At 69.4% G+C, this 57,671-nt stretch carries 47 protein-coding genes (1 of these 47 only partly in view); 29 read left to right on the forward strand and 18 right to left on the reverse strand.

Annotated elements, in window-relative coordinates; translation table 11 throughout:
* Positions 1–129 precede the first annotated feature (129 nt).
* From ACZ5IK_RS22335 to ACZ5IK_RS22345, 3 genes are all read right to left on the reverse strand, one after another.
* Positions 130–390, reverse strand: coding sequence for a hypothetical protein (locus ACZ5IK_RS22335; RefSeq protein ID WP_465489401.1), 261 nt, complete (start codon positions 388–390; stop codon positions 130–132).
* Positions 391–577: 187 nt separating this feature from the next.
* Entirely contained in the window at positions 578–2,530 is a 1,953-nt protein-coding gene (gene glpK, locus ACZ5IK_RS22340; protein WP_465489402.1) for a glycerol kinase GlpK, read from the reverse strand.
* 13 nt (positions 2,531–2,543) lie between these two features.
* Positions 2,544–3,311 carry an IclR family transcriptional regulator gene (locus ACZ5IK_RS22345; RefSeq protein ID WP_465489403.1) on the reverse strand — a complete coding sequence of 256 codons (768 nt, stop codon included), beginning with the start codon at positions 3,309–3,311 and terminating at the stop codon, positions 2,544–2,546.
* A 151-nt stretch (positions 3,312–3,462) separates the two neighbouring features.
* Between ACZ5IK_RS22345 and ACZ5IK_RS22350 the strand changes: the two genes are divergently transcribed.
* Genes ACZ5IK_RS22350 through glpD form a run of 3 tightly spaced genes read left to right on the forward strand, consistent with a single transcriptional unit; the run spans position 3,463 to position 7,540 of the window.
* Positions 3,463–4,284, forward strand: coding sequence for an MIP/aquaporin family protein (locus tag ACZ5IK_RS22350; protein WP_101608590.1), 822 nt, complete (start codon positions 3,463–3,465; stop codon positions 4,282–4,284).
* A 20-nt stretch (positions 4,285–4,304) separates the two neighbouring features.
* A complete protein-coding gene (gene glpK / locus ACZ5IK_RS22355) occupies positions 4,305–5,822 on the forward strand; it encodes a glycerol kinase GlpK (RefSeq protein ID WP_465489404.1) in 1,518 nt (505 codons plus the stop codon).
* Between the two features lie 5 nt (positions 5,823–5,827).
* Positions 5,828–7,540 (forward strand): glycerol-3-phosphate dehydrogenase, encoded by a 1,713-nt coding sequence (gene glpD / locus ACZ5IK_RS22360; protein WP_465489405.1) that lies wholly within the window; start codon positions 5,828–5,830, stop codon positions 7,538–7,540.
* A gap of 82 nt (positions 7,541–7,622) precedes the next feature.
* On the opposite strand, the gene ACZ5IK_RS22365 is transcribed toward glpD, so the two are convergent.
* On the reverse strand, positions 7,623–8,354 hold the full coding sequence (locus ACZ5IK_RS22365; protein ID WP_465489406.1) for an SDR family oxidoreductase: 732 nt from the start codon (positions 8,352–8,354) through the stop codon (positions 7,623–7,625).
* 114 nt (positions 8,355–8,468) lie between these two features.
* Between ACZ5IK_RS22365 and ACZ5IK_RS22370 the strand changes: the two genes are divergently transcribed.
* A complete protein-coding gene (locus ACZ5IK_RS22370) occupies positions 8,469–8,945 on the forward strand; it encodes an RrF2 family transcriptional regulator (protein WP_465489557.1) in 477 nt (158 codons plus the stop codon).
* A gap of 246 nt (positions 8,946–9,191) precedes the next feature.
* Here ACZ5IK_RS22370 and ACZ5IK_RS22375 read toward each other — a convergent pair whose 3' ends face one another.
* Positions 9,192–10,478, reverse strand: coding sequence for an MFS transporter (locus tag ACZ5IK_RS22375; RefSeq protein ID WP_465489407.1), 1,287 nt, complete (start codon positions 10,476–10,478; stop codon positions 9,192–9,194).
* A gap of 67 nt (positions 10,479–10,545) precedes the next feature.
* Between ACZ5IK_RS22375 and ACZ5IK_RS22380 the strand changes: the two genes are divergently transcribed.
* Positions 10,546–11,496 carry an Lrp/AsnC family transcriptional regulator gene (locus ACZ5IK_RS22380; protein ID WP_465489408.1) on the forward strand — a complete coding sequence of 317 codons (951 nt, stop codon included), beginning with the start codon at positions 10,546–10,548 and terminating at the stop codon, positions 11,494–11,496.
* On the opposite strand, the gene ACZ5IK_RS22385 is transcribed toward ACZ5IK_RS22380, so the two are convergent.
* Positions 11,486–11,980, reverse strand: a complete 495-nt coding sequence (locus tag ACZ5IK_RS22385) for a Rossmann-fold NAD(P)-binding domain-containing protein (RefSeq protein WP_465489409.1) — start codon at positions 11,978–11,980, stop codon at positions 11,486–11,488. The two genes, ACZ5IK_RS22380 and ACZ5IK_RS22385, sit on opposite strands and share 11 nt — an antisense overlap.
* 140 nt (positions 11,981–12,120) lie before the next feature.
* Between ACZ5IK_RS22385 and ACZ5IK_RS22390 the strand changes: the two genes are divergently transcribed.
* Both ACZ5IK_RS22390 and ACZ5IK_RS22395 read left to right on the forward strand, forming a co-directional pair.
* Positions 12,121–12,396, forward strand: coding sequence for a hypothetical protein (locus tag ACZ5IK_RS22390; protein WP_465489410.1), 276 nt, complete (start codon positions 12,121–12,123; stop codon positions 12,394–12,396).
* Positions 12,397–12,501: 105 nt separating this feature from the next.
* The gene (locus ACZ5IK_RS22395) at positions 12,502–15,078 is read left to right on the forward strand and encodes a glycoside hydrolase family 3 protein (RefSeq protein WP_465489558.1); all 2,577 of its coding nucleotides are present in this window, start codon (positions 12,502–12,504) and stop codon (positions 15,076–15,078) included.
* Between the two features lie 79 nt (positions 15,079–15,157).
* Here the strand turns inward: ACZ5IK_RS22395 and ACZ5IK_RS22400 are convergent, their stop codons facing one another.
* On the reverse strand, positions 15,158–16,357 hold the full coding sequence (locus tag ACZ5IK_RS22400; protein WP_465489411.1) for an oxygenase MpaB family protein: 1,200 nt from the start codon (positions 16,355–16,357) through the stop codon (positions 15,158–15,160).
* 115 nt (positions 16,358–16,472) lie between these two features.
* On the opposite strand from ACZ5IK_RS22400, the gene ACZ5IK_RS22405 reads away from it, so the two are divergent.
* Entirely contained in the window at positions 16,473–17,102 is a 630-nt protein-coding gene (locus ACZ5IK_RS22405) for a TetR/AcrR family transcriptional regulator (protein ID WP_465489412.1), read from the forward strand.
* Here ACZ5IK_RS22405 and ACZ5IK_RS22410 read toward each other — a convergent pair.
* Entirely contained in the window at positions 17,056–17,721 is a 666-nt protein-coding gene (locus ACZ5IK_RS22410) for a TetR/AcrR family transcriptional regulator C-terminal domain-containing protein (RefSeq protein WP_465489413.1), read from the reverse strand. The genes ACZ5IK_RS22405 and ACZ5IK_RS22410 overlap by 47 nt on opposite strands.
* 80 nt (positions 17,722–17,801) lie before the next feature.
* Between ACZ5IK_RS22410 and ACZ5IK_RS22415 the strand changes: the two genes are divergently transcribed.
* The 3 genes from ACZ5IK_RS22415 to ACZ5IK_RS22425 are packed head-to-tail and all read left to right on the forward strand — an operon-like array spanning position 17,802 to position 20,979.
* Positions 17,802–19,181, forward strand: coding sequence for an FAD-dependent monooxygenase (locus ACZ5IK_RS22415; RefSeq protein WP_465489414.1), 1,380 nt, complete (start codon positions 17,802–17,804; stop codon positions 19,179–19,181).
* 26 nt (positions 19,182–19,207) lie between these two features.
* Positions 19,208–20,413, forward strand: coding sequence for an MFS transporter (locus ACZ5IK_RS22420; protein ID WP_465489415.1), 1,206 nt, complete (start codon positions 19,208–19,210; stop codon positions 20,411–20,413).
* Entirely contained in the window at positions 20,407–20,979 is a 573-nt protein-coding gene (locus tag ACZ5IK_RS22425; protein ID WP_465489416.1) for a TetR/AcrR family transcriptional regulator, read from the forward strand. Before ACZ5IK_RS22420 ends, ACZ5IK_RS22425 begins: the two co-directional genes overlap by 7 nt.
* 53 nt (positions 20,980–21,032) lie before the next feature.
* Here the strand turns inward: ACZ5IK_RS22425 and ACZ5IK_RS22430 are convergent, their stop codons facing one another.
* Both ACZ5IK_RS22430 and ACZ5IK_RS22435 read right to left on the reverse strand, forming a co-directional pair.
* Positions 21,033–21,998, reverse strand: coding sequence for an aldo/keto reductase (locus ACZ5IK_RS22430; RefSeq protein WP_465489417.1), 966 nt, complete (start codon positions 21,996–21,998; stop codon positions 21,033–21,035).
* A gap of 2 nt (positions 21,999–22,000) precedes the next feature.
* Entirely contained in the window at positions 22,001–22,801 is an 801-nt protein-coding gene (locus ACZ5IK_RS22435; RefSeq protein WP_101608577.1) for an SDR family oxidoreductase, read from the reverse strand.
* Between the two features lie 301 nt (positions 22,802–23,102).
* On the opposite strand from ACZ5IK_RS22435, the gene ACZ5IK_RS22440 reads away from it, so the two are divergent.
* From ACZ5IK_RS22440 to ACZ5IK_RS22460, 5 genes are read left to right on the forward strand one after another with little or no spacing between them, the layout of a single operon-like run.
* Positions 23,103–29,429 (forward strand): SDR family NAD(P)-dependent oxidoreductase, encoded by a 6,327-nt coding sequence (locus ACZ5IK_RS22440; RefSeq protein WP_465489418.1) that lies wholly within the window; start codon positions 23,103–23,105, stop codon positions 29,427–29,429.
* A 23-nt stretch (positions 29,430–29,452) separates the two neighbouring features.
* Positions 29,453–33,493, forward strand: coding sequence for a beta-ketoacyl synthase N-terminal-like domain-containing protein (locus tag ACZ5IK_RS22445; RefSeq protein WP_465489559.1), 4,041 nt, complete (start codon positions 29,453–29,455; stop codon positions 33,491–33,493).
* 15 nt (positions 33,494–33,508) lie between these two features.
* The gene (locus tag ACZ5IK_RS22450; RefSeq protein WP_465489419.1) at positions 33,509–33,808 is read left to right on the forward strand and encodes a phosphopantetheine-binding protein; all 300 of its coding nucleotides are present in this window, start codon (positions 33,509–33,511) and stop codon (positions 33,806–33,808) included.
* Between the two features lie 4 nt (positions 33,809–33,812).
* Positions 33,813–34,598 carry an alpha/beta fold hydrolase gene (locus ACZ5IK_RS22455; RefSeq protein ID WP_101608574.1) on the forward strand — a complete coding sequence of 262 codons (786 nt, stop codon included), beginning with the start codon at positions 33,813–33,815 and terminating at the stop codon, positions 34,596–34,598.
* The gene (locus ACZ5IK_RS22460; protein WP_465489420.1) at positions 34,595–35,728 is read left to right on the forward strand and encodes a glycosyltransferase; all 1,134 of its coding nucleotides are present in this window, start codon (positions 34,595–34,597) and stop codon (positions 35,726–35,728) included. The genes ACZ5IK_RS22455 and ACZ5IK_RS22460 overlap by 4 nt, the downstream gene beginning before the upstream one ends.
* 479 nt (positions 35,729–36,207) lie before the next feature.
* On the opposite strand, the gene ACZ5IK_RS22465 is transcribed toward ACZ5IK_RS22460, so the two are convergent.
* The 3 genes from ACZ5IK_RS22465 to ACZ5IK_RS22475 are packed head-to-tail and all read right to left on the reverse strand — an operon-like array spanning position 36,208 to position 38,217.
* Positions 36,208–36,372 carry a hypothetical protein gene (locus ACZ5IK_RS22465; RefSeq protein WP_465489421.1) on the reverse strand — a complete coding sequence of 55 codons (165 nt, stop codon included), beginning with the start codon at positions 36,370–36,372 and terminating at the stop codon, positions 36,208–36,210.
* Between the two features lie 52 nt (positions 36,373–36,424).
* Entirely contained in the window at positions 36,425–37,276 is an 852-nt protein-coding gene (locus ACZ5IK_RS22470) for an ABC transporter permease (RefSeq protein ID WP_465489422.1), read from the reverse strand.
* Positions 37,273–38,217: an ATP-binding cassette domain-containing protein gene (locus ACZ5IK_RS22475; RefSeq protein WP_465489423.1), complete on the reverse strand. Its 945-nt coding sequence runs from the start codon at positions 38,215–38,217 to the stop codon at positions 37,273–37,275. Before ACZ5IK_RS22475 ends, ACZ5IK_RS22470 begins: the two co-directional genes overlap by 4 nt.
* Positions 38,218–38,553: 336 nt before the next feature.
* Between ACZ5IK_RS22475 and ACZ5IK_RS22480 the strand changes: the two genes are divergently transcribed.
* The 12 genes from ACZ5IK_RS22480 (at position 38,554) to ACZ5IK_RS22535 (ending at position 50,254) form a co-directional block, all read left to right on the forward strand.
* Positions 38,554–40,149, forward strand: coding sequence for a DUF6801 domain-containing protein (locus ACZ5IK_RS22480; RefSeq protein WP_465489424.1), 1,596 nt, complete (start codon positions 38,554–38,556; stop codon positions 40,147–40,149).
* A gap of 198 nt (positions 40,150–40,347) precedes the next feature.
* Complete coding sequence (locus tag ACZ5IK_RS22485; protein ID WP_465489425.1) at positions 40,348–41,121, forward strand: hypothetical protein; 774 nt, start codon at positions 40,348–40,350, stop codon at positions 41,119–41,121.
* 2 nt (positions 41,122–41,123) lie between these two features.
* Entirely contained in the window at positions 41,124–41,927 is an 804-nt protein-coding gene (locus ACZ5IK_RS22490; RefSeq protein WP_465489426.1) for an MlaE family ABC transporter permease, read from the forward strand.
* Between the two features lie 4 nt (positions 41,928–41,931).
* Positions 41,932–42,771 carry an MlaE family ABC transporter permease gene (locus tag ACZ5IK_RS22495; protein ID WP_465489427.1) on the forward strand — a complete coding sequence of 280 codons (840 nt, stop codon included), beginning with the start codon at positions 41,932–41,934 and terminating at the stop codon, positions 42,769–42,771.
* Positions 42,768–43,991: an MCE family protein gene (locus tag ACZ5IK_RS22500; RefSeq protein ID WP_465489428.1), complete on the forward strand. Its 1,224-nt coding sequence runs from the start codon at positions 42,768–42,770 to the stop codon at positions 43,989–43,991. Before ACZ5IK_RS22495 ends, ACZ5IK_RS22500 begins: the two co-directional genes overlap by 4 nt.
* A complete protein-coding gene (locus ACZ5IK_RS22505; RefSeq protein WP_465489429.1) occupies positions 43,988–45,001 on the forward strand; it encodes an MCE family protein in 1,014 nt (337 codons plus the stop codon). The genes ACZ5IK_RS22500 and ACZ5IK_RS22505 overlap by 4 nt, the downstream gene beginning before the upstream one ends.
* Positions 44,998–46,008, forward strand: a complete 1,011-nt coding sequence (locus tag ACZ5IK_RS22510; protein ID WP_465489430.1) for an MCE family protein — start codon at positions 44,998–45,000, stop codon at positions 46,006–46,008. The genes ACZ5IK_RS22505 and ACZ5IK_RS22510 overlap by 4 nt, the downstream gene beginning before the upstream one ends.
* Positions 46,008–47,012 carry an MCE family protein gene (locus tag ACZ5IK_RS22515; RefSeq protein WP_465489431.1) on the forward strand — a complete coding sequence of 335 codons (1,005 nt, stop codon included), beginning with the start codon at positions 46,008–46,010 and terminating at the stop codon, positions 47,010–47,012. Before ACZ5IK_RS22510 ends, ACZ5IK_RS22515 begins: the two co-directional genes overlap by 1 nt.
* Positions 47,009–47,995, forward strand: coding sequence for an MCE family protein (locus tag ACZ5IK_RS22520; protein WP_465489432.1), 987 nt, complete (start codon positions 47,009–47,011; stop codon positions 47,993–47,995). Before ACZ5IK_RS22515 ends, ACZ5IK_RS22520 begins: the two co-directional genes overlap by 4 nt.
* Positions 47,995–49,095, forward strand: a complete 1,101-nt coding sequence (locus tag ACZ5IK_RS22525) for an MCE family protein (protein WP_465489433.1) — start codon at positions 47,995–47,997, stop codon at positions 49,093–49,095. The genes ACZ5IK_RS22520 and ACZ5IK_RS22525 overlap by 1 nt, the downstream gene beginning before the upstream one ends.
* Before the next feature lie 5 nt (positions 49,096–49,100).
* Positions 49,101–49,604 carry a hypothetical protein gene (locus ACZ5IK_RS22530; protein ID WP_465489434.1) on the forward strand — a complete coding sequence of 168 codons (504 nt, stop codon included), beginning with the start codon at positions 49,101–49,103 and terminating at the stop codon, positions 49,602–49,604.
* A gap of 11 nt (positions 49,605–49,615) precedes the next feature.
* A complete protein-coding gene (locus ACZ5IK_RS22535; protein WP_465489435.1) occupies positions 49,616–50,254 on the forward strand; it encodes a hypothetical protein in 639 nt (212 codons plus the stop codon).
* A gap of 412 nt (positions 50,255–50,666) precedes the next feature.
* Here ACZ5IK_RS22535 and ACZ5IK_RS22540 read toward each other — a convergent pair whose 3' ends face one another.
* The 4 genes from ACZ5IK_RS22540 to ACZ5IK_RS22555 all read right to left on the reverse strand — a co-directional run bounded on the left by ACZ5IK_RS22540 (position 50,667) and on the right by ACZ5IK_RS22555 (position 56,027).
* The gene (locus ACZ5IK_RS22540; RefSeq protein ID WP_465489436.1) at positions 50,667–51,911 is read right to left on the reverse strand and encodes a PucR family transcriptional regulator; all 1,245 of its coding nucleotides are present in this window, start codon (positions 51,909–51,911) and stop codon (positions 50,667–50,669) included.
* A 32-nt stretch (positions 51,912–51,943) separates the two neighbouring features.
* Positions 51,944–53,134, reverse strand: a complete 1,191-nt coding sequence (locus tag ACZ5IK_RS22545) for a PucR-like N-terminal domain-containing protein (protein ID WP_465489437.1) — start codon at positions 53,132–53,134, stop codon at positions 51,944–51,946.
* A 340-nt stretch (positions 53,135–53,474) separates the two neighbouring features.
* The gene (locus tag ACZ5IK_RS22550; RefSeq protein ID WP_465489438.1) at positions 53,475–54,464 is read right to left on the reverse strand and encodes an alpha/beta fold hydrolase; all 990 of its coding nucleotides are present in this window, start codon (positions 54,462–54,464) and stop codon (positions 53,475–53,477) included.
* Positions 54,465–54,806: 342 nt separating this feature from the next.
* Positions 54,807–56,027 (reverse strand): PucR-like N-terminal domain-containing protein, encoded by a 1,221-nt coding sequence (locus tag ACZ5IK_RS22555; protein ID WP_465489439.1) that lies wholly within the window; start codon positions 56,025–56,027, stop codon positions 54,807–54,809.
* 315 nt (positions 56,028–56,342) lie between these two features.
* On the opposite strand from ACZ5IK_RS22555, the gene ACZ5IK_RS22560 reads away from it, so the two are divergent.
* On the forward strand, positions 56,343–57,539 hold the full coding sequence (locus ACZ5IK_RS22560) for a PucR family transcriptional regulator (protein ID WP_410605145.1): 1,197 nt from the start codon (positions 56,343–56,345) through the stop codon (positions 57,537–57,539).
* On the opposite strand, the gene ACZ5IK_RS22565 is transcribed toward ACZ5IK_RS22560, so the two are convergent.
* On the reverse strand, positions 57,479–57,671 hold the final stretch of the coding sequence (locus ACZ5IK_RS22565) for a GtrA family protein (RefSeq protein WP_465489440.1). Its footprint extends 374 nt past the window's final position; the window shows 193 of its 567 coding nt (coding positions 375–567); its start codon lies beyond the right edge, outside the window — the gene reads right to left on this strand; the stop codon is at positions 57,479–57,481. The genes ACZ5IK_RS22560 and ACZ5IK_RS22565 overlap by 61 nt on opposite strands.

Genomic DNA, 57,671 nt, shown 5'->3' on the forward strand with positions numbered 1-57,671 from the left:
TGAAGTTGCCCTCGATGACGTGTCCCTGTGGGTTGGCGATTCGGGTTAGAACCCGAATCGCCACTCACGACCAACCCGACCCACCCCGCTCCGCACCCTGGTCGCTTGAAGTACTCGTGGGCCCCGCGCTCACACCAGTTCGGACGAGACGACCGAGCCCAGCCCCCGCAGTCGCTCCAGTAGCGGTTCGACCTCGTCCGCCGCGATCAGGACGGCGCAGGTCATGCTGCTTTCCCGGACCCCGTCGCGCACGTCGACCGACAGTTCGTGGACGAGGCAGCCGAGCGCGTCGACCAGGCCGGGGATCTGTTCGACGCCGCCGACGAAGTAGGTGGCGATCCGGCGGCGGACCATCAGGGACGAACGAGGAGCGAAAGTGGTGAGCGACATCGTGGTCTCCAAAGGCGGGAAACGAGCAGGCCATGGAGGGCCAGGTCCCGGGAGATGCCCCGTGTCGAGGGGTCGCCGGAATGCGCGCCGGCGACCTGGTTCAGCCGGCGCGCTTGACTACGAGTCGGGTAAAGCGGAGTCGAGTCCAGCGCTGCACGGCGACAGGCTAGCACGACCTACTGGCGAGTCACGAGAGCCTCAGCCGGGGTCCCTGTTCGCGGATGTGGGTGGCCGAGCCGCAGTCGAGGTCGAGTTGCCGTCGCCGTTCGGCGGCGAAGGCGCGGCCGAGTCCCGTGCGGTCCGAAGTGGACAGTGTGCGCCGGAGTTCGTTCAGCAACCCGCGTTCCTCGGTGCGGATATGCGCGTCGACCGAATTCTCCAGTGACGCCAACGCCTTCTCGAAGTCGTCCGGTTCCAGTACCGCCAGCAGCTCGGCGGCGAGCCCGCTCTCCGTCGCGTCAGGACGGACGATCCGTTCGGTCGCGGTGACGTGGGCGACCAGCTCCGCCGACAGTTCCGCGATCAGTGCCGGGCGGTCGGCCTCGTCGTTGCGGAGGTCCCGGAACAACTGCTCGATCCGGCGGTGATCGGCCAGCATGACCTCGACCAGGTCGGAGCCCGGGGGCGCGGCCGTCGGGCCCGGGCGCATCCAGCCGAACGTGAGTTCCACGGCCTGCCGCCAATGCGCGTACTCGCTGTCGCGGCGGGCGGGGTTCATCGACGGCAGCCATTGCCCGGCGCGATGCCAGTTCCGGCGCAGCCCCTCCAGATCCGGCCAGTACCCGACAGCCAGCCCGGCCGCGTACGCCGCGCCCAGCGACACCGTCTCGGCGACCATCGGGCGGACCACCGGCACGTCGAGGACGTCGGCGACGAACTGCATCAGCAGGTTGTCCGCGGTCATCCCACCGTCCACTTTGAGCGTCGACAGCGCGAGCCCGGAATCGGCGTTCATCGCGTCGACGACCTCGCGTGTCTGCCAGCCGGTGGCCTCCAGCACGGCCCTCGCGAGGTGCCCCTTGGTGATGTACGACGTCAGTCCGGCGATCACGCCGCGCGCCTCGCTGTGCCAGTGCGGCGCGAACAGCCCCGAGAACGCGGGCACGATGTAGCAGCCGCCGTTGTCCTCGACCGTCCGGGCCAGCGTCTCGATCTCGGGCGCGCTGCCGATCAGTTCGAGGCCGTCCCGGAACCACTGCACCAGCGACCCGGTGACCGCTATCGAGCCTTCCAGCGCGTACACGGCTGGCTCATCGCCGATCTTGAACCCGACGGTGGTCAGCATGCCGTGGGTCGAGAGCACCGGCGTGGGACCGGTGTTGAGCAGCAGGAAGCTGCCCGTCCCGTACGTGCACTTCGCCTCGCCGGGCGCGAAGCAGGTCTGGCCGAACAACGCCGCCTGCTGATCGCCGAGCGCCGCCGCGATCCGGATCCCCGGCACCACCCGCGACGTCGTCCCGTACACCTCGGCCGACGGCCGGATCTCCGGCAGCATCGCGCGCGGGACGTCGAAGAACTCCAGCAGCTCGTCGTCCCACGAGAGGGTCCGCAGGTTCATCAGCATGGTGCGTGAGGCGTTGGTGACGTCGGTGATGTGGACGCCACCCTCAGGGCCGCCGGTGAGGTTCCAGATCAGCCAGCTCTCGACCGTCCCGAACAGGACGTCGCCGCGCTCGGCGCGTTCCCGCAGGCCAGGCGTCCTTTCGAGCATCCACCGGATACGGGGCGCGGAGAAGTACGTGGCCAGCGGCAGCCCGCACAGCTGACGGACGCGGTCGGCGCCCGGCTCGCGGGCGAGGTGTTCGAGCATGGCGTCGGTGCGGGTGTCCTGCCAGACGATCGCGCGGCCGACCGGGTTGCCGGTGTGGCGATCCCACAGCACGGTGGTCTCGCGCTGGTTCGCGATGCCGAGCCCGGCCACCTGCCCGGCTTCGGCGCCGGCGTCGGCCAGCGCCTGCGGCACGATCCGGGCGACGTTGCGCCAGATCTCCGTCGCGTCGTGTTCGACCCAGCCCGGCCGGGGGAAGTGCTGCTGGTGTTCGCGTTGCGCGACCGACACCAGCCTGCCGCGCGCGTCGAACAGGATGCACCGCGTCGAGGTGGTGCCCTGGTCGATCGACATCACATAGCGCTGGACCACGCGAGCACCTCCATCACCATCGGGACGCGCCGAGATCGCGGGAGACCGCCCGTGCCGCGTCGCGCACGTGGCCGAGCAGCCGGGGGATCGGGCTGCCGTCGGCTTCACAGATCCGTTCCGTCGCGCCGGACAGCCCGATCGCGCCGACCACGATGCCGCCGTGGCCGCGGATCGGCGCCGCTATCCCGGCCTCGCCGGTGATCATCTCGCCGTTCTCGCTCGCCCAGCCCGCCTCGCGCACCTTGCCGCAGGCGCGTTTGATCGCGGTCTGGGTGACCAGGGTCCGGCGGGTGTAAGCCTCCGGGCCGCCGGTGCGCAACGATGCCACGAGACCGGTGTCGTAGGCCAGAAGTACTTTCCCGAGCGCCGTCGCGTGCAACGGCAGAAGCGTGCCGACGTCGAGCGTCTGCAGGCTGTCGTCGGGCCGGAACACGTGGTGCACCACCAGGACCCGGCCTTCCAGCGGTGCGCCGATCCGGACGGCCTCGCCGCTGCGCGCGGCCAGCGCGTCGGCCCAGTTGATCGCGCGTGACCGGAGTTCGTTGACGTCGAGGTAGCTCGTGCCGAGGTGCAACAGTGCCGCGCCCAGTTGGTATTTCCCGGTGTCGCGATCCTGTTCGACAAAGCCGACCCCTTGCAGGGTACGCAGGATCCCGTGCACCGTTCCCTTGGCGAGTTCGAGGGAATCGGCGATCTCGCCGACCCCGAGACGGCCGGAACCGCGCGCCAGCAACCGCAGGATCGCGGCGGCGCGCTCGATGGACTGGATCGGACCGGGCACGGCCCAACCGTAGCCCGACCGGCCCTGATTCGACAATGTCGAACATCGTCTCCGGACGTTCGACAATGCCGACCGGTGTCCGTTGACCCGGCGTTTCCGCGAACTTAACTTCGGCCTCAGCAGGGCAACGGTGTCCTTTGTGGAGGAAGCAATGGTGCGAAACCTCAAGGCTCGCGGACTCGCGGGCGAACTGGCGGCGGAGTTCGTCGGGACGATGATCCTCATCCTGTTCGGCTGCGGGGTGGTGGCTCAAGTCGTCGCCGCGGGCATCGGGGATCACGACAGCATCGCGTGGGCGTGGGGAATCGGCGTCACGCTCGGTATCTACGTGGCTTCACGGATCAGCGGCGCGCATCTGAACCCCGCGATCACCGTGGCGCTCGCGGTGTTCAAGGGCTTCTCCTGGCGCAAGGTCGCGCCGTACGCCCTCGCGCAGACCGCCGGCGCGTTCGTCGCGGCGCTGCTGGTGCGCTGGAACTACACCGAGGTGCTCAACGCGGCCGACCCCGGCCTGACGATCAAGACCCAGGGTGTCTTCTCCACCCTTCCGGGTAACGGAACCCTTCCGGTGGGTGACTGGGGCGCCTTCCGCGACCAGATCATCGGCACCGCCATTCTCGCCTTGGTGATCTTCGCCATCACCGACCTCCGCAACACCGCGCCCGCCGCGAACCTGGCCCCGGTCGTCGTCGGCTTCCTCGTGGTCGCGATCGGCATGGCCTGGGGCACCAACGCCGGGTACGCGATCAACCCCGCCCGCGACTTCGGTCCTCGGCTGATGTCCTGGCTCACCGGCTACGACACCGCGTTCACCGACCAATACGGCTATCCGTACTGGTGGATCCCGATCGTGGCCCCGATCATCGGCGCGGTCATCGGCGGCGCGATCTACAAGTTCTTCATCGAGCGCTACCTTCCCGCCGACCCAGCGCCGGAATCGTTGCCCGCCAAGGATCTCAAGACCGCCGCCTAAGCATCCGAAGGAGAGAATCCATGCCTGACTACATCGGCGCCGTCGACCAGGGCACCACCAGCACGCGGTTCATGATCTTCGATCACGGTGGCAACGAGATCGCCCGTCACCAGCTGGAGCACGAGCAGATCCTGCCGAAGCCGGGCTGGGTCGAACACGATCCGACCGAGATCTGGGAGCGGACCCGTTCGGTCATCGCCACCGCGCTCAACAAGGCGAACCTCACCGCCGCCGACCTCGCGTCGCTCGGCATCACCAACCAGCGTGAGACCACCGTCGTGTGGAACCGCCGCACCGGGCGCCCGTACTGCAACGCCATCGTGTGGCAGGACACCCGCACGGACCGGATCGCCTCGGCGCTGGAACGCGCGGGCAAGGGCGACGTCATCCGCCGCAAGGCCGGTCTGCCGCCCGCGACGTACTTCTCCGGCGGCAAGCTGCAGTGGATCCTGGAGAACGTCGACGGCGTCCGCGAAGACGCGGAGAAGGGCGACGCGCTCTTCGGCACCACCGACTCCTGGCTGATCTGGAACCTCACCGGCGGATCCGACGGCGGCGTGCACGTGACCGATCCGACCAACGCGTCGCGCACGATGCTGATGGACCTCGAAACGCTGGAGTGGGACGACGAACTGCTGTCGTTCTTCGACATTCCGAAGCGGATGCTGCCGTCCATCCGGCCGTCGTCGAACAACGGCGGCTTCGGGACCACCCGCGCGGACGGCCCGCTCGGCGGCGAGGTGGCCATCACCGGTGTGCTCGGCGACCAGCAGGCCGCGACCGTCGGCCAGGTGTGCTTCCGGCCCGGCGAGGCCAAGAACACCTACGGCACCGGCAACTTCCTGCTGCTCAACACCGGCCACGAGGTCGTCCGCTCGAAGCACGGCCTGCTCACGACGCTGGCCTACCAGTTCGGTGACGAGAAGCCGGTGTACGCGCTGGAAGGCTCCATCGCCGTCACCGGGTCCGCCGTGCAGTGGCTGCGCGACCAGCTGGGCATCATCAGCGGAGCTTCGCAGAGCGAGAGCCTCGCCCGTCAGGTCGAAGACAACGGCGGCGTCTACTTCGTCCCCGCGTTCTCCGGGCTTTTCGCGCCGTACTGGCGTTCCGACGCGCGCGGCGCGATCGTCGGCCTCACCAGGGCCACCACCAACGCGCATCTGGCGCGGGCGACGCTCGAAGCGATCTGCTACCAGACCCGCGACGTCGTCGAGGCCATGCAGAACGACTCCGGAGTCACGCTCGATGTGTTGCGAGTGGACGGTGGCGTGACCGCGAACGAACTCTGCATGCAGCTCCAGGCCGACATCCTCGGCGTGCCGGTGTCGAAGCCGGTCGTCGCCGAGACCACGGCGCTCGGAGCCGCCTACGCGGCTGGCCTGGCCGTCGGGTTCTGGAAGTCGACCGACGAGCTGGAACAGAACTGGAACGAGGACAAGCGCTGGACCCCGTCGTGGACCGACGAACAGCGCACCGAGGGCTACGCGGGCTGGCAGAAGGCCGTCGGCCGCACGCTCGATTGGGTCGAAGTCGAGTGAGCCCGATGAACAGGAGGAACACCGTGAAATCCGTACCGCTTTCGCCGGTCTACCGTGCCGAGACGCTGCGCAAGCTGGCTCGCGAAGAGGTCGACGTGCTGGTCGTCGGCGGGGGAGTGACCGGTGCCGGCGTCGCGCTCGACGCGGCGTCACGCGGGCTCTCCGTCGCCCTCGTCGAGGCTCGTGACTTCGCCGCCGGGACCTCCAGCCGGTCCAGCAAGCTGATCCACGGCGGGCTGCGCTACCTGGAGAACCTGGACTTCAAGCTGGTCCGTGAAGCGCTCAAGGAACGCAGCCTGCTGCTGCAGACGCTGGCGCCGCATCTGGTCCGGCCGGTGAAGTTCCTGGTGCCGCTCAAGCACCGCGTCTGGGAACGCGGCTACATCGGCGCGGGCGTCACGCTCTACGACACCCTCGGCGGGGCTCGCGCACTGCCGCGTCACCGGCATCTGTCCAAACGCGGCGCGGGCAAGGTCGCGCCCGGGCTGGCCGAAGACGCCTTGATCGGCGCGATCCAGTACTACGACGCCCAGGTCGACGACGCCCGGCACACGATGACCATCGCGCGGACCGCGGCCGAGCAGGGCGCCTCCGTCCTCACCCGGGCGCGGGTGACGTCGTTGATCCGTGACGGCGAACGCGTCGTCGGCGCCAAGGTCGTCGACCGCGAGAGCGGTGCGGAGATCGAGGTCCGGGCGAAGACGGTCGTCGCGGCCACCGGCGTGTGGAGCGACGACATGGCGGAGGCGGCGGGCATCCCCGCGCCGTTCACCGTGCGCGCGTCGAAGGGCATCCACCTGGTGGTGCCGCGCGAGAAGATCGACCTGGACACCGGGCTGATCCTGCGCACGGAGAAGAGTGTCCTGTTCGTCATCCCGTGGGGACGGCACTGGATCGTCGGCACCACCGACACCGAATGGGACCTCGACCGCGAGCATCCGGCGGCCAGCCAGGCGGACGTCGACTACGTGCTCGGCCACCTCAACGCCGTCCTGCGCACGCCGATCACCGCGGACGACATCGAGGGCGTGTACGCCGGGCTTCGGCCGCTGCTGGCCGCGAAGGCGACCTCGACGACGAAGCTGTCGCGAGAGCACGCGGTGGCGCATCCCGTGCCGGGCCTGGTGATCGTGGCGGGCGGCAAGTACACGACGTACCGCGTGATGGCCGCGGACGCCGTCGACGTCGCGGTGGAGGACCTCGGCCGCCCGGCGCCGTCGTCGTGGACCGAACGGCTTCCGATCGTCGGCGCGGCGGGCTACCACGAACTGTGGGGCGCGCGGCATTCGCTCGCTCAGCGCGCCGGCCTGCCGCTCGACCGGGTCGAGCACCTGCTGCAGCGCTACGGCACCGCGATAGAGGACATCCTGGAGTCGATCTCGGAGCGCCCCGAACTGGGCGAGCCGATCCCGGGGACGGCGGAGTACCTCAAGGCCGAGGTGGTCTACGCCGTCTCGCACGAGGGCGCGTTGCACCTGGAGGACGTTCTCACCCGCCGCACCCGGATCTCGATCGAGGAGCGGGACCGCGGCGTGACCGCGGCGCCGGTGGTGGCCGCGCTGATGGCGCCGCTGCTGGGCTGGGACTCGCACCGGCAGGAGCGCGAGGTCGCCAACTACCTCGCCCGGGTCGAAGCGGAACGTTCCGCCCAGGCCCAGCCGGACGACGAAGCGGCGAACGCCAGCCGCCTCGCCGCCCCGGCGCTGATGTCCAGCTGAATGAAGGGGCCCTTCGCCGCATGCGATGCGGTGAAGGGCCCTTTCGTCGCATCGCATGCGGGCATGGTCCCCTTCAGCTCCGCTACTTGATCCAGTCGAGGTACCGGGTCGCGGCGATCCGGGCGCCGTCCTTGGTGGTGAGGACGTCACCCTTGACGGCGGAGAACATGCCCGCGGTCTCGTCCACGGTCACCGAACGGGTGTCTCCCTTGGCGGACAAGGTGATCCGGCCCAGTTCGTCCAGCGGGTAGACGTCGGGCCCGCCCACGTCGAGGATGCCGTTCAAGGGCTTTCCCGCCGAGACCTCGGAAACCGCGGCGGCGACGTCCGCCGCGGCGATCGGCTGGATCGGCGTGCTGGGCAGGCGGACGGTCGTGTCGTCGGACGTCCAGGACAGGACCGCGCCGACGAATTCCATGAACTGGGTGGCGCGGACGATCGAGTACGGGACACCGCTGCTCTTGAGGATGTCCTCCTGCAACGTCTTGGCCTGGTAGTAGTCGAGCTCGGGGACCTGGTCGACGCCGACGATCGACAGGATCACGAAGTGCCCGGTGCCCGCCTTCTTCGCCGCGGCCACGAGGTTGTCCATCGAGGTCCGGAAGAACGCGGGGGAGGCCTCGTCGAAGGTCGGGGAGTTCGAGAGGTTGACGACCACGTCGGCGCCGTCGAGCGCGGTGTCCAGGCCCTGGCCGGTGAGGAGGTCGACCCCGGTGGACGGCGAATGCGGCACCGCCTCGTGCCCGGCCTCGTTCAGGTTCCGCACGACCTGCGAGCCGATCAGCCCGGTCCCGCCGATGATCGCGAATTTCATGACCCAGTGCCCTTCGTCGGTGGATGCCCGTTAACCCGGACACCTCATGTCCGAGATAATACTCAGACACATTGTGTCCGAGTCAAGAGGCGGGTTAGAGTCATCCGGGTGAAGATGTCCGGCGGGGTCGAGTGGGCCCTGCACTGCTGCGTCGTGCTGACCTCGGTCGACGAACCCGCGCCAGCCGCGCGCCTGGCGCAGCTTCACGACGTCTCCCCGAGTTACCTCGCGAAGCAGCTCCAAGCGCTTTCCCGGGCCGATCTCATCCGGTCGGTGCAGGGGAAGGCCGGCGGCTACGTCCTCACCCGGCCGCCTTCGGAGATCACGGTGCTCGACGTCGTCGAGGCCATCGACGGGCCGGGCCCGGCCTTCATCTGCACCGAGATCCGGCAGCGCGGCCCGATGGCGACGCCGCCCAAAGCGTGCACGGCGCCGTGCGCCATCAGCCGCGCGATGGCCAACGCCGAGACGCAGTGGCGCGCGGCGCTGCGCGAGGTCACCATCGCGAATCTGGCCGACGACGTCCGGGGCGACTACGGTCCCGGCGCGCTCGCGGGGATCGGTGCTTGGTTCAAGGCCGCTGACGGCTAGCTGAAGGGGACTTTCCCCGCATGCGACCGGTCCGATGTTCCCAATGTCGCATTTGAGTCGCTGAGCGTTTCAAATGCGACATTGGGAACATCAGCCCATGGGAGTCCGTGCGATGTGGTTGGTGAGCGGGTGAGGTGTCACCCAGGGTGAGGGGTGTGTGGATTTCGGGTCATCCAACGCACCAAAATCCACACAGTCGGCGTTCTGGAGTGGACGTCGAGCAGGCCACGAACCGCCCGGACCCCTTCAGCTCCTGGGCCGCATCAGCGCGGTGGCCGCCATGGTCGCGACCACCAGTGCCGCCGCGAGTGAGAAAGCCTGCGCCGGGGAGTGCCCGCGCAAGTAGACGGTGCCGAGCACCGCGACACCCAGCGTCGCGCCCAATTGCTGCACCGCGTTCAGCAGTCCGGCCGTGGATCCGGTCTCTTGTGGACGGACGCCCGCCAGCGCCGTGGTGAAGAACGGCACCGTGAACAGTCCCAGCCCGAGCCCGCCGATCCCGAGCGCGGGAAGCAGCGGTCCCGCCATCGCCAGCAGGATTCCGGCGAGCAGCAGCGTCAGCCCGGCGAAGGCGACACGCAGTCCAAAGCGGGGCACGAGCCACCTGCCCGCCACCCACGACGACACCGCGAGGCCGCCCGACCACGGAAGCAGCGTCAAGCCGGACTCCAGCACCCCGCGGCCCTCGTCGAGTTGCTGATGCAGGACCACTACGAGCATCAACCCGTTCATCACCGCGAAGAACAGGGTCGACGCCGCGAGCGCCGCCGGGAAGCCACGACGGGCGAACAGACTCGGCTCGACCAAGGGATGCCGCCGGTTCCGCTGGTGGAATCCGAACAGCACGAGCACGGCGGCGCCGCCGGTGAAAAGGCCCCAGTTCCACGTATCGATCAGGGGTAGCACCAGCAGCCCGACACCGAGCGAGACGAGTACGGTGCCCGGGACGTCCAGTCGGACCGGCCGCTCGGCGCGGTCTTCCGGCAGCAGCCGTCCGGCCACCAGGATCGCGATCGAGATCGGCACGTTCACCAGGAACGCCGCCCGCCAGGACATCAGATCCGTCAGCAGGGCGCCGAGGAGTGGTCCGCTCACCGCGGACAGGCCGACCACCGGCCCGTTCCAGCCGAGTGCCGCGGCCAGCGCGGGGCCGGTGAACAATACCTTGATCAACCCGATGGTCTGGGGGATCACCAGGGCCGCCGCCATCCCCTGCACGGCTCGCGCACCGATCAGCACGCCGGTGCCCGGCGCGAACGCGCAGCACAGCGACGCGAGGGCGAACACGGCGACACCGGACAGGAACACGCGGCGGCGGCCCAGCAGGTCGCCGAGCCTGCCGCCGGTGATCAGGAGTACCGCGAACGGAAGCGTGTAGGCGGCGCCGAACCAGGGGATGGCGGCCGCGGGTCCGCCGAGGTCGGCGTGGATCGCCGGACCGGTGACCTGGGTGATCGTCGCGTCGAGCACGTTCATCGCTTCGGCCGCGAGCAGGATGGCGAGCGGGACCGGACCGGTTTTCGTCACTTGCATGATCGAGATCGTGCGGCGAGGATGAATCCTGTTCCAGAAAACCTGCCTCGGATGGACGAAATTTTCCATGCTCGACGACATCGACCGCGCTTTGATCCATGCGCTGCATCTCGACGCCCGTGCGCCGTTCAGCCGGATCGGCGCGGTTCTCGGCGTCTCGACGCAGACCGTCGCCCGTCGCTATCAGCGGCTTCGCGCCGAAGCGGGGTTGCGAGTGGTGGGCCTGCCCGATCCCGACCGGGCGGGGCTGACGCAGTGGCTCGTGCGGCTCACCGCGCAGCCCGCCACCGCGCGGACACTCGCCCGCTCGCTGGCCAAACGGCCGGACACGTCGTGGGTGAAACTCACCTCGGGCGGCACGGAGATCGTGACGATCGCGCATACGCCGAGGCATTCGCCGAGCGCGATGCTGCTGCACGACATCCCGCGTACCGCGAGTGTCACGGCGGTGTCCGCGCATTTCATCCTGCACACCTACCTCGGCGGCCCGACCGCGTGGCACGGGCGGGTCACCGCGCTGACCGAGGAGCAGCAGGAAGCGTTGCGGCTGCCGGAACCCGTCGCCGAGGACGTCCCGCTGACCGCGGCGGACCACGCGCTGATCGCCGCCCTCCGGCACGACGGCCGGGCGAGCATCGCGGATCTCGCCGCCGCGGCCGGTCTGGCACCGGCGACCGCGACGCGCCGCCTGTCCGACCTTCGCGCGCGGGGCGCGCTCTTCTTCGACGTCGAGATCAGCGCGGCCCTGTACGGCGTGACCACGCAGGCGTTCCTGTGGATGGCCGTCGCGCCGGCGGACCTCGACGAGGTGGCGACGACGCTGGCCACCCACGAGGAGCTGGCCGTCGTCGTCGCCACGACCGGGCCGACCAATCTGGCCGCGCAGGCGCTGTGCCCGGACCCCGCCGCCCTGCACCGCTACCTCACTCACCGGCTCGGCGCGCTGCGCGCGATCCACACGGTGCACACCGCGCCGGTGCTGGAAATCGTGAAGGCGGTCGGACCGCTCACCGGCTGAACCGGTCCGAATGCTCCTTGACCCACTGTGCGAACGTCCGCGCCGGACGGCCGAGCAGTCGCTCGACTGTGTCGTCCACGGTCCTTGCCTCCACCGGCGGATTGCTGTGCCAGCCGATGACGTATTCGGCGTCCTGCGGGGAAACACCGTCGGCCAGTAGCCGGTCGATCGCCTGCTGCCGCGTGATCTGCTCCAGTGCGAGGTCACGGCCGAGGGCGGTGCCGAGGATCGCGATCCGTTCGCGGGTCGTCAGCGCTTCCGGGCCGGTCAGGTTGTAGACCTTGTCCGAATGCCCGTCCTCCACGAGCGCGGTGGCGGCGACGGCGCCGATGTCCGCCTCGTGCACCACCGCGCTGGGCAGGTCGAACGGCTCGCGGATCACGCCGTCGGCGCGGACGGAGTCGACCCAGGTCAGCGCGTTGGACATGAACTCCTGCGGCTCCAGTCGCGTCCACTGCACGCCGGACTCGGCCAAGACGGTCATCGTCGTTCCCTTCGTTTCCCGCGAAGATAAAAGCTCGAGTTATGTGGAGGTCAAACGGGACCGATCAGGAATCGAGAAGCGTTCGCACCGGGGTCGTCCCTAGCGTCGTCCGCACAGGAAAACGACACCGTGAGGTTTCCATGAGCAAGCGCATCCGGACGTTCCACCGCTGGACGTCCCTCGTCTTCGTCGCCACCGTCATCGTCTGCTTCGTCGTCGTCGCGCAGGGGGACCCGGCCGAATGGGTGCCCTACACGCCGCTCCCGCCGCTCTTCCTGCTGATGTTCAGTGGCCTCTACCTGTCGCGCTGCCGTATACCGCCAAGCGGCGTAACCGGCGGCAGGTGGCGGGGTGACGGACAGGGTCTTAGTTCACGGCAAAAATTAACTTTCGTCGTACCCGCCCGAAACCCTTGACGTGCTCGCCGGGTCCGGTGAGGATCGGCCGGTCCCTCCTCCCGCAGAATGGACCAGACCATGGCAAGACGTTCTCGTGCGCGCCGAAGTCCGCTCATCGCCATGATGAGCCTCACCCTGCTCGGCGGGGCCGTGGTGGCCGCGCCGTCCGCGGGTGCGGCCGAACAGCCCGTGATCGGGAAACCCGCGCTCGACAGGGATGGTTGTGCCCGGATCGAGAAGAGCCTGCCCACCCTCGCCGACTGGCCGAAGGTCGAGAGCCGGTTCAAGGGCAAGACCGGTGACGAGGCGCGGATCGCCCAGATCCTCGGGGGAATGACCCTCGAGGAGAAGGTCGGGCAGATGACGCAGCCCGAGATCGCCGCCATCACCCCCGACGAGGTCCGCCAGTACTCCATCGGCTCGGTCCTCAACGGCGGCGGTTCGTGGCCGAACCAGGACAAGCACGCTTCGCAGCAGGACTGGCTGAAACTCGCCGACTCCTACTGGGACGCCGCCAAGACCAGCCGGACGAAGATCCCGGTGATCTGGGGCATCGACGCCGTACACGGCAACAACAACGTGTACGGGGCCACCGTCTTCCCGCACAACATCGGTCTCGGCGCGGCGCACGACCCGTGCCTGGTGCGCGACATCTCCGCGGCGACGGCCCGGCAGATCCGCGCCACCGGCCAGGACTGGGCCTTCGCGCCGACGCTGGCCGTCGTGCAGGACGACCGCTGGGGCCGCACCTACGAAGGGTTCTCCGAGGACCCGCGGATCACCCGGGCCTACGGCTACGAGGCGATCAACGGCCTCCAGGACGGCTCGACCAAGCGCATCGGCTACAACGGCGTGATCGGCACGGCCAAGCACTTCATCGGTGACGGCGGCACCCTCAAGGGGCAGGACCAGGGTGTCAACCCGGCGTCCGAAGCCGAGATGATCAACGTCCACGGTCAGGGCTATTACGGCGCGCTCGCGGCGGGCTCCCAGACCGTGATGGTGTCGTTCAACAGCTGGACCAACGCCGAACTCGGGATCGACGAGGGCAAGCTGCACGGCAGTGACAAGGCGCTGAACCAGATCCTCAAGGGCAAGATGGGCTTCGACGGCCTCGTCGTGTCCGACTGGAACGGCATCGGCCAGGTTCCGGGCTGCACCAACGCCTCGTGCCCGCAGGCGATCAACGCCGGCATCGACGTCGTGATGGTCCCGCACGACTGGAAGGCGTTCATCGCCAACACCGTCGCGCAGGTCAACGGCGGTCAGATCCCGGTCTCGCGGATCGACGACGCGGTGACCCGCATCCTGCGCGTGAAGCTGCGCTCCGGGCTGTACGAGTCGCAGAAGCCGTCGGACCGCTCCTACGCCAACTCCGACGACGCGCTCAAGGAGACCTGGCTGGCGCGTGACGCGGTGCGCTCGTCGCAGACGCTGCTGAAGAACAACGGGAACGTGCTGCCGCTGAAGCCGAAGTCCAAGGTCCTGGTGGTCGGAAAGAGCGCGGACAGCATCCAGAACCAGACCGGCGGCTGGACGCTGAGCTGGCAGGGGACCGGCAACACCAACGCCGACTTCCCGAACGCCACGTCGATCCTGGCCGGGCTCAAGCAGCAACTCGGCGACGTCAACGTCACCTTCGACGAGAAGGGCGACGCCGACCCGAAGGGCTACGACGCCGTCATCGCGGTCATCGGGGAGACCCCGTACGCGGAAGGCGTCGGCGACCTGACCCGCAAGACGCTCGAAGCCTCGAAGCTGTACCCCGAGGACCTGGCGGTGCTGGACAAGGTCAGTGGCAAGGGTGCTCCCGTCGTCACCGTCTACGTCGGTGGCCGTCCGCTGTACATGAACAAGGAGATCAACCGCTCCGACGCGTTCGTCGCGGCCTGGTTGCCCGGCACCGAAGGCGGCGGTGTCGCCGACGTCCTCGTCAAGGGCGGGTTCAAGGGCACCCTGCCGTACTCGTGGCCGAAGAGCGCTTGCCAGACGCCGCTGAACCCGGCGTCGCCCGCGTACGACCCGTTGTTCAAACTCGGCTACGGCCTCAAGACCGGTCAGCGCGTCACCGTCGGGCAGTTGGACGAGACCGTCGGCCCGGTGGCCTGTGGGTCGACCGGTGGCGGCGGCACCGCGACCGAGGACCTCGAGGTGTTCAACCGCACGGATGTCGCGCCGTACAAGGGTTTCATCGGCTCCGCGCAGAACTGGGGCGGCACCGAGATCGGCCCGGACGGCGCCGCTTCGCACGCCGAGATCGACGTCGTCCAGTCCGACGTGAACGTCCAGCAGGACGGGCTCAAGTCGACCTGGACCGGGACCGGCCCTGCCCAGCTCTACTTCCAGAACCCGGCCGGTACCAACGATCTGCGCGGATATCTCAACGCGGACGCGGCGCTGGAGTTCGACACGATCGTGCATCAGGCGCCGGCCAACCGGACGGTGATCAGCATGCACTGCGTCTACCCGTGCTTCTCCGAGGTGAACGCGACCAAGCTCTTCACCGATCTGGCGGGTGCGCCGAAGTCGACGGTGAAGATCCCGGTTTCGTGCTTCGCCACCGGGCTGGACCTGGAGAACGTCAACACGCCGTTCCTGGTGTACACCGACGGCAAGTTCTCGGCTTCGTTCGCGAACGTGCGGTGGGTGCCCAAGGGGGCTCAGGATCCCGACGCGAGACCTTGCTCGAGTCTGAACTGACCCCGGCGGGTGCGCTATGAAAGGCCCGTTACTTGCAAAATTTGCAAGTAACGGGCCTTTCATAGCACCGGCGACCCGCTCAAGAAGGCCGGTTCATGTCCGGGATCTCGATGTGCACCGGCCTGCCTTCCGAGAGCCACAGCCGGATGTACCGCCGGATCGCCTCGTCCAGCACCCAGGCGACCGGCGGCACCAGCGGCAGCGGGATGAGCTTCTCGTGGAACGCCACCAGCGCCGGGAACGCGGTGCCGATCAGCGGGTCCCAGATCCGCTCGCGCGGGATGCCGTTCCACTCGGAGACCCGGTCACCGACGACGTGGCGGGCCAGCGCGTTGACCATCGGCCGGTCGGCGCCGCCCGGGCTGGTCTGCTCGGCGAGCATGTCCAGGAGGATGTCGGTGAGTTCGACACCCTCGCGGGTCGGTCCCATCGCCGGGTCCAGCACCTGCGTGGACTGCGCGTAGGCGGCGTCCCAAGTCGACGGCAGGTACTCGTCGCCGATCCCGAGCATATGCCCGGTCACCTGCCAGATGTGCAGGTACGCGGCCGAATGCGCGGGGGAGACGCGGACGCGCCAGTCGGTCAGCTTGCGCATCGTGTAGGTCGGCAGTGTGTGCCAGGTGACCAGCATGTCGTTCTGGCTGATCGGGATTCCCTGCTGCCAGTGCGGTGACTGCGGCAGCAGATGCCGGACGGCGGCGTGCACCAGGCGGGTCTTCACCGCCGAGACGATCATCTGGCCGTCGGGCCGGTAAGCGTTGAGCGAACCGACGTCGTAGCCGAGTTTGGCCGTCTTCGCGACGCGGTCCTTCATGTCCGCGCCGCCCTTGGAGTAGTAGACCGCCCTGGCCTCGTTCGGGATGGCGGTGCTCAGCATCCCGCCGCCGAGTCCGTTCAGCAGGTTGACGAAGCGCCCGCTGACCTTCATGAAATCCGCCGCTTTGTCCAAAATGGACTGATCGGCCCACGATGGGAGCCGTCGCGCGTACTCGACGAACTCCCGCAGGTCCGGTGGGAGCCCGGACGGCGTCGGCTGGTCGTTCCTGGTCCAGGTCCGCAGCGCGCGGTTGACCTCTGCGACCTGCCCCCGGTCGAGGACCGCGGCGACCACCGGATCGGCTTCGGCGTCCCACACCCATTTCGGATCGGTGCCCGCCCCCGCGCCGGCCACCGAACCGCTCGGACTCCACGCCCAGGCGGGCTGGGCCATCCCCATGGCCCCCAGCAGGGTCGCTCCGCCACTGACGATCAGCATCTTGCGTCGATTGAGTTCGGTCATGCGCCAGTACTCCTCCTTGAGTCCCGGACCTGCGGATTGATACTGTGATACAAGTAGTGCAACCGCGTATCTCAAGGAGAGCACAATCGCCGCGAAGACACCAGACCCGGATTCTTTGCTGGAGCGCGCGCTCACCGACGCGCTCGAACGCGCCGAGGAGGGCGACGCGATCGCGCTCCGGCTGCTCGACGCCGCCTACGAGCAGTTCTGCCGGATAGGGATCCGGCGGTCCACCATGGAGGACGTCGCGCGGCGGGCCGGCGTCTCGCGGATCACCGCCTACCGCCGGTTCGCCACCAAGGACGCCCTGGTCGAACAGGTCGTGCGGCGCGAGTTCCGGCGCTACTTCGACCAGTTCCTGCTGGACATCCAGCAGGCTGAAACCGCCGCGGACCGGGTCGTGCTCGGCTTCGCCAGCGCGCTGCGGGCGATCCGGCACAACCCGCTGATCGGCGGGCTGATGGCCGTCGAGCCCGACGTGCTCGTCCCGTCGATGGTCAGCGACGGCGGCAACACCCTGGCGACGGTCCAGCGGTTCGTCGCGGGGCAGCTCCGCCGCGAGCAGCAGGCGGGCAACGTCTCGGAAGACGTCGACGTCGAACTCGTCGCCGAACTGATGACCCGGGTCTCCGCGTCGTTCCTGGTCACTCCCAGCCAGGTCGTCGATCTCGACGACGACGAGCAGGTCCGCGAAGTGGCTAGGCGGTTCCTGGTTCCGATGCTGCGGCCGCGACAAGGCCGTTGATCAGCAGTTCCAGCGCCCGGACGAAGTCCCGTTCGGGATCGGCGGACCTCAACGCGGGTATCGCGCGGCTGAAATGGGGCAGGACCTCGGGGTCGACTCGCCTGAGGTAGTGATCCGCCTGTTCCCGTTCGGATTCGCCGCGGCGCGGCATGGTGAAGCCGACGGTCGTCAGCAGCAGGGAGCCGAAGATGAGACTGTTCAGCGCGCCCAAGGTCTGGCGGACGCCGTCGTCGTCGAAACCGGCTTCATAGAGCGCGCCGATGAGATCGTCGAGCGGTTGCAGGGCTCGCAGTGATTTCGGGTTGGCCTCGTCGGTGGCCAGCGCCATCGGCACGACCGGATGCCGGGCGAGCGCGCGATAGATGTTGAGCGCGGTGACCCGCACTCGTTCCGGCCACGGCGAATCCGGGTCCGCGCGCTCGATGCCGCCGTAGACGCGTTCCGCGAGGCCGTCGAGGATGTCGGTCTTGTTCTGCACGTGGTTGTACAGCGCCATCGCTTCGACGCCGAGCGTCTTGGCGAGCTTCCGCATCGAAAGCCCCTTGAGGCCCTCTTCGGCGGCCAGGGCGAGCGCCGCGTCCAGGACCTTCTCCCGGTTCAACGGTTCTCTCCGCGTCATCTCACGCCCTTCGCTTGACAGGTTTACGGTGTATCTATCATATTTACGGTGTAAATATACGCTGTAAATACGGGGGTGTCGTGAACGACGTGATCATCGTGGGCGGGGGACCGGTCGGTCTGCTGCTGGCAGGAGAGCTCCGGCTGGCCGGAGCCGATCCGCTCGTCCTGGAGTCGGCAGACGGGTCCGTCCGCCGGAACCGGAGTTTCGGGCTGCGGGGGATCAACGGCCGCACCTCGCAGTCCTTGCGGCTGCGTGGCCTGACCGAGGCGTTCTCGAAGGCGCAAGGCGAGATGTCCGGGCTTGCGCGGCAGTTGAACGGAGGGCGCTCCAGGGGGCACTTCGCCGGATTGCCGCTCGTCGAGGACGAGGTCCCGCAGGGTGCGGCAGGCGGGTTCATCCTCAAACAGCATGTGCTGGAAAGGGTCCTCGCCGAGTGGGCGGCCGGGCTTGGCGTGCGGATCCACGCGGGCCGCGAGGTGGTCGACGTCGTCCAGGAGGACGACGCGGTCCGTGCCGTGCTCGCCGACGGCCGGTCCGAACGGGCGGCCTACCTGGTGGGGTGCGACGGCGGTCGCAGCGTCGTGCGCAAGCGGGCCGGGATCGCGTTCCCCGGCACGGGCCCGACGATGACCGGGCGCATCGCCTCGGCCGAACTCGCCGATCCTGGCGCGGTGAAGTCGTCCATGCACGGCCCCGGCGGGATGGTGAACCTGTCGCTGGTCCCGGGGGAGATCTCCACGATGGAGTTCGACGGCGGGCCGGACGATCGGGACGCGCCGCTGACGGCCGAGGAGATGCGGGCGAGCATCGGCCGCGTCAGTGGAGTCGATGTGACGATCGCCAGGCTGGACGGGGGGATCCGCTTCAGTGACAACACGCGCCAGGCGGCCACTTATCGGCAGGGTCGCATTCTCCTGGCGGGCGACGCCGCCCACGTGCACTCACCGATCGGCGGCCAGGGGTTGAACCTCGGTCTTCAGGACGCGATGAACCTCGGCTGGAAGCTGGGTCTGGTGGTGCGGGGCGGCGCGCCGGAGTCCTTATTGGACACTTACACCGCGGAGCGGCACCCGGTAGGGGAGCGGGTCCTGCGCAACACCCGCGCGCAGGTCGCGCTGATGCGGCCCGGCCCGCAGGTCGCCGCGCTCCGGGAAGTGGTGGAGGAGACGCTGGGGATCCCGGCGGCCAAACGGCATTTCATCGCGATGGGGAACGGGACCGACATCGACTACGCGCCGGGCTCCGGCCATCCGCTCGTGGGCCGGTTCGCTCCAGTGCCGCTGGTGTCCGAGGACGGTCGCGCGCTTCTGGCGGTGGACGCCGGTTCGGTCTTCCTCGTGAGGCCGGACGGCTACGTCGCCTGGGCCGCGCCCGACGGCGAGACGGCAGGGTTGGACGAGGCGCTCGCGCTCGTCACGGGTCACGTGTATAAAGTGAAACGAGTGTTCAAAATGTAACGACTGTTCAAGTTATGGAGTGTGTCGTGGCAGGCCAGTACCGAGAGCTGTTCTCCGCGAAGGGTTCGCTCGCCTTCTCCGCCGCGGGCCTGCTCGCCAGGATTCCGGTCCCCATGATGGGGATCGGGATCATCACCATGCTGGCGCGGACACGCGGCGACTACGGTCTCGCCGGACTGGTCTCGGCGGCGTTCACGTTGTCCATGGCACTGCTCGGGCCGCAGGTCTCGCGGCTGGTGGATCGCCGGGGGCAGAGCCGGATCCTGATGCCGGTGACGGGAATCAGCGTGCTGGCGATCGGCGCGCTGCTACTCTGCGCCCGGTTCGGGGCGCCGGACTGGACGCTGTTCGTGTGCGCGGTCCTCGGCGGATTCATGCCCAGCATGGCGGCGATGGTCCGGGCCCGCTGGTCGGGGCTCTACCGCGGCTCGCCCCGGCTGCACACGGCGTTCGCGCTGGAATCCGTGGTCGACGAACTGACGTTCGTCATCGGGCCCGCGCTGTCGGTGGCGTTGTGCACCATCGTCTTTCCCGAAGCGGGACCGCTGCTCGCCGTGGTGTTCCTCGCCGTCGGGGTGCTGCTGTTCGTCTCGCGGCGAGAGACGGAACCGCGCGTCCTGCCGCCGAGCGGATCGGCGGGAAGTTCGGCGATCCGGCTGGGCGCGGTGCGGGTGCTGGTGCTGACGCTCGTCGCGGGCGGTGTCATCGTCGGCACGGTCGACGTCGTCAGCGTGGCGTTCGCGGGTGCCGTCGGGTCGCCGTCGGCGGCGGGCATCGTCGTCTCGGTCTACGCGGTGGGCTCCGCGATCTCCGGACTGGCCTTCGGGACGCTCAAACTGACCGTCGCCCCGCCCCGGTTGCTCCTGATCGGCACCGCGGGCACGGCCGCGAGCGCGGTGCCGCTGCTGGCCGTGGACGGTATCGCCGGCCTGTGCGTGGTGGTCTTCGTCGCCGGATTGTTCTTCTCTCCCACGATGATCGTCGTCATGGGGATGATCGAGAAGGTCGTCCCGGCGGAGAAACTGACCGAGGGGATGACGTGGGCGATCACCGGTCTCAGCATCGGCGTCGCCCTGGGCGCCGCGGTGTCGGGAGAGGCCGTCGACCGCTACGGCGCGGACGGCGGATTCGCCGTCGCGGTGGTCGCCGGTGGCTTGATCATCCTGATCGCCCTGCTCTCGTATCCTCTCCTGACCAGGAAGACCACGATCCGTGAGGAGGCGGCATGCTGAACGAGCCGATCGCCGACGGCCGCCTCGCCAAAGGTGAGCAACGCAAACGGGAACTGATCGAGGCCACCCTGCGCGTCGTCGCGAGGGACGGGGTGTCGGGCGTCAGTCACCGCACCGTCGCCCGTGAGGCGGGGCTGCCCGCGACGGCGGCCGCGTACCACTTCCAGGGGATCGAAGACCTGCTGACCGCCGCGCTCACCCGGTGCATGGACGAAGACGCCGAGCGGATGCGCGTCCTCGCCGCGGAACCCGGCGGAGACGCCCTGCCGAAATTCGCGGCACTGCTGGCCCGCGTGGCCGCGGAACCCGGGCACCTGCTGGCGGAGTACGAGCTGTACCTGCTCGCCGCGCGGGAGCCGAGACTCCGCGAGTCGACCGATCGCTGGATGGCGGCCCTGGCGTCCTTCGCGCGCCGTCACACCGACGATCCGGTGCGGGTCGAGATGCTGGTCGGGCTGGTGGACGGGTTGCTGCTGCAGGGATTGCTGCGCGACGAACCGCCGACGGCGGACCGGTTCGAGGCCATCCTGCGGACCGCACTGGGCCGGGGTGGTCGTGAGTGGTAAGTGTCGTTCTAACGACACTTACCACTCACGACCAGCTGTACCGACGCCGTAGGTCAGGCGGTCGCGGGTGGCGACCAGGTCAGCCGCGGATCCGTCTGGATGAAGCTGCCCAGCAGCTGATCGATCCGTGTCAGCACGTCGAGGTCCAGGACCACGCCGGACGCCTTCGCGTTCTCGGTCACCTGGGCGGCGGTGCTCGCCCCGGTCACCACCGAGGCGACGGTGTTGTGCTGCAACGTCCAAGCGAGCGCCAGCTGAGCCATGGTCAGTCCGGCGTCGTCGGCGACGCCGCGCAGCATGCCGACGCGTTCGAGGAGGTCCGGGAAGAGCAGCGGCCGGGCCTCGCCCACCCTCGCGCCCCGCGAGTCCGGCGGGATCTCGCCCGGCCGGTACTTGCCGGTCAGCACGCCCTGCGCGAGGGCCACCGAAGCGAACTGTCCGATCCCAGAGCGTTCGCACACCGGCATCACCTGGGCCTCGGCGACCCGCCAGAGCATCGAGTAGTGCGGCTGGTTGGCGATGAGCGGGACGCCGAGCCGCTCGGCGATCGGCCGCGCCTCCAGCAGTTGTTCCGCCGTCCATTCCGCGGTACCGGCGTAGAGGATCTTCCCTTGCCGCACCAGATCCGACAGCGCGAGGAACGTCTCCTCGAGCGGCGTGCGGTAGTCGAACCGCAGCAACTGGTAGACGTCGATGTAGTCGGTGCGCAGGCGCCGCAGCGATCCGTGCAGCGACGTGGTCAGGTGCTTGCGGCTGAGGCCGGCGTCGTTGAGGCCCGGGCCTTCGGGCCAGAACACGCCGGTGCACAGGACGAGATCGTCGCGGCGGGCGGCGCTCAGCGCGGCGGCGAGATTCTCTTCGGCGGCGCCGCCGTCCCAGGCCGCGGCGGTGTGGAAGGTCGTGATGCCCGCGTCGAGCGCGGCCTGGACGCACTCGGCGCCGTCGGGGTGCGTGAGCCAGTTGCCGTACGAGATCTCGCTGACGGACAGCCCGCTCGCGCCGAGCCTGCGGTGGTCCATGCTCACCTCTTCCGCGCGCCGGTTTCTAGGATGGTGCGGTCGATCCAGGCGTCGAGACCCGCCGCCTTGCGCGCGTAGGTCTCCCGTACCGATTCGTGCGGCAGGATCAGGAACTCCTCCGACGCCAGGCCGTGGATGACCGATTCCGCGACGTCCTCCGGTTCCAGCAGCGGTGCCGCGGCGGCGATCGCGAGGGCGGCGGGGTGCCCGGCTGCGATCCCCGGTTCCAGCAACGCGGTCCGCACGCCGAGCGGGCACAGTGCGCTGACCTGCACCCCACGCGGCCGGTAGGTGATGGCCAGCCATTCGGCGAGCCCGACGGCCGCGTGTTTGGTCACCGAGTACGGCGCGTCGCCGGGGGTGCCGAGCAGGCCCGCGCCCGAGGCCGTGATCAGCAGATATCCCTGGCCCCGGCTCAACATCGCGGGAAGCGCGACCTGTGCGGCGTGCACATGCTGCATGACGTTGATCGCCCAAGAACGCGACCATTGCTCGTCGGCGGCGTGCACGCCCGTCCCGAACGCGGCACCCGCGTTGGAGCAGAACAGGTCCACCGGACCGAACTCCGTGCGCGCCTCGGTCACCAGCATCTTCAAGTCCTCTTTGGACGACGCGTCGGCGTGACGCGCGATCGCGGCACCGCCGGCGGCCGTGATCCCGGCGACGACCTTCTCCGCCGCGTCGAGGTCGAGGTCGGAGACCACCACTCCGGCGGCGCCCTCGGCGGCGAACCGCCGGGCCATGGCGGCGCCGATTCCGTGTGCCGCGCCGGTCAGCACGACGACTCGTCCTGTCACTTCCACATGCGCTCCATGGTTATCGATACTGCATTCGATGACAATTCTTCTGTTTTGTTACGCCGGTGAGCGGCGCTTTGCCGAAATCTGGAATGCGAGTGATAAAAGTGCAGGTCAGCGGCTTGTTCTGACTGTGTCGACATATTTGTTTCCGGCGCCGGACTTTAGCACGCGTTCCCTTGTTTTTCGAGTTTTCACGCGAGAGTATTGCGCTCTCTGCGGCAAGTAGGTTATTTCTTGGGAATCCCGCTGAAGATCGCCGAACCCGGCGAGGTTCGACCAGCCCAGCCGAACAGGAGGTCCGCCGGTGAGTCATGCGACGGCGCGCACGCGGGTACTCGGCGTCAACCCGCTCGGACGTCCGGATCCGGGGCTGGCGGCCGCCGTCGCCAGGGGAGGCGGTCTCGGCGTCCTGGATCTCGCGCGCACCGGGTCCATAGTGGACAGAGGATTCCCGTTCGGGGTGCGGATCCCAGCGGGCCGCCACGTGCGGTACGAAGAGGTGCGCGAAAGCGGTGCGGGGCTCGCCCTGCTGGCCGAAGGGGCAGTTTGGCAGGGCAGGGGCGACGTCCCCGTGCTGGCCGAGGTGACCGGCGTCGAGCAGGCCGTCCGGATGCTCGACGCCGGCGCCTCTGGTCTGGTCGCGAAGGGCGCCGAGGCGGGCGGTTCGGATCTCACCACGTTCGTCCTCCTGCAGCGGTTGCTGGAGCGGTTCGGCGAGGACGTCCCCGTGTGGGCGTACGGCGGCATCGGGCCGCGTACGGCGGTGGCCGCGATCGCCGGGGGCGCGGCGGGCGTGGTGCTCGACGGTCTCGGCCTGTTCCCGGAAGCCGACGTCTCCGCGGCGGCACGGAACGAACTCGCCAGGGCCGACGACGGGCTCGCGGCGTTGCTGGCGAACCGCTTCGAGGACGCTGAAAGCGCTGTCCGGACGGTCGTGCGCTCGCTCGCCACCCCGTCGTCGGCGAGCCCCATGGAGCAAGGCGCGCGACTGTGCCGCACGCTGGGCACCGGCTTGCCGGTCGTGCAAGGACCGATGACGCGGGTGAGCGACCAGCCCGGTTTCGCCGCCGCCGTCGCCGGGCACGACGGGTTCCCGTTCGTCGCGGTGGCCACCGCGAACGGCGCCAAGACCGCCGAACTGCTCGGCCGCACCGCCGAAGCGCTCGGCGAACGACCTTGGGGCGCGGGCATCCTCGGCTTCGTCCCGGAGGACTTGCGCGCCGAACAGCTCGCGGCGGTCCGGGCCGCGCGCCCGCGGTGCGTGCTGATCGCGGGCGGGAAACCCGCGCAGGCCAAGGCCCTGGAGGCCGACGGGATCGCGACCTTCCTCCACGTGCCGTCACCGATCCTCCTGCGGCAGTTCCTCGACGCCGGGATCCGCCGGTTCGTCTTCGAAGGCGCCGAATGCGGTGGGCACGTCGGCCCGCGGTCGAGTTTCGTGCTGTGGGAGCAGCAACTGGACGTCCTGCGTGAACAGGGCGCCAAGGACGTCGAAGTGCTGTTCGCGGGCGGGATCCACGACGCCCGGTCCGCCGCGATGGTCGCCGCGATGGCGGAACCGCTCACGGGAATCGGTGTCCTGATGGGCACCGCGTACCTGTTCACCGAGGAAGCCGTGACCCACGGCGCCATCACCGAGGTCTTCCAGGACCGGGTGCTCGACGCCCGGTCCACGGTCACGCTGGAGACCGCGCCCGGCCATCTCACCCGCTGCCTGCCCAGTCCGTACACCGACGAGTTCGCCGCGCTGAAGGCCGGGCTCCGCGCGGACGGGATCCCGCCGCAGGAGAGCTGGCAACGGCTGGAGGAGCTCAACACCGGGCGGCTGCGGATCGCGAGCAAGGGGATCCGGCGAGAAGGCGAAGCCCTCGTCGAGGTCGACACTTTCGGCCAGCTTGCCGAGGGGATGTACATGGCCGGGCAGGTGACGGTCCTGCGAGAGCGGCGCACCGACATCGCCGCCCTGCACCGTGAAGTCACCGACGGCGCGGCGGAACTGCTCGCCGCCCGCACCCCGCCCGGAGAGTCCGTTGTGGACGGTGACGTCGCCATTGTCGGCATGGCGTGCGTGTTCCCCGGTGCTCCCGACCTTCCCTCCTTCTGGTCCAACATCCTGCGCGGCGCGGACGCCGTCACCGAGGTGCCGGATCAGCGCTGGGACACCGAGGTCTACGCGGACCAGTCGACGTCCAAATGGGGCGGCTTCCTGCCACCGGTGGACTTCGACCCGCTCGCGTACGGCATCCCGCCGAAGTCGATGGGCAGTATCGACCCGGCCCAGCTGGTTTCGTTGCAGACTGCCCGGCGTGCCCTTGAGGACGCGGGCTACGGCGACGGCGGGTTCGATCGTGAGCGCACCAGCGTCATCTTCGGCGCCGAAGCCGGGGGAGACCTGGCCAACGCCGGTGTCCTGCGCGCGTTGCTGCCCAGCTATCTCGAAGACGTCCCGGAAGAACTGCTCGCGCAGCTGCCGGAACTGACCGAAGACTCGTTCCCCGGCACCCTCGCCAACGTCATCTCCGGCCGGATCGCCAACCGGCTCGACCTCGGCGGCACCAACTACACCGTGGACGCCGCGTGCGGTTCCTCGCTGGCCGCGCTGGACCTCGCGGTGAAGGAACTGAGGGCCGGCACCAGCTCGATGGTCCTGTGCGGCGCTGTCGACCTGCACAACGGCGTCAACGACTACCTCATGTTCACCTCCGCGGGCGCGCTGTCGCCGACGGGCCGGTGCCGCCCGTTCGACTCGGCGGCGGACGGGATCGCGCTCGGTGAGGGTGTCGCCTGCCTCGTGCTCAAGCGGCGGGCCGACGCCGAACGTGACGGCGACCGGGTCTACGCCGTGGTCAAGGGCGTCGGCGCCGCCAGCGACGGCAAGGCGCTCGGCCTCACCGCACCGCGCCCCGAGGGACAACGGCGAGCGCTGGCGAGGGCCTACCGCGACGCCGGAGTGTCCCCGGCGGACGTCTCGCTGGTGGAGGCGCACGGCACGGGCACGGTCGTCGGCGACGCCACCGAACTGACCACGCTCACCGAGTTCTTCCTCGACGCGGGCGCCGAACCGGGCGCGTGCGCGCTGGGCTCGGTGAAGAGCCAGATCGGGCACACGAAATGCGCCGCGGGACTGGCCGGCCTGATGAAGGCGGCGCTGGCGCTGTGGCACGAAGTCGTGCCGCCCACGCTGCACCTGACCAGGCCGAACCCCGCCTGGGACGCGCAGAGCAGCCCCTTCACCTTCTCCACCGGCGCCCGGCCGACGCCGGTTCCACACGGACGCGAGTTCGCCGGAGTGAGTGCGTTCGGGTTCGGTGGGACCAACTTCCACGCGGTGCTGGCCGCCCCCGGGGTCCCGCCCGACCGGCGGCACGGTCCGCGTGACTGGGACGCCGAGCTGGTCCTGGTCCGGGGTTCCGATGTGGACGGTGCCCGCGCCGCGCTGCGCGAACTGCTGTCGGCCAATGAAGGCCGTCCGCTGCGGGAGATCGCCGCTCTCGCAGCCGAACGGGGCGGGTCCGGGCCGGTGCGCCTCGCCGTCGTCGCGAGTGATCTCGAAGACCTGCGCGAGGCCGCCGAGAACGGGGGAGGGCTCACCGCGGGGAACACCGAAGCCGGGGCGATCGCGTTCCTGTTCCCCGGCCAAGGCAGCCAGAAGACCGGAATGCTGGCGGACCTGTTCGTGCACTTCCCCGAGCTGGCGGAGGTCCTGCGGCTCGCTCCGGACGTCGCCGCGACCACCTTCCCGCCGCGCGCGTTCGCCGAAGAGGCACGCGCGGCGCAGGACGAGGATCTCAAGGACACACGGATCGCGCAGCCCGCGCTCGGGCTCGTCGAGTCGGCCGTGTGCCGGTTGCTCGCCGATCTCGGGGTCCGGCCGGATCTGCTGGCGGGGCACAGCTACGGCGAACTGGCCGCGCTGTCGGTCGCCGGCGCGTTCGACACCCCGACCCTGGTGGCGCTCAGCCGGGCGAGGGCTCGCTCGATCGCCGAAGTCGCGGGCGCCGACCCCGGGGCGATGGCCGCGGTGAAGGCGTCCCGTGAGGAACTGGCCGCCGCCCTCGACCGGACCGATGTCGTGCTGGCCAACCACAACGCACCGGCACAGACCGTCCTTTCCGGACCGACGGAGGCCATCGAAGAGGCCGTCCGCACGCTGCGCGGGCAAGGGATCGGGGCCAAGCGGATCCCCGTCGCTTGCGCCTTCCACAGTCCGCTGGTGGCCGGGGCGAGCGACGTGTTCGCCGTCGACCTCGACAACGCCGAGATCGGCGAGCCCGGCCCGCCGGTGTGGTCGAACCGCACCGCCCGGCCCTACGTTGCCGGAACGGTGCGCGCGGGACTGTCCGCGCAGATCGGCTCACCGGTGCGCTTCGTCGAGCTGATCGAGGACATGTACGCGGCGGGCGCGCGCACCTTCGTCGAGGCGGGCCCGGGACAGGTGCTTTCCCGGCTGGCCAGAGACATCCTCGGCGATCGGCCGCACACCGTCGTCGCGTGTGATCCCGGCGGCCCCGGGCTGCGAGGGTTCCTCACCGCGCTCGCGCGCCTGGCGCTCACGGGCGTCGAAGTGCGCACCGAACGGCTTTTCCGCGGCCGCGTCCGCGTCGGCCCGCTTCCCGCGCCCGCCTGGACCGTGGACGGGCAGACCGTCCGCGCGCCCGGCGGCGAGGTCCCCGCCCATGGGCTCGTGCCCGCCCGACGAATCCCGAGGACGACCATGAACCAGCCCGCGCCCGGTCGTGACCAGGCCGTCGTCGAATTCCTCCGCACCAGCCGCGAACTGCTGGCGGCGCAACGGGACGTGATGCTCGGGTACCTCGGCACCGCGCCGCTCGCCGCGGCCCCGGTCGCGCCGGTGCTGTCGCCGCCGGTCGAGGCGCCGGTAGTGAGCGCGCCCGCCGTCGCCGCGGAACCCGTCGTCCCGGAACCGGCCGTGGAAGAAGTCGCGGTCACCGACGTCCTGGCCACCGTGATCGGCGCGATCAGCGAACGCACCGGCTATCCGGCCGAGATGATCGACGACGATCTCGACCTCGAAGCGGATCTTTCCATCGACTCGATCAAGCGCACCGAAATCGCGGGCTCGCTGCTGGCGAAGCTCGGGCTCACCGGACAGGTGCACGACGACGCCCAGGACCAGCTCAGCCGTGACCGGACGGCGAGCGCGCTGGCCACACGGCTGCGGAAGTGGCTCGAACCGGCGGCTCCGGTCGCCGCGACACCGGCCCCCGCCGAAGCCCCGGCGGGCCGCGCGCCCGGCCGGTACCTGCTCAGCCGGGTGCCCGCGCCGCTCGGCACGCCCGACCTCTCCAGGGTGCGCGGCAAGACGGTCGTGGTGAGCTTCGAACCAGGACAGGAGGAGCTGGCCGAGTCGGTCCGTGTGGTGTTCACCGAGGCGGGCGCTGTACCGGGTGAGCGAAGTGAGGCCGACATCGTCCTCGTGCTGAACCCGTTGTCGGACGCGGAAGAACCGGTCGCGGCGCAGGTCTTCGGCCTGCTCAAGGAGGCCAAGGGCGCGGTGATCGTGGTGGCGAGGCCGGGTTCCGGGCATACCGCCGGGCTGCGCGGCCTCGTCCGTGCCGCGGCACGGGAACGGAGTGAGCCGACCAGGCTGGTCGAGCTGGAATCCACGGTGGATCTCGCGCGGATCGTGCTGGAGGAGGTGATCGCCGAAGGACCCGCCACGGTCCGGTACGACACCGCCGGGCGCGCGTCCTTCGAGCCCTCCGCGGGCTCCCTCGGTTCGATCGCCTACGCCGGCGCGGGTCCCGGCGGCGGGGAGACCAAGGCGCTCGGACTCGGGACGGATTCGGTACTGCTGCTGATCGGCGGCGCCCGGGGGATCACCGCGCGGGCGGCGGTCGCGCTGGCGGCGAGCGGATGCCGGATCGAACTGGCCGGGCGCACGCCGTGGCCCGCCGAACCCGGCGACGAAGACCTCCCCGGCGACGCGCAGGGGATGCGTTCGGCCTTGGCCGCGCGTGGTGGTTCGCTGGTGGACATCGAACGCCGGGTGCGCACCGTGCTGGCCCAGCGCGAGATCGCCAGGACGCTCGACCAGATCGGCGCGGCCGGCGGTACCGCGGCGTACCGGTCGCTCGACGTGCGCGACGGCGCCGCCGTCCGGCAGGTGGTCAAGGATCTGCACACCCGATACGGACGCATCGACGGTGTCGTCCACGCGGCCGGGGTGATCGACGACAAGCTGATGGCGGACAAGGACGAGCAGTCGTTCCGCACCGTCTACGGGACCAAAGTGGACGGTGCGCGGGCCTTGCTCGACGCGTTGGAGCACTTCGGCGTCCGGCCCGGGTTCGTGACCTTCTTCGGCAGCATCGCCGCCGTCCTCGGCAACCGGGGGCAGACCGACTACGCGGCGGCGAACGACGCGCTGGAGACCCTCGGCGCGCAGTGGGCGGACCGCACCGGCTGCCGGGCGCTGACCGTCCACTGGGGACCTTGGGCGCCCTCGGACGACCACGCCGGCATGGTGTCGCCGGAACTGGCGCGCGAGTACGAACGCCGGGAGGTCGCGCTGATCGATCCGGACGAAGGCACCGCCGCCCTGCTGCGTGAGCTGGCCTACGGCCCGGCCGACGTCCGCTCGGTGCTGTACACGGCGTCACTGTGGTGAACAAGAACGTGGTGAATCAGACCGTGGTGAACCAGGAACAAGTGGCCATCGTCGGCATGGGAGTGTTCCTCCCCGGCGCGTCCACCGTGGACGAATACTGGCAGAACATCGTTTCCGGCACCGACGCGATCACCGAGATCCCGCCGCACCGCTGGGATCCGAGTTTCCACGACGGTGACGGCCGCACTCCCGACCGTACCTACGGGCGGCGCGGCGGGTTCGTCGCCGACAGCCTGGACTTCGACGCGACGGCGCTGGGCATCGCGCCCAGTTCCGTCGCCGGGATGGAGCCGGATCAGCTGGTCGCGCTGGCCGTCGCCGCGGCCGCGGTCGACGACGCGGGTGGCTTGCGTCGGCTGGGTGACCTCGAACGCGTGGGCGTGATCCTCGGCAGGGGCGGCTACCTCTCGCCCGGACTCCAGCGATTCGATCAGCGTGTCCGGTCGGTCCGTCAGATCACCGGCGCGGTCCGGGATCTCCTGCCGTCGGTGCGCCCGGAGATGCTCGACAGGCTCCGGGACGCGTTGCTCGAACCGCTCGGCGAGTTCCGGCCCGACACCGCGATCGGGCTGGTGCCGAACCTCGCCGCGTCACGCGTGGCCAACCGTCTGGACCTCGGCGGCCCCGCGTACACGGTGGACGCCGCTTGCGCGTCTTCGTTGCTGGCCGTGGACCAGGCGATCGGCGAACTCGCCCGACGCCGCTGCGACGTCGTGCTGGCAGGCGGGGTGCACCACTGCCACGACGACACGCTCTGGTCGATGTTCACCCAGCTCGGCGCCCTGTCCCCGAGCCAGCGGATCAGCCCGTTCTCGCGGGACGCGGACGGTCTGCTGATCGGCGAGGGCACCGCGATCGTCGTGCTGAAACGGTTCTACGACGCGCGCCGCGACGGCGACCGGGTCTACGCGGTGCTGCGCGGGTCCGGGACGTCGAGCGACGGCAAGGGCGCGAGCCTGCTCAGTCCGGCGGTGTCCGGGCAGACCCTGGCGCTGCGCCGCGCGTGGGCGTCGGCGGGTCTCGATCCGACGGCGCCCGGCGCGATCGGCCTGCTGGAAGCGCACGGGACGGCGACACCGACCGGGGACGCGGCCGAGCTGGCCACCCTCGCCGAGGTGTTCGGTCCGCCCGAAGGCCGCCGTGCCGCGATCGGCGCGGTGAAGGCGATGATCGGGCACACCATGCCGACCGCCGGTGCCGCCGGGCTGGTCAAGGCGGCGCTCGCGCTGCACCACGCCGTCCTGCCGCCGACCCTGAACTGCGCCGATCCGAGCCCGCTGCTGGACAAGACCCGGTTCCGGGTCCTGGCCGAAGCCGAGCGCTGGCCCGCGGGCGACGTGCCACGCCGGGCGGCGGTCAACGCCTTCGGTTTCGGCGGCGTCAATGCGCACGTGATCCTGGAAGAGGCCGATCCGGCGCCCACCCGGCCACGCCGGGCCAAGGTGACCGGGGAGCCCGAGCGGATCCTGCGGCTCGCGGCGTCCACTCCGGACGAACTCCGCGCCCTGCTCGACCGCCCGGACCCGGAATCCGGCGGGCACGGACCGAGCCGGATCGGGCTCGTCGGGCCGACCGAAAAGCGGCTCGAGGTCGCGCGGAGGGTGCTCGCGAAGGTCACGGCCGAGGGCCGGTCCTGGCACGGGCCCAACGACATCTGGTGCAGTACGGCACCTTTGCTGGAGCAGCACGGTGCGAAGACCGCGTTCGTCTACCCGGGACTGGAGGCGGACGCGGAACCGCGCTGCGCCGACGTCGCCCGGCACTTCGGCCTGGAGCGGCCCGAATGGTCGACGGAGAGCGTGCTTTCGCGCGCGTCGAGCGTTTCCCAGGTCGGGTTGCTGCTCGACACCGCGCTGCGGCGGCTCGCCATCATGCCGGACCTGCTCGCCGGGCACAGTGTCGGCGAGTGGACCGCGATGCAGGCGGCCGGGATGTACCCCGGACAGTCCACAGAGGACATGCTGAGCCGGTACTGGCCGCAGGGGTTCACCCTGCCGGACGCCGAATTCCTGGTACTCGGCTGCTCCGCGGAGCGGGCGGTCGCGCTGCTCGCCGCCGAACCGGAACTGATGGTCTCCCACGAGAACGCGCCGCGGCAGACGATCGTCTGCGGTGACCCGGCGGCCGCGGCCCGGCTCGCGCGCCTGTGCACCCAGCACGGCATCGTCGCCAGGACGCTGCCCTTCCGGTCCGGGTTCCACACCCCGCTGATGCGTTCCCGGCTCGGCCCGTTCACCCGGCTCGCGGCGGAACTGGACCTGAAGGCGCCGCGGATCCCCGTCTGGTCGGCGACCACGGCCCGGCCGTATCCCGCGGATCCGGTGGAGGTCCGCGAGCTGTACCTGGCCCACCTGGTTCGGAAGGTCCGGTTCCGGGAACTCGTCGACGCCCTCTACGCCGACGGCGCCCGCGTCTTCGTGCAGGCGGGCGCCGGTCAGGTCGGTTCGTTCGTGGCGGACACCCTGGGAGCGCGGCCGCACCTGGTCGTCCCGGCATCGTCCGGCACCAAGCCCGGGCTCGCCCAGCTGCGCCGGGTGGCCACCGCGGTCTGGGTGGAGGGCGGACGGCCCGCGTTCGACGCGCTGGAGCCGCGCCGGACCCGGATCGACACGGCGGGCTCGCTGCTCTCGGTCGACAATGACGTCAAGGGCATGTTCGAGGGCGACACCACGGTTCCCGAGCTGGCCGACGGCGTTCCGGACGTGATCGTCGCGGAGTTCACCGCGCTGCTCGCCGAGACCAGGCAGGCCGCGGCGAGCGTCGTCAACGCGGCCGCGCGCAGGTCCGCCGAGTCCACCGTGGAGTCCACTGTGGACGTCTCGCTCGCCGCGATGCCGTATCTGGTGGATCACCGGTTCTTCCGGCAGCGCGAGGACTGGCCGGACGAGGCGGATTTCCGGCCCACCGTCCCCGCGACGACCCTGGTCGACCTGGCCTGCCGGGCGGCGGAGCGGGCCTGGCCGGGGACGGTCGCGACCGGCGTGAGCAACGCGGCGTTCTCCCGGTGGCTGATCGCCGCTCCCGCGCGGCGTGTCCCGCTGTCGATGACCCGCGAGGGCGACCGGATCAGTGTCCAAATCGGACCACACGCCAGTATGGACGTCCACCTGGCGCAGCGGTATCCGACGGCGCCCCGGCCGTCCCCGCCGCCGGGGCCGGAGACCGCGCCCCCGCTCAGCGCCGCCGAGATCTACTCGCGCCGGGAGATGTTCCACGGTCCCGCGTACCAAGGGCTCGCCAGGCTCATCGGGCTCGGCGAACGGCACATCCGCGGCGACCTCGTCGTGCCGTCGGCGCCCGGCGCGCTGCTGGACAACGTCGGCCAGCTGCTGGGCTGCTGGCTGATGGCCACCAAGGCGGACGCGCTGCTGGCGTTCCCGACGTCGATGGGCCGGATCACCTGGTACGGCCCGGAACCGGCGCCGGGCACGCGGTTGCGGTGCGTGGTCCGGGTCCGGTTGCCCCGGCCGGACGTGCTGGAGATGGACGCCGAACTGGTGCGGGACGGCGCCGTGCTGGCCAGGATCGAGCAGTGGCGGGACATCCGCTTCCCGTGCGACCGGCCCGCTCACCGGGTCTACGCCTTTCCGGACCGGCACCGGCTCGCCGAAGCGCACCAAGGCGGTTGGGCACTGGTCACCGACCGGTGGCCGAGCCCGGCCGCGCGGGACATCTACGCCGGCGTCTATCTCGGTTCGGAGGAACGCGCCGAGTTCGCCGCCTGCGCGCCGCGGCGGCAGCGCGGCTGGCTGCTGGAACGGATCGCGATCAAGGACGCCGTGCGCGCGAACCTCGGGCTGGACGGCGTCTACCCGGCCGAAATCCGGGTCAGCGCCGACGGGACCGCGGTGACCGGGGTCCACGGCCGGGAACTGCCGCCGCTGGCAGTGGCCGTCGCGACGGTCGGAGACGTGGCGGTCGCCCTGGTCCGGGAACGGGGCGCGACGCCGCCCCGCATCGCGGTCCGGGCCGAGGGCGATTTGGCGGGACTGGCCGAGGAGATCGGCGCAGGGGTGGAGTTCGCCGGGATACCGGGGCACGTGGTGGCCTGGAACCGCGGGTAGGAACAGGAGCAGAGCATGACGATCGAACAGCAGAGCCCGGCGTCGGTCTTCGGTACCGTGGCCGAATTGCTGAGAGAACTGGTGGGGGACACCGACGTCCTCGGCATCGAGATCACCCCGCAGACCACCTTCCACGAGGATCTCCAGCTCGAGAGCATCGATCTGGTGACCTTCGCGAGCATCCTCGCCGAGTTCTTCGGCGCGGACGTCAACCTCGCGGAGTTTCTCGCGGAGAAGGATCTCGACGACGTGATCGAACTCCGGGTCGGCGACATCGCGGACTACGTCGCCGCCCGCCTCGGCGAACGGGGCTGAAGCGGTGCCGACGATGACCGTCAACGGGCTGCGCACGAACGTGCACCTCGTGCCCGGCGGGGGCACCGAGACCGTGGTGTTCCTGCACGGCATGGGCACCGACAGCCTGGCGAGCTTCTACCTCACCCTCGCCCCGCCGGTCGCCGCCGCCGGGGTGGACGTGATCAGCTACGACCTGCGCGGGCACGGGAAGACCGAACGCCCGGAGCGCGGGTACACGATCGCGGACTTCATCGCCGACCTCGACGACCTGCTGGACCAGCTCGACCTCGATCGCCCGGTCCACCTGGTGGGCAACAGTTTCGGCGGCACCCTCGCCTACAGCTACGCGGTGGCGAAACCGGAACGGGTGCGCAGCATCGTGTGCATCGAGTCGGAGCCCGCCACCGAACTGTGGGCGGACAAGATGGCGCAGATCCTCGAACACACCGTGCGATTCCTGAAGGTCGAGGAGAGTTTCGACTGGATCGAGGCCAACTACAGCGCCCATCACCGGCGGCTGGCGAGAATGGCGGCGGAGCGGATCACGTCCACGTCGATGGCCGAGGAGGTCCCGCTCGGCCCGTTGCTGACCCTGGACCAGGTGGCGGGGATCGACTGCCCCGTATTGTCCATTTTGGGCAGTCACGGATACCAGGCCGACGATCTCAACGCGCTGACGTCCTTGTTGCCCCGTGGCGAGTTGCACGTGTTCGAGGGGCAGGGGCATTCGGTGCTCGTCGAGCAGCACCGGGAGGTCCGTGAGCTGCTGCTGAACTGGATCTCCCGGCACGGGAGGCCGCGCGGATGAGCCGGTTCCTGCTGGTCGTCCCGCCGCTCACCGGGCACGTGGCCCCGTTGCGCGCGGTGGCCGCCGAACTCGTGGGCCGTGGCCACGATGTCGCCTGGTGCGGTCCGGAACCCACGACGTCGGAGCTGACGCGGGCGGGCCGGGTGTACCCGGCGGCGGACGCGCTGGAGTTCGCCGTCGAACGTCGTCCGGAGGGCCTGCGAGGGTTCGCCGCGCTGAAGTTCCTCTGGGAGCAGTACCTGGTCCCGCTCGCGGACGCGATGGTCCCCGGGGTCGACAAGGCGGTGTCCGCCTTCCGCCCCGACGTCGTGATCGCCGATCAGCAGGCCTTCGCGGGCCCCCTGGTGGCGAGCCGCCGCTCCTTGCCGTGGGTCACCTCGGCGTCGACGTCGACCGAACTCGGTGACCCGCTGAGCGCCATGCCGAAGATCGCCGCGTGGGTCGGCAAGCTCCAGGAAGAGCTGCGGACCCGGCACCAGGTGGACTGCGGCGACCTGCGGTTTTCCCCGCACCTAGTCCTCGCCTTCACCACCGTCTCGCTGACGGGACCACTCGCCGACGTGGGCGCTGTCCGCTTCGTCGGCCCGGCGCTGGCACCGGCACCCCCGGTCGGGTTCTCGTGGGACCGGCTCGACGGCAGACCACTCGTCCTCGCCACCCTCGGCACCGCCAACGCCGCTCTCGGCCGCCGTTTCCTGGCCGAATGTGTCGACGCGCTCGCCGGGATGCCCGAGGTCCAGGGCCTGGTCGTCGACCCCACCGGCGAACTGATCAGCGACGAAGTGCTGATCGCCAAACGGATCCCGCAGGCGGAAGTGGTGCGGAAGGCGGCGGCGGTGATCTGCCACGGCGGGCACAACACCGTCAGCGAAACCCTCGCGTCCGGGCTGCCGCTGGTGATCGCGCCGATCCGGGACGACCAGTCGATGCTGGCCCAGCAGGTCGAGGCGGCGGGCGCGGGACTGCGGCTGCGCTTCGACCGCGTGAAGGCGCCGGACATCCGCGGCACGATCACCGAAGTGCTGACCGAGCCCGCCTATGCCGCGGCGGCCGCGCGGGTGCGGGCTTCGTTCGCGGCGGCCGGGGGAGTCGTGGCCGCGGCGGATCACCTGGAGTCCTTGCCGCGCTAGGGCGTGTTTCATAAGTCTGTTCGATGGGCTTCGTGATCCAGGTGGTTCCTGGCGGTGCGGGCGGATCGGCCTCGTACCGGGTCGTACTCGGCCGCGTCCGCCCGTGCCGTCAGGGGCCACCTGGGCGCGAAGACCGCGAACATGGCTTATGAAACACGCCCTAGGCCCGCGTGGCTGTCCCGGTAGCGCGTGAAGGCCCCCATGGCGCATGTGGGGTCCGTTATCGAGAGGTAAGTCAAGGTGGCGTGTTCATGGCGAGGCTAGCGATGGGGTGAAGGCGTCCTTTGCCGCGTCTGATGCCGAATGGCCGTGTCGCGAAAGTCACTTTCGGGACATCAGACGTCGCGAAAGTGGCCTTCGCGACACCCCGGATGGCTGGTGTGGCTTCACGGTGGTCGGGTTGGACAACAGTGTCGCGACCGACACCGAAAACAGCACGAGGACGCCACTTTTGTCCTTCTCCTCAATACTACCTCCGCTCAGGTTGTCCTGAAGGCCACCTTTGAGACGGTCAATGTCTTAAAGGTGGCCTTCAGGACGTCGTGCGCCGCAAGCGGATCCGCCCCGATTCTCGCGATCGATGCCCCCAATGCCGCATTGGAGACGCTCAGCGTCTCCAATGCGGCATTGGGGGCATCAGCCACCCACGGCTCCGCGCCAACGAGGGCCGAAGGGCCCTTCCCGCGGCGCCGCTCCTCACCGCGGCGGAGCCTCCCGCGGTGACCGGAACGTCCTCGCGGAGATCCACCCGCCCGCCAGCGCCGCCACCGCCGCGATCGCGAGCGAGATCGGGATCGACCAGCCCGACGGCCGTCCCAGCGCGAGCGCCCTTGTGGCGTCGATCGCGTAGGTCAGCGGGTTGATCGCCGAGGCCACCCGCAGCCAGGTGGGCATGGTCTCGAGCGGCATGTAGGCGCTGGACGAGAACATCAGCGGGAACATGACCACGAACGACGCCATCTGCAGGGTTTCGGCCTTGCGCAGCCAGGTCGTGATGGCTACGAAGATCCAGCTCAGGCACCATCCGACGACGAGCGTGAGCAGAAGTGCCGCGGTGACACCGAAAACCCCGCCGGTCGGCCGGAAACCGAGCAGGGCCACGCTGGCGAGCGCCGTCACCAGCAGTTGCACGGCCAGCCGGGCGGAGTCGGAGATGGTGCGGGCCACCAGGACGGCCGAAAGACTGATGGGCATGCACCGGAGGCGTCCGGTGAATCCACTGTAGATCTCCGCGAGCAGGCCGGCGCCCGAGCTCATCGCGGTGGTCATCGCGATGTTCACCAGCGTCGCCGGGACGAGGAAGTTCACGTAACCCTGGTAGGCCGCGACACCGGGCAGCATGCTGACCCCGTTGAACACCTGGCTGAACAGCAGGAGCAGCACGATCGGTTGCAGCAGCCCGAAGAACACCAGCCGCCGGTCGCCGAACGCGGTCTTCAGCGACCGGACGGCGAGCACCCGGACCTGGGTGCCGAAAGTGCTCGGCGGCCAGGTCGCCGGATCGGTCAGCACCAGCGGTGCCGGCGCGCGGTGGCGTGCCTCGGTCATGACGGGACCGCCGGATTCCGGTGCAGGGAAAGGTAGACGTCGTCGAGCGTCGGCTCGGCGACGGTGAGGTCCTTCAACGGCGCGCCCGCCGCGTCGAGCGCGCGGACCAGCACCGTGATGTCGGCGGGCCCGGACAGCGCGACGCCGAGCACCAGCCCGGAGGCCGACGTCGTGCAACCCATGCCGAGCCGGTGCAGCGCGGCCACTGCCCGGTGGGCGGCGAGTCCGGTGCCGAAGGTCAGGGTCGCGGTCCGTTCCCCGAGTCTGGCCTTCAGTTCCGACGGCCGCCCGGAAACCGTGACGTGCCCCAACCCCAGCACGATGACGTGATCCGCCAGTCTGTCCGCCTCCTCGAGGTATTGCGTGGTGAGTACGACGGTGGTGCCGCGCGCGGCGAGCCGTTCGACGCCGTCCCAGAGTCCCGCGCGGCTGAGCGGGTCGAGGCCGGTCGTCGGTTCGTCGAGGAAGAGGACGTCGGGGGAGCCGACGAGCCCTGCCGCGAGATCGAGCCGCCGCCGCATCCCGCCGGAATACGTCCGCGCGGGCCGGTCCGCGGCGTCGTCGAGGCCGAACATGGCGAGCAGTTCGGCCGCGCGGGCCCTGGCCTGGCGCCGGTTCGCGCCCAGCAGCCTGGCGACGAGTTCGAGATTGCCGCGGCCGGAGAGCGCGTCGTCGACCGCCGCGAACTGGCCGGTGACCCCGATCCGCCGCCGGACGTGATGTCCGGCGCGGACGACGTCGAAACCGCACACCTTGGCACTGCCGCCGCTCGGTTTGACGCGGGTGCTGAGGATGTCGATCAGCGTCGTCTTCCCGGCACCGTTGTGGCCGAGCACCGCGAGCACGGTGCCGCGGCCGACGCGGAGACTGACGCCGGCGAGAGCCATCACTTCACCGTAGTGCTTGGCAAGGCCGGTCACTTCGATGGCAGCCTGCTCCATTCGCCGAACGTAGCGGGGGTTTCGGTGCGGCCGCAATGAACGGGAGCGGACTCCGGACGCGCGTGACAATTCAGGACGTCGTCTTCCGCACGCGTGTCACAAGAACATGCGCGTGACAGTTTCGGATCCGCCGATGTCGGCGAGCGTGACAAAAGCGATTCGGTGCGGGTGGCGGTGCCAGTTAATGAGTCACCCGATCCCACCCGGATGACAAACAAAAGGTGCCGGATCCGGTGTCCTTGCCGGTGCGAGAGGGCATAGGTAATTTACCCCTTCCGTGTCCGTGCTGTTTCGGCCGTGTCACGCAATTTCTCCGATTCCCCGGGAGTGACCGTTGTGAAGTTCCCACAGAAACTGAAGTCGAAAAGATCGGTGCAAGCCTTGGCCGCCGGCACGGTGGCCGCCGTCGCGGCCACCCTGGGCGTCGCCGGGGCGGGCTTGAGCGAGGCGGCGCCCGCGTCGCTGACGCTGAAGTACACCTGCCCGTTCCCGCTGATCGGCGACCAGACGCTGGTCGTGAAGATCGACACCGTCCTGCCGGACGACGCCGTGGCCGGGAAGACGTCCACCCCGATCACGTTCGACGTCGACGTCACCGTTCCGGCGGACGCGACCGCGGGGCTTTCGCTCGTCGGCGCCACCACCGTCGAGGGCAGCGCGAAGGCGGGCGCGGTGCTGAAGTACCCGGTCGACAAGACGCTGAACCTCGGTCTCCCGCTGGTCATCCCGGTCACGCCGGTGCCGGAGGCGGGCGACTTCCACGTCAAGACGAGCGGCAAGGCGCCCGCGGTCACGTTCCCCAGCGCGGGCACCGCTTCGGTGACGGTCGGGAACTTCAGTACCACCATGACGCCGAAGAACGCGCAGGGGCAGCCGACCGACCTCGGCACGTTCACGTCGGACTGCGTCGTCCAGCCGGGACAGAACCAGCAGCTGGGGACGTTCGAGATCAAGCCCGCCGGTGGTGGGACGACGACGCCGACCACCCCGACGACGCCTACGACTCCCACCACGGAGCCCACTCCGACGACTGAGCCGACTCCGACTTCAACGACGCAGCCGACTCCCACCACCGAGCCGACCCCGACGACGGAGCCGACTCCGACTTCGACCACGCAACCAACTCCGACCACGGAGCCCACTCCGACGACCGAGCCGAGTCCGACCCCCACCACGGAACCCACTCCGACCACGGAACCGACCCCGACGACGGAGCCCACGCCGACTTCGAGCACACAGCCGACTCCCACGACGGAGCCGACTCCGACCACCGAACCCACGCCGACTCCGACCACGGAGCCGACGCCCACGACCGAGCCCACTCCGACGACGCAGCCGACTCCCACCACGGAGCCGACTCCGACGACCCAGCCGACGAGCCCGACCACCGCGCCGACCTCGACGACCACGACACAGCCGCCGGGTGACACCAAGATCGTCTACGGCGTCAAGGGCAGGACCACCATCGCGGGGCTGAACGCCAGGCTGCCGCTGGGCCCCGGTGAGTTCACCGCGAAGCTGAACGCCCAGTCGGGCAAGTTCACCGGTCAGCTCTCGCTGCCGCCGTCGAACGTGCAGTTCCGGTTCCTCGGCTTCTTCCCCGCCTCGGCGACGGTGAAGATCAACCAGGTCGGCGACGTGACGGGCACCGTCAACGCGGGCGCGGTGAAGGCCGACACGAAGGCCGACGTCAAGCTGCTGACGGTGCGGCTGTTCGGATTCCCGATCCTGGCGAGTTCGACCTGCCAGACGGCCAAGCCCGCCGACATCCCGCTGGTTTCGGCGCACGGCTTCAACCCGTTGAAGGGCGGCAAGCTGACGGCCGAATACAAGCTGCCGCAGTTCCGCGGCTGTGGCCTGCTGACGCCGTTGATCAGCGCGATGGCGTCCGGTGACGGGAACAGCCTGGAGATCAACCTCACCAAGAAGTAGCAAACCCTCGTGAGTGGTAATGACGGTTAGAACCGTCATTACCACTCACGAGCCACACGCCAAAACAGTTACGCCCATTACAACCTTTCCCCGTCGTCGCCCCTCCATTCCCGAATTACTTGTCTGCCTGATCTTCCGCCAGTAGCGTGCTGCACAAGTTGGCCGTTCGGCCGGAGAAGTCGAAGTGAGGAAGCCCGAATGTCAGTGATGACCGGGCGCGTTCTGCGCGCCTTCCTGCTCCCGGCGGTGCTGGGGCTGGGGGCGCTTTCACTGGCTTCCGCCTCGGCCGCTCCCGCGCCGGCACCGCAGGCCGAGCCCGAACAGCCTCCGTCCGCCGCGCAGGCCGGGCTGAAGTTCGGCTTCTTCGTCGGTGACGAACAGCAGCCCACGACGAGCCGCGTCGCGAAACTCGGTTCGGACATCACGTTCCCGCAGGGCCGGTTCGACGGCATGATCCTCGGTTTCACCGACAAGTCGCCGATCTCCGGCAAGCTCGCCATCCCGTCGACGTCGAGCTACTTCGTCTCCTTCCGGTTCATGCCCGCCACCGGCACCGTCGAACTCGTCCCCGACGGCGACGCGACCGGCGTCGTCGACGTGGACACCGGCGCCACGGGCGACTGCAAGGAGGTCGGCACCGCGATCTGCGCGCACACCGACGTCACGTCGAAGGTGTTCATCAAGCTTTCCAACGTGAAAGTGGACGGAAAGGTCCTCGACGTCGGCCCGAACTGCCGGACGGCGCAGTCGGCCGTGGTGAACATCAAGGCACTGGTGCCGCTCGCGTTCCCCGCCCCGCCGGTGAAGGTCACCAGCACCTTCGCCACGCCGGGATTCACCGGTTGCGGGGTCCGTGAGGATCTGAGCCCGTTGCTCACCGGTCTGGTGGCCGGACCGGGCAACACCCTGGTCACCAACCTCAAGCTGCGGTGCGTCGGCTCGGCGGGTCCCCCCAACGGATGCGGAGCCTGACGATGACCAATCCCGTCACCCTGCTCGCCCGCGCGCCGGAGAAGGCCGCCGCGGGACTGCGCGAATTCGGCCGCATGTGCGCCATGGGCCTCGACGTCATCCTCGCGATGTTCCGCCGTCCGGTGCAGGTCCGCGAGTTCGTCCAGCAGTTCTGGTTCATCGCCAGCGTGTCGATCACGCCGGCGATCCTCGTGTCGATCCCGTTCGGCGCGGTCATCTCGCTGCAACTCGGCTCGCTCACGAGCCAACTCGGCGCGCAGCAGTTCAACGGTGCCGCGAGTGTGCTCGCCGTGGTGCAGCAGGCCAGCCCGATCGTGACGACCCTGATCATCGCGGGCGCGGGCGGTTCGGCGATCTGCGCGGATCTCGGCGCGCGCTCCATCCGCGAGGAGATCGACGCGATGGAGGTGCTCGGCGTCTCGCCGATCCATCGGCTGATCGTGCCGCGGGTGCAGGCGGCCATTGGGGTTTCGGTGCTGCTCAACGGTTTGGTCAGCGTCGTCGGTGTGCTCGGCGGCTACTTCTTCAACGTCGTCGTGCAGGGTGGGACGCCGGGCGCGTACCTCGCCAGCTTCAACGCGCTGGCCCAGTTGCCCGACCTCGTCGTCAGCTCGATCAAGGCGTTCATCTTCGGGTTCCTCGCCGGTGTCGTCGCGTCCTACCGGGGGCTGAACCCCAGAGGCGGCCCCAAGGGCGTCGGTGACGTCGTCAACCAGTCGGTGGTGATCACGTTCCTGCTCCTGTTCTTCGTCAACACCATCCTGACCGCGCTGTACCTGCAACTCGTCCCGGCGAAGGGAACCTGATCCCGTGACCAGCGTCCCCGAGCGGGCCAAGGAAGCCTTCAAACGCCCCGGCAACAGTCTTTTCGAGCTGGGCGACCAGCTGCTGTTCTACATCCGCGCGCTGGCGGCGATCCCGATGGCCGTCACCCGCTATTTCCGCGAAGTGGTGCGCCTGCTCGCCGAAGTGACCTTCGGCAGCGGTGCCCTCGCGGTGATCGGCGGCACCGTCGGCGTGATGGTCGGCCTGTGCGTGTTCACCGGGATCACGGTGGGGTTGCAGGGTTTCAGCGCGCTGAACCAGATCAACATCTCCGCGATGACCGGCTTCCTCACCGCCTACTTCAACACCCGCGAGATCGCGCCGCTCTCGGCGGGGCTCGCGTTGTCCGCGACGGTCGGCGCCGGATTCACCGCGCAACTGGGCGCCATGCGGATCTCCGAAGAGATCGACGCGCTCGAAGTGATGGCCGTGCGCAGCATGCCGTACCTCGTCACCACCCGGATCGTGGCCGGGTTCATCGCGATCATCCCGCTCTACGTGATCGGCCTGCTGATCTCGTACCTCGGTTCGCGGGTGACCACGGTCGTCTTCTTCGGACAGTCCGGCGGAACCTACGACCACTACTTTTCCCTGTTCTTGCCGCCCGAAGACGTCCTGTGGTCGTTCGTCAAGGTGCTCGTGTTCAGCGTCGGCGTCATCCTCACGCACTGCTTCTACGGCTATCGCGCCGCGGGCGGCCCGGCGGGCGTCGGGGTCGCGGTCGGCCGCGCCGTGCGGACGTCGATCGTGCTGATCAGCGTGCTCGACCTGTTCCTCAGCCTGGCCATCTGGGGTGCCACCACGACGGTGAAGGTCTCGGGATGACCGCGCGGGCACGGACACAGGCCGCCGGGGTGATCTTCCTCGTCATCCTGGTGCTGCTCGGCTGGCTCGCCGTCGCCATCTTCAACAAGGACTTCGACCGCGCGGAAATGATCACTCTCAAGACCGACAGGGTCGGCAGCCAGCTCGCCCCGACCGCCGAGGTCAAGGTCCGTGGCGTCCCGTTCGGTGAGGTCAGGGCGGTACGCAGCAGCGGCGAGGGGGTCGAGGTCGATCTCGCCATCGACCCGGCGAAGATCGATCAGTTGCCACGCAACGTTTCGGCCCGGTTGTTGCCGAAGACGGTGTTCGGCGAGCGGTACGTCAACCTCGTGCTGCCGGACCGGCCCGCGGACGGTTCGCTTCGGGAGGGCGACGTCATCACCCAGGACCGTTCGTCCAACGCCATCGAACTCGAACGCGTTCTCGGCGATCTGCTGCCCCTGCTGCGGGCGGTGCAGCCGCAGAAGCTCAACAGCTCACTCGGCGCGATCTCGCTCGCGCTCGACAATCGCGGGAAATCCTTGGGGGACAGCATCGTCCAGCTCAACGACCTCCTCGGCCAGGTGAACCCGCTGATGCCGCAGTTCAAGGCGGACATCAGCAAGCTCGCCGACGTCGCCGACCTCTACACCGGCGCGGCGCCGGACATCCTCAAGGCCCTCTCTGATCTCTCCGCGACCGCGAAGACCATTGTGGACACTCGCGCCGATCTCGACAAGCTGTACACCAGCGTCACCACCGCGAGCGGTGACCTGAACAAGTTCCTGGTGCAGAACAAGGACAGCATCATCGGCGTCAGCGTGAAGAGCAGGCCGACACTGGAGCTGCTGTCCCGCTATTCGCCCGAGTTCCCGTGCCTCTTCGACGCGGTGAACAGGCTCAAGCCGGTGATGGAGAAGGCCTTAGGCAAGGGCACCGGTGAGCCCGGGCTGCACGTGACGTTGTCCGTCCACGATCCGCGCGACAAGTACGTGCCGGGCCGGGACGACCCGCGGTTCGACCAAAAGGGCGGCCCGCGGTGCTACGGCGGGGGTACGACTTCGGCGACGGTGTCCTTCGCCGCCGATGGGGACCTCGGCCCGGCCAATTCGAAGGGGGAGCGAGGGCTGGTCGCCGAGATCCTGGCGCCGTCGCTCGGGATGAAACCGGCCGAGGTCCCGGACTGGAGCAGTGTGCTCGTGGGCCCGGCGTTGCGCGGAACGGAGGTGACCGTCCGATGAGGAGTATCGCGGGACCGGCGATCAAGGGCCTGATCTTCTTCGTGATCACCGTGGTGGCGACCGGGATCCTGGCCATCACCATCGCCAACTCCGGGGTCGGCACGACGGTCGGCTACACCGCCAGATTCACCGACGCGACGTCGGTCAACCCCGGGGACGAGGTCCGGATGTCCGGCGTCCGGATCGGGCAGGTGGACTCCATCGGGGTGGTCAAGCGGCGCCTGGCGGACGTGCGGTTCTCGATCGAGAACAAGCGCCGTCTCACCTCGGGGGCCACGGTCACCATCAGGTACCGCAACCTCGTCGGCCAGCGGTATCTTTCGATCGACCCCGGTCCGGACGGGCCGGCCGCGCTGACCGAGGGCGCGCTGATCCCGCCGGAGCGGACGATCCCGGCGCTGGACCTGACCGCGTTGTTCAACGGGTTCAAACCGCTGTTCCAGGCGTTGTCGCCGAACGACGTCAACCAGTTGTCGTTCGAGATCGTCCAAGTGCTGCAGGGGGAGGGGAGCACCATCGACAGCCTCCTGGAGCACACCGCGTCGCTCACGAACACGCTGGCCGGCAAGGACGAGGTGATCGGCCAGGTGGTCGGCAACCTCAACACGGTGCTCGACACGCTCAACTCCCAGGGCGACCAGTTCGACAAGCTGGTCGACGTCACCGCGCAGCTGGTCTCCGGGCTCGCGGGTGACGCGAAACCGATCGGTTCGGCGATCGGCGGGCTCGGTGAGCTCACGACGGCCACTGCGGACCTGCTCCAGGACGGCCGTGCGCCGTTGAAGGCCAGCATCGACACCCTCGGCGACCTGTCGAAGAACCTCGCCGACAACACCCCGGTGTTCGAACAGTTCCTGACGAATCTCCCGAAGAAGCTGGACCGCATGGGCGCGATGGTCTCGTACGGCTCGTGGTTCAACTTCTACCTGTGCTCGGTCAAATCGGACGCGCCACCGGCCCCGGGCGGCCCGCCGGTCGGCATCCCGCTGACCCAAGGACGGTGCCGGTGAAAGCGCCAAGGATCAAACCCTTCCGCAGCCGCAACCCCATCGTGGTCGGCACCGTCACGGCCGTGCTGATGACCGTCGCCGGCTCGGCGGTGTTCTTCTCCGACGATCTCCCGCTGATCGGCGGCGGCACCACGTACGCGGCGGAGTTCACCGAAGCCGCCGGGCTCAAACGCAACGACGAGGTCCGGGTGGCGGGGGTGAAGGTCGGCGAGGTCACCGACGTCCTGCTGGACGGCGGCCGCGTCAAGGTCCTGTTCCGGGTCAAGGACACCTGGGTCGGCAACCGCACCACCGCGGCGATCAAGATCAAAACCCTGCTGGGGCAGAAGAACCTGGTCATCGACCCGGTCGGCAACGCCGAACTGGACCCGGACGAGCCGATCCCGGTGCAGCGCACGAGTTCTCCTTACGACGTCACCACGGTGTTCAACGACCTCGCGAGCACCGTGGGCGCGATCGACACCGATCAGCTCGCGAAGGCGTTCGGGACGTTGTCGGAGACGCTCGGCGCCTCCACACCCCAGGACGTCCGGACCGCCTTCGACGGCATCACCGCGCTGTCGAAGACGCTCGCGTCCCGCGACGAAGAACTGGTGAAGCTGTTCCAGAACACGAACAAGGTGTCGCAGACGCTCGGCGACCGGTCGCAGCAGATCGAGGCGCTGATCCGCGACGGCAACACCTTGCTGACGGAGCTGAACGCGCGCAAGGACGCGATCGCGAAGCTGTTCAGCGGGGTGAAGAACCTCTCGGTGCAGCTCAAAGGACTCGTCGCGGACAACCAGAAGACACTGGGCCCGGCGCTCGAGCAGCTCGATCGCGTCGCCACCGTGCTGCAGCGCAACCAGGACAAGCTCAGTGAAAGCCTGCGGCTGGCCGGGCCGTTCTACCGGCTGCTCGGGAACGCGGTCGGCAACGGCCGCTGGATCGACACCTACATCTGCGGGCTCGTCCCGACCGGCAGTACGCCCGGCAGCTGCATGCCGTCGAGGAACGGGGGACGCTGATGGGGCGCCACTTCACGTTGTCCGATCTCGGGGCGCACGCCCGCCGACGGGCCTGGGTGCGGCGGCTCGCGCTCGCCGTCGTCGCGGGGCTGGTCGTGACGGCGGCCTGGCCGCTGCTGACCCGGCAGGCCGACCGCGTGCTGACCGGGTACTTCACCGCGACCGTCGGGGTCTACCCGAACACCGAGGTACGCGTGCTCGGGGTCCCGATCGGTTCGGTGACCAAGGTCGAACCCCAGGGGACCACCGTCCAGGTGACCATGTCGGTGCGGCCGGACGTCAAGCTGCCCGCCGGCGTCGGCGCCGTCGTGATCACGCCGAGCCTGGTCGCCGACCGGTACGTGCAGCTCACCCCCGTGTACACCGGCGGCCCGGAGCTGGGTGGTGACGCCCGGATCCCACGCGAACGCACCGTGACCCCTGTCGAGGTCGACGAACTCCTCGGCAGCCTCAACCAGCTGATGACCGCGCTGGGGCCGAAGGGCGCGAACAGGGACGGCGCGGTCAGCGACGTCCTGACCAAGGCCGCGACCTACCTCGACGGCAACGGCGGCAAACTCGGCGAGGCGATCAAGAACCTCGGCGAATTCGCCAGGACGGCGAGCGATTCCAAGGACGACCTGTTCAACTCCGTCGACAACATCAGCAAGTTCACCGCGATGCTCGCCTCGAACGACGACAGGGTGAAACAGGCGATCCAGCAGATCTCCTCGATCAGCAAGATCCTGGCCGATCAGCGGGACCAGTTCTCCGGCGCGATGACCGAACTGACCGAGGCGCTGAGCGTGGTGCAGGGCTTCATCAAGGACAACCGGGGCAAAGTGAAGTCCGATGTGGACAAACTCGCCGAGATCACCAAGGTGCTCAGCCAGCAGAAGGCGTCACTGAGCGAGGCTCTCGACTCGGCGCCGAACGCGCTGGCGAACGTGCTCGGCGCGTACAACCAGGGCGCCGGAACGCTGGACGGCCGAGGGAACCTCACCGAATTCTCGGGGGCGAAATGAAGTCCCGGTTCAAATGCGCGGCCCTGCTGGCTCTCACGCTGGCCGCCACCGGCTGCGGCAGCGGGGGTGTCGACGTCTACGACATCCCGTTGCCGGGTGGTGCCGCGCTGGGTGAACACCCGATCCATGTGACGGCGAGTTTCAGCAACGTGCTGGATCTCGTTCCGCAGTCCGGGGTGAAGGTCAACGACGTCCCGGTCGGCCAGGTGCGGACGGTCGAACTGGCGCCGGACGGCCGCAGCGCGGTGGTCGGGCTGCTGCTCAACGGGGACGTGAACCTGCCTGCCAACGCGGTCGCGCGGCTGCGGCAGGCGAGCATCCTCGGCGAGAAGTTCGTCGAACTCGCGCCGCCGGCCGACGGGACCCCGAGCGGGCGGCTCACCGACGGCGCGGTCATCCCGCTGGCCAGTTCGTCGCTGACCCCGGAGATCGAAGAGGTCTTCGGCGCGCTTTCCCTGCTGCTCAATGGTGGAGGCGTCGCGCAGGTGCAGAACATCACCCGCGAACTGAACGACGCGCTCGGCGGCAAGGAAAGCGCGGCCCGCAGCCTGCTGGCCAATCTGGACACCTTCGTGCGCGGGCTCGACGAGCACAAGTCGGAGATCACGCGCGCCATCGAGAGTGTCAACAAGCTCGCGGCGACGCTGAACGCGAACACCGAGGAGATCAAGACGACGCTGAACGGCCTCACGCCCGGGATCGAGGTGCTGAACCAGCAGCGCCAGGCGCTCGTCGGGATGCTGAAGTCGTTGGACGGGCTCACTTCGGTCGCGGTCGACACGGTGAACCGCAGCAAGGACGACCTCGTCGCCGATCTCAAAGCGCTCGAACCGTTGCTGCGCAGGCTGGCCGACTCCGGGGACAAACTGCCGAAGGCGATGGAGATGATCTTCACCTTCCCGTTCCCCGACGCCGCGCTCGAGGCCATCCGCGGTGACTACCTGAACACGTTCCTGACCTTCAAGAACAGTGGTGGCCGCTGATGCTGACCAAGTTCGTCCGTGTCCAGCTGGTGGCCTTCGTGGTCATCGCGGTCCTCGGCGTCGCGTATGTCGGCGCGACGTACGCGGGGCTGGACAAGCTGGTGCTCGACCGCGGCTACACCGTCAAAGTGCGGCTCGCCACCGGTGGCGGCATCTTCAGCAACGCCGAGGTCACCTATCGGGGCGTGCCGATCGGCCGGGTCGGAGAACTGCGGCTGGCCGCCTCAGGAATGGAGGTGGACCTCGAGATCGAGCCGGGCGTCCCGGAAGTGCCCGCGGACACGGAAGCCGTCGTCGCCAACCGGTCCGCCGTCGGCGAGCAGTACGTCGACCTGCGGCCGCGTCGCGGCGACGGTGCCGTGTTGCGGGACGGTTCGGTGATCAGCGAGGCGGACACGAAGATCCCGCTGCCGGTGGACGTCGTCCTGTCCAGTGTGGACTCTTTCGCCAACTCGGTGCCGAAACCCGCCCTGCGGACCGTGGTCGACGAGCTGTACAACGCGACGTCCGACGCCGGCCCGGCGCTGGACCAGCTCGTCGGGCGCGGGATCGAGTTCGTGAAGGAGGCGAGTGAGCACGTCGGCCCGCTGACCAGGTTCGTGACCGACGCGCAGACCGTGCTCGACACGCAGGTTTCGCAGGCGGACGCGATCCGGTCGTTCGGAGCCAACGCGAAGCTGCTCGCCGCGACGCTGAAGAGCTCCGACGGTGATCTGCGGCGGCTCATCCCGGCCGTTCCGGCGGCGGCGAACGAGATCAGCACGCTCCTACGGGAGACCGGCCCGAGCCTCGGCATCCTGCTGGCGAACCTGCTGACCACCGCGGACGTGCTGGAAACGCGGCAGGACGGCCTCGAACAATTGCTGGTCACCGCGCCGAAGGCGGTCGCCGCGGGCCACGCGATCATGGGGCCGGACGGCGCGCACGTCGGCCTGTCGCTGACGTTCTTCGATCCGCCGCCGTGTGTCACCGGCTACGGAACCGGCTACCGCGACGGTCTCGACACGTCGCCGCGACCGTTGAACACCGCGGCGCGCTGTGCGCTGCCGAAGGGCAACCCGACGAACGTGCGCGGCTCGCAGAACGTGCCGGGAAGGTGAAGACGATGACTCGACTCGCGGTTCTGCTCGCGGTGGTGGCCACCGCGTTCGCCGCCTGGTTCGGCTACTCCTGGTGGGACGCGAGCCGGGACGACGGCGTCGCGCGTGCCACCGTCCGCGAGGAGGCGTTGCGGGTGGGCAGACAGTCTGTCGCCGCACTGACCACTTTGGACTATCGCCAAGCCGGGCAGGGCTACCAGAACTGGCTGAACCTGTCCGGCGGCGCGCTGCACGACGAGCTCGCGCGAGACCGGGAAGGCGGGCTGGTCCGGATCGGCCAGGCGAAGACCGTCACCACCGGCCGGGTCGTCGACGCCGCGGTGACCGAAGTGGACAGTGGCGGCGGCACCGCCGAGGTGATCGCCTCGGTCGAACTCGAAGTCCGCCCCGACGGCGGGGAGGCCGTCACCAAACACAACCGGTTCCGCGCCGGCCTGAACCGGACACCGGACGGATGGCGCGTCACGTCGCTCGGCCAGGTGCCGGTGACCGACACCGGAAAGCCCTGACGGAGGACGGAATGACCACGAAACGAGCCGTCAAACCGATGCGGCGCACCGTGAAGGTCGCCGGGAAAAGGGGCGGGAGCACGCGGGTTCTCGAAGCTCCCGAAGTCCCCGACTCTGTGCTCCCCGAGGAGCCCCCGGTCGTCGTCGCTCCCGTACGGCGACGGGGTGTTTGGATGTTCGGCGCGGTCGCGCTGGTGATGGCGGGCCTCGCGGGGTGGTTCGCGATCGAAGCGCGGGACGCGACGGCGGTCCTGACGCACAACACCGCGCTGACCGACGTCGCCACGACCGCCGAGGTGAGCGACCAGGTCGGCAAGGCGCTCGGCACGGTGTTCTCCTACCGCTACGACGATCCCGCCAAGAGCGAAAAGGCCGCGAAAGAGGTCCTGACCGGGCCCGCGCTGGGGCAGTACGACCAGCTGTTCGCGCAGGTCCGTGGGCTGGCGACGGAGCAGAAACTCGTCGTGACCTCGACGCCGGTGGTCTCGGGCGTCAAGGTTCTCGACGGGGACCGGGCGTCGCTGCTGGTGTTCCTGGACCAGACCGGCGTGCGGGGAGATGGGCAGCGGAGCTCCGGTGCGGCCCAATTGAGCGTCACGGCTGAACGCTCCGACGGCCGCTGGCGAGTCACCGCCCTGGCCGCCGCCTAGCGCTTCCGCAAGTAGTCGACTACTTGCGCCACTCGCAGGACCCGCGTGAAGGCCCCCTTTCCTCGGCTCAGCCGAGGGAAGGGGGCCTTCACGGCATGTGAAGTGTCCTGAAGGCCACCTTTGAGACCTTCAGTGTCTCAAAGGGTCCCTTCAGGACATTCCAGCTCAGAGAAGTACATGAAGGCGCGAAAGTCGGGTTCCGTTACACGCCACCGTTGTGGCTGGTGGTGTAAGTGGACAAGGGCACGGTCCGTGAAGGCCTCCTTGAGGGACCCAGGGTCCCTCAAGGAGGCCTTCACGGAATGCGGTACCTAAGCGGCACACCCACACCGGCACGCTCGGGTGACTGCTTGGCCTCACGCAAGTAGTCGACTACTTGCGCGAACCACCGACACGCGCGTCGGCGCTAGCCTCAGGAGGGAGCGGCTCGCAGAGCCAGGATCATCTCGAACCGCCGCTCAGGATCCCGCAGCCCGTCCGAGAACAGCGCCTCCAGCTCCTGAGCGCGAGACCGCACAGTCTGCGGATGCACCGCGAGCCGTTCCGCCACCTCGCGGACGTTCCCGCAGGTCTCCAGCCAAGCCAGCAGTGTCCCGGCCAGCCGTAAATGCTGCTTCCCGGTCAACCCGGCCAGCGGACCGAGCCGTTCCCGGACCAGTTCGGCGGCCAGGAACGGTTCCTTGAGCAGCCACAGGCGCGAAAGGTGGTCGACACACCACGTCACGGGTTCGTCGGCGAGCGCGCCGGACTCGACGAGCCGCAGGGCCTCGCGTGCGGCCCGCAAGGAACGTGCCGCGAAGGCGGGCGGGACGGCGGGACCGATCGCGGCCCGGCACCCGGCCAGGTCTTCGGCGAAGCGTTCCCGTTCGTCCGGTTCCGGAGCGGGGAGCAACAGGCAGGGAGAAGGGCTCTCGAAGTCGGCAAGCCCGGTCGACGCGGCCACGGGGGCTTCGTCCGACGGCGGGTCGAGGGCGACGGCGACGAGCAGGTCCGGCAGCTGCCATCGGGCCAGGTCGGCGGCGTTTTTGACGACGTCGGGTGGAGACGGAGGCTCGGCGAGCAGGAGCTCCATCAGCCGGTGCCGCCGTCGCTCCAGTGCGCCCGCGGCCTTCTCGCGCGCCTCCGCGTGGCCCTCGACGGACAGCGCCGACAGCTCGTCGATGTAGGCGAAGATGGCTTCCGCGAGCAGGCACAGCGTCGCGGAAGGGACGCCGGCGCGACGGCCGGCCTCGGCCACCCGGCGCCAGGTCACCCTGGCCCCGACCCGGTACGCGGCCTGGAGGACGTCGACGTTGCGGCCCTGGTGGAACTCCTGGACGCCCAGGCTCAGGAACACGCTCCGCCGGTCTTCCGACGGGGCTTCCGGGTTCCCGATCCGCTCCACGAACTGCAGGAACGCCATCTGGACGCCGGTTTTGAGCGCCTTTCCGAACGCGCCGTCCAGTGGCCGCGCGTAGTCGGGGATGGTCCGCTGGATCTCGCGGACCACCTCCCCGGCCACGTCGGCCAGCACCGGCCGGAACACGGCCGACAGCTCTCTCGGCAGCAGCGCCCAGAGCTGCACGGGACGCCCGCTCGACCCATCGGGCCGAGCGGGCGTGAGGAGCGGGCCGTACGTCGCCTCGATCCCGCTGCGGGCATCCTGCGGTCGGGTCACCTCGTCACCTCGTTGTGAGTGGGAAACGCTGGTCAGTCCTCGGCGAGCAAAGCCTCCGCGCGCAGGGCGATCTCCATGTCGAGCCGGTCGTCGGCGTTGTTCAACCGGTCGCCGAAGAGATCGATGAGCTGGTGCATGCGGTATCGGACGGTCTGGGGATGGACCTTGAGTTTCTTCGCGATCTCCGGGGCGCTGCCCCGGGACTGCAGCCAGATCAGCAACGTCTCCCCGAGCCGCGCCCGCTGTTTGGGGGTGAGGTCGTTGAACGGGGCGAGGCTGCGTGTGCACAGCTCACGGACCAGGAACTCGTCGGCGAGCAGCCACAGGGTGGACAGGTGATCGCTGTACCGGGTGACCCGTTCGTCCGGCAGGACCCCGCGCTGGACCAGCCGCAGGGTGCGACGGGCCCACAGCAGGGAGCGCGGTGCTTCGGTGAGCCGCACGGCCGGACCGATCACCGCCCGCCAGCCGGGAAGCCGTTCGGCGAGGTCCTTCAGGTGCTTGTCGGGGTCGCCGGTGACCAGGCAGGGCTTGGGGCCCTCGAAGTCGACCAGGACGTCGGAGTCCAGGTCGGCGCTGTCGGGATCCAGCGGGCCGAGCCGTCGTTCCAGCGCGACGACCGTGACCTCGGCAGGCATCGCCCACTGGGCGTTGGCGGCGTGGGACGCGATCGACTGCGGTGAGGACGGCGGATCGGAGAGCATCAGTTCGAGCAGCCTGCGCCTGCGTCTCGCTCTGGTGCCCGCGGCCCGCTCCTGCGCGGCCGTGTAGCCCTCGATGGACAGCGCGGAAATCTCGTCCACATAGGCGAAGATCGCCTCGGCCGCGGTGCACAGGAGATCGGCGTCCGCTCCGATCGCCTGCCCGAATTCCGAGACGTGCCGCCAGGCGACGCGACCGCCGACGCGGTAGGCCGTCTGCAGGCAGTCGAGGCTGCGGCCCTCCTTGAACTCGACCTTTCCGAGGTTGCGGAACACCGCCGACCACTTGTCGAGTGACGTCGTCCCCTGTCCGATGGTATCGAGGCAGTGCAGGATCGCCTGCCGGATACCCTGCGTGATGATCTGTCCGAACGCGCCTTCCAGTGGCTGCGCGTACTCGGGGACGGCTCGTTGCACCTCCTGAAGGATGGCTCGCGCCAAGGGGTCGGCTCGCGGCCGGAACCGCTCGCCGAGATCCCTCGGCAGTGACGCCCACAGTCCATTCGCACCGGTGCTGCGCACAGGTCGGTTCTCCACTGGGGTTCTCGGTGCCGGCGTGAAGGCGCGCGGTCGCTGGACCGGACCCGGTGGCTGGCGGTGCGGGGTGGCGGGGTTACGCACGTCGGGGTCAGGCCGTGCGGACCGCAGATCGTGCCGCGAGAACCCGGTATCCAAGTCGGTCATGTTTTTTATCCTTGCTGGCAACAAAATCAGCCTCTTCAACGGTGAAGCCGATCCAGATTTTGTGGCTCACGCAACATAAAATCCGGCCGAGAGGACTGTCAACGGCTGGCGGGGCCTTGATCGGCCACCTGGATGGACTACACCCGAACGGGTGGTCCGATCCGGCGGCGGGTGACACTTAGGCGGGCCTCAGATGGGGTCCGGGTGACAACTTTTCCGGGGCCTTTTCGAGCGCCTCCGCCGCCTCGCTGGCGCGGAGGAGCACCTCGACGACCTCGTCCAGGCTCAACCGGGCGGGTGCGGTCTCGGCGAGGAAGCGTTCGATCTCGCCGCCGAACCGGGCCGGATCGGCCACATGTGGAAAGTGTTTCGCATTTTCGAACACCGTCAAGCGGCTATCCGGCAGCAGTTCGCTGGTCTTCCGGCCGTGGCCGACCGGGATGAGCGGATCGTGCGCGCCCCAGACGACCAGCGTCGGCACCTCCCGGGCGAGGTAGAGCTTGTCGACGGCGCTCGCGCGCTGGCCGCGGAGGTCGATCAGGCTGCGCGCGATGAACAGGAACGCCCGCCGCCTGCCCGGATCGGCCAGCGACGCGAGGTGGCGGGTCAGCTCCCTGGTCTCGGGGGAGAGCTTCCCGCCGAGCTTGCGGCAGGCGGCGGCGATCCCGCGGGCGATCGCGACGGTGACCGGGTTGACGGCGGCCGACAGCGTCGCCTTGGCCCCCGGCAGCGCCGTCGCGCGCAGGACCGGGGTGACCTGCGGGCCGAGCCCGGCGCTGCCCACGAGCACCAGCCGGGCGCACATCTCGGGGAACTGGTACGCGAACTGCATCGCGATCCCGCCGCCGAGGGAGTGCCCGGCGATGGTCGCGTGGCGGTTGCCGGTGAGCGCGAGGACGTCACGGACCACACTGGCCATCGCGCCGAGGCCGTAGTCGGCCCGTGGCGAGCCCGAATCGCCGTGTCCCGGAAGGTCGGGGACGAGAACGCGGCGGTCGAACCCGGTCCGCTCGAAGTGGTCGAGCAACGGCACCCAGGTCTCACCGCTGCCGGAGATCCCGTGCAGCAGCACGAGCGGCTCGCCCGCGAAGTCCTTTGTGGACGGCAGGTATTCCCGCAACCGGATTTCCTGGCCGTGCAGGGTCAGTGTGCGCGTTTGGAGGGCCATGTCCCGCCTTTCCGTTGTCAGGCGTCAAAATAACGGGTAGAACGGCTGGTGCGTCAGCGTGTCGCCGGACACGTCCGGTAATGACGACCCGGATGACAAGAATTCCGGGGCGCACCCCGAGCCGGATGCTAAAACCGTGACGGTGGGGCTGTTTCGCATCGACAATCTCCCGCCGTCCCGGTATTCAGGAAAGCGTCGGTAAACACCCGTCACCACGGGGAGAAAAAACGATGGCCTGCCGGGCGGACTTCCACATCGATCAGCCGAGGGCGAAGCGCGCCCGCCGGGGCCTGCGCTGGGTGCTCCCCACCGTGCGGCCGTCGGAACGGCGGGTCCGGCGCGTCAGCTCCCTGGTTCCCCTTCGTCGGGGCGGAGGGCCCGCATAAGTCGCTGCGCGCGCAGCGCGAGGTGCATGCCCAGCCGGTCGTCCGCGTCCTTGAGGCGGTCGCCGAACAGGTCTTCCAGCTGCCGAAGGCGGTTCCGCACGGTCTGCGGGTGCACTCCCAGCCGTTGCGCGATATCCGGTGCCCCACCGCGGGTTTCCAGCCATGCCAGCAGGGTTTCGCTGAGTCGCGCCTGTTGTTTCTCGCTCAGTGAGCTGAACGGGTCGAGGCTCTGCTTGGCGAGCTCGGCCCCGAGGAAGTCCTCGGCGAGCAGCCACAGCGTGGCGAGGTGATCCCGGCACCAGACGATCGGGCCGGGGGCGTCTTCGCTGGTCAGCAGTAGTGCGCGGCGAGCGGTGCGGAGGGCGGCGGGGGAGTCGGTGAGCGGTACGACCGGGGAGACCGCCGCGCGCCAGCCGTCCATCCCGTCCTTCAGCGGCGCGAGATCGGTGTCGGGATCCGCGGTGAGCAGGTACGGCTCGGTGCTGTCGAGGTCGTGCAGCACGGTGCCGTCCAGGAGATGGGCGGGAAAGGCGGGGGCACCCGGGGTGCGCTGGAGCGCGACCATGGCCGCGGTCTCCGGAACCCGCCATCCGGCGCCGTTGGCCAGGCTCGCGATGCTGCACGCGGACCCTTCCGGGGCCTGTGAGATCAGTTCGAGCAGGCGGCGGCGCCGGAGCGGGATCGCCCCCGCCGCCTTGGCTTCCGCTTCCTGGTAGCCCTCGATCGTCGTGGCGCACAGTTCGTCGACGTAGACGAAGACCGACTCCGCCGCGAGCGCGATGACGTCGGGGCCGACGCGGAGTCCGCGCACGATGGGCCGCATCGCCCGCCAGGCCGCCCGGGCGCCGACCGTCGCGCTGTCGTGCAACGGTTCCAGGCCGCGGCCCTCGGCGAACTCGGTCCGCCCGCGCAGGCGGTAGAACTCGATCCAGCGGTCGTGGGCGACGTCCGGATCGCCGATGCAGTCGACGTAGTGCTGCACCGCCCGCTCGCAGGAGACGACCAGGACCCGGCCGAAGACACCGCGCAACGGCAGCGAATACGCGCTGACCGACCGCTGCACCTGCTTGATCATGGCCGCCGCGGCGTGACCGACATACGGACGCAGTTCTTCGCCGAGCGAACGCGGCAACGTCGCCAGCATGCCGAAACTGCGGTACTCGACCACGAAGACCACCCTTTGATTTTCTTCGAACCGGGGACGGGAACATGAATCCCTTTGCACAACCGCGTCGGATCGACGGACCGGGTGCCGGGAGTGTTTCTACTGGATCGGCCGACTGCGTGTACCACGAATGTGACGTTGAATTGGCGACGGAAAGTCGCGGCGCGCCGCGTCGGTGACACGGATGGGCGTTTCGGTGTGGCGGCTTTTGACACGGATGTGGCGCCGGTTCTACGCTCCGTGCATTCGAGTGCGCCGGTGGCGCGCGGACGAAAGGGAATTGGTGCCCGTAATCGTCGGCCTACTTCACAGCTGGAGAACGCACACGTGAGCTGGCAGCCCGTTGGTTCGTTGTGGGCACGCCTGCCGAGGGAACTCGGTGACGCCGTCCGGCCGCGGATCCCGGCGATCGCCCGGTACTGCGTCGAAGGCGTGATGTCCGAAATCGCCGAATGCGCCGAAGTCTTCAGCGACAGCGACGCCCGTGCCGCGGCCGTCGAGCTGACCCGGCGCAGCATCGAACGCGCCATCGACCGGGTCGGCGTCCCCGAACTGCTGCAGAACGACCTGCTGGCGGACTTCCGTGCCCAGGGCAGGATCGCGTTCCATCAAGGACTCAGCCGCGAGGCCGCGCAGGCCGCGTTCAGGGTCTCGAGCCGGGTGCTGTGGCGTTCGATCGCCGCGGCGGGCCGTCAGCTCCAGCTTTCGGGTGACGTGCTCTACGGCGCGGCCGAATGCCTGTTCGGCGACGTCGTCGAGGTGACGATGGCGCTGACCGAGGGCTACAACGCCGCGCAGGCCGAGGCGACCGGGCCCGCGGAGCAGCGGGCCAGGTTGTTCCGGCTGCTGACCGGCGGCGCGGGATACACCCAGGCCGACGCCGGCGCGCTCGCCGTCGCGATCGGCTGGCGCATCCCGCAGCGGATCACCGCGGTCGTCTTCAGCGCGGCTCCCGGGGCGCCCGCGTTCCCTTCGGGACTGTTGCCCTCGGGGGTGCCCGCGGATCTCGTCTCCGACGCGCCCGGAGCGCTCGTGGCGTGTCCCGAAGCCGATCTCGGCGGCCTGCGGGAGCTGCCTTCCGGTTGGTCGGCGACGGTGGGCGTGTCCGTCCCGACGGCACAGGCCGCCGAGTCGTTCCGGATCGCGCGCCGCGCGTCCGAACTGGCCCAGCGGGGGATGATCACCACGGTCGGCCCGGTGCTGTGGTGCGAGGAGCACATCACCACGTTGCTGCTGCTCGCCGACGAGTTCCTGCTGGATCAGCTGGCTGTCGAGGCGCTGGAGCCGTTGTCGGGACTGGCGCCGCGGCAGCACGACGAGCTGGCGGCGACCCTGCTCACGCAGGTGCAGACGCGGGGGAGCGCGCCCGAGATCGCCCGGCAGCTCGCCGTGCACCCGCAGACGGTGCGGGCCCGCCTGCGGCGGCTCACGGAGTTGTTCGGCGAACGGCTGGACGATCCGGATCAGCGGCTGCGGATCGAACTCGCGCTGCGCGCGGAACGATTGAGGCCCGCCGACGTCTGAGTCCGTAGGCACTGACGGGCTCCCGCCACCGGGAACACCCAGCGGCGGTAGCCCCACCAGCGGAACGCCGAACCCGCAGCGGTGCCCAGCAGCATCCCGCTGACGAAGTCGGCGATCTCCTGCGCCAGGAAA

It is taken from the genome of Amycolatopsis sp. NPDC031561 (assembly GCF_055580625.1).

Bases quoted from the DNA above. Each gene is read 5' to 3' on its own strand.
- ACZ5IK_RS22425 (WP_465489416.1), top strand. From the start codon at position 20,407: ATGCTGAACGAGCCGATCGCCGACGGCCGCCTCGCCAAAGGTGAGCAA.
- ACZ5IK_RS22460 (WP_465489420.1), top strand. From the start codon at position 34,595: ATGAGCCGGTTCCTGCTGGTCGTCCCGCCGCTCACCGGGCACGTGGCC.
- ACZ5IK_RS22335 (WP_465489401.1), bottom strand. From the start codon at position 390: ATGTCGCTCACCACTTTCGCTCCTCGTTCGTCCCTGATGGTCCGCCGC.
- ACZ5IK_RS22350 (WP_101608590.1), top strand. From the start codon at position 3,463: ATGGTGCGAAACCTCAAGGCTCGCGGACTCGCGGGCGAACTGGCGGCG.
- ACZ5IK_RS22385 (WP_465489409.1), bottom strand. From the start codon at position 11,980: ATGACCGTCTTGGCCGAGTCCGGCGTGCAGTGGACGCGACTGGAGCCG.
- ACZ5IK_RS22520 (WP_465489432.1), top strand. From the start codon at position 47,009: ATGAAGTCCCGGTTCAAATGCGCGGCCCTGCTGGCTCTCACGCTGGCC.
- ACZ5IK_RS22550 (WP_465489438.1), bottom strand. From the start codon at position 54,464: ATGGCCCTCCAAACGCGCACACTGACCCTGCACGGCCAGGAAATCCGG.
- ACZ5IK_RS22490 (WP_465489426.1), top strand. From the start codon at position 41,124: ATGACCAATCCCGTCACCCTGCTCGCCCGCGCGCCGGAGAAGGCCGCC.
- ACZ5IK_RS22410 (WP_465489413.1), bottom strand. From the start codon at position 17,721: ATGACGCGGAGAGAACCGTTGAACCGGGAGAAGGTCCTGGACGCGGCG.
- ACZ5IK_RS22515 (WP_465489431.1), top strand. From the start codon at position 46,008: ATGGGGCGCCACTTCACGTTGTCCGATCTCGGGGCGCACGCCCGCCGA.
- ACZ5IK_RS22500 (WP_465489428.1), top strand. From the start codon at position 42,768: ATGACCGCGCGGGCACGGACACAGGCCGCCGGGGTGATCTTCCTCGTC.
- ACZ5IK_RS22365 (WP_465489406.1), bottom strand. From the start codon at position 8,354: ATGAAATTCGCGATCATCGGCGGGACCGGGCTGATCGGCTCGCAGGTC.
- ACZ5IK_RS22505 (WP_465489429.1), top strand. From the start codon at position 43,988: ATGAGGAGTATCGCGGGACCGGCGATCAAGGGCCTGATCTTCTTCGTG.
- ACZ5IK_RS22390 (WP_465489410.1), top strand. From the start codon at position 12,121: ATGAGCAAGCGCATCCGGACGTTCCACCGCTGGACGTCCCTCGTCTTC.
- ACZ5IK_RS22525 (WP_465489433.1), top strand. From the start codon at position 47,995: ATGCTGACCAAGTTCGTCCGTGTCCAGCTGGTGGCCTTCGTGGTCATC.
- ACZ5IK_RS22450 (WP_465489419.1), top strand. From the start codon at position 33,509: ATGACGATCGAACAGCAGAGCCCGGCGTCGGTCTTCGGTACCGTGGCC.
- ACZ5IK_RS22370 (WP_465489557.1), top strand. From the start codon at position 8,469: ATGTCCGGCGGGGTCGAGTGGGCCCTGCACTGCTGCGTCGTGCTGACC.
- glpD (WP_465489405.1), top strand. From the start codon at position 5,828: ATGAACAGGAGGAACACCGTGAAATCCGTACCGCTTTCGCCGGTCTAC.
- ACZ5IK_RS22430 (WP_465489417.1), bottom strand. From the start codon at position 21,998: ATGGACCACCGCAGGCTCGGCGCGAGCGGGCTGTCCGTCAGCGAGATC.
- glpK (WP_465489404.1), top strand. From the start codon at position 4,305: ATGCCTGACTACATCGGCGCCGTCGACCAGGGCACCACCAGCACGCGG.
- ACZ5IK_RS22380 (WP_465489408.1), top strand. From the start codon at position 10,546: ATGCTCGACGACATCGACCGCGCTTTGATCCATGCGCTGCATCTCGAC.
- ACZ5IK_RS22485 (WP_465489425.1), top strand. From the start codon at position 40,348: ATGTCAGTGATGACCGGGCGCGTTCTGCGCGCCTTCCTGCTCCCGGCG.
- ACZ5IK_RS22530 (WP_465489434.1), top strand. From the start codon at position 49,101: ATGACTCGACTCGCGGTTCTGCTCGCGGTGGTGGCCACCGCGTTCGCC.
- ACZ5IK_RS22475 (WP_465489423.1), bottom strand. From the start codon at position 38,217: ATGGAGCAGGCTGCCATCGAAGTGACCGGCCTTGCCAAGCACTACGGT.
- ACZ5IK_RS22395 (WP_465489558.1), top strand. From the start codon at position 12,502: ATGAGCCTCACCCTGCTCGGCGGGGCCGTGGTGGCCGCGCCGTCCGCG.
- ACZ5IK_RS22375 (WP_465489407.1), bottom strand. From the start codon at position 10,478: ATGCAAGTGACGAAAACCGGTCCGGTCCCGCTCGCCATCCTGCTCGCG.
- ACZ5IK_RS22400 (WP_465489411.1), bottom strand. From the start codon at position 16,357: ATGACCGAACTCAATCGACGCAAGATGCTGATCGTCAGTGGCGGAGCG.
- ACZ5IK_RS22470 (WP_465489422.1), bottom strand. From the start codon at position 37,276: ATGACCGAGGCACGCCACCGCGCGCCGGCACCGCTGGTGCTGACCGAT.
- ACZ5IK_RS22535 (WP_465489435.1), top strand. From the start codon at position 49,616: ATGACCACGAAACGAGCCGTCAAACCGATGCGGCGCACCGTGAAGGTC.